This window comes from Brachybacterium tyrofermentans, assembly GCF_039526165.1.
Taxonomy (GTDB): Bacteria; Actinomycetota; Actinomycetes; order Actinomycetales; family Dermabacteraceae; genus Brachybacterium; species Brachybacterium tyrofermentans.
Window position 1 is genome coordinate 1 of the sequence record NZ_BAAAIR010000040.1, and the last position, 41,932, is coordinate 41,932.

The 41,932-nt window shown below is 69.9% G+C and carries 38 protein-coding genes and 2 tRNA genes; 32 read left to right on the forward strand and 8 right to left on the reverse strand.

The window, feature by feature from the left end:
• The first annotated feature begins 255 nt into the window (after positions 1-255).
• The 7 genes from ABD093_RS11070 (at position 256) to ABD093_RS11100 (ending at position 4,298) form a co-directional block, all read left to right on the forward strand.
• A complete protein-coding gene (locus ABD093_RS11070; protein ID WP_193118150.1) occupies positions 256-882 on the forward strand; it encodes a GNAT family N-acetyltransferase in 627 nt (208 codons plus the stop codon).
• Positions 883-918: 36 nt separating this feature from the next.
• On the forward strand, positions 919-1,800 hold the full coding sequence (locus ABD093_RS11075; protein WP_193118149.1) for a hypothetical protein: 882 nt from the start codon (positions 919-921) through the stop codon (positions 1,798-1,800).
• Positions 1,801-1,825: 25 nt separating this feature from the next.
• Entirely contained in the window at positions 1,826-1,996 is a 171-nt protein-coding gene (locus ABD093_RS11080; protein WP_226850515.1) for a hypothetical protein, read from the forward strand.
• A complete protein-coding gene (locus ABD093_RS11085; protein ID WP_319021614.1) occupies positions 1,986-2,432 on the forward strand; it encodes a D-arabinono-1,4-lactone oxidase in 447 nt (148 codons plus the stop codon). The genes ABD093_RS11080 and ABD093_RS11085 overlap by 11 nt, the downstream gene beginning before the upstream one ends.
• 80 nt (positions 2,433-2,512) lie before the next feature.
• Positions 2,513-3,406 carry an inositol monophosphatase family protein gene (locus ABD093_RS11090; protein ID WP_343924502.1) on the forward strand — a complete coding sequence of 298 codons (894 nt, stop codon included), beginning with the start codon at positions 2,513-2,515 and terminating at the stop codon, positions 3,404-3,406.
• A 76-nt stretch (positions 3,407-3,482) separates the two neighbouring features.
• Positions 3,483-3,555 (forward strand) — tRNA-Ala (locus tag ABD093_RS11095).
• A 206-nt stretch (positions 3,556-3,761) separates the two neighbouring features.
• Positions 3,762-4,298, forward strand: coding sequence for a GNAT family N-acetyltransferase (locus ABD093_RS11100; RefSeq protein WP_193118147.1), 537 nt, complete (start codon positions 3,762-3,764; stop codon positions 4,296-4,298).
• A 50-nt stretch (positions 4,299-4,348) separates the two neighbouring features.
• On the opposite strand, the gene ABD093_RS11105 is transcribed toward ABD093_RS11100, so the two are convergent.
• On the reverse strand, positions 4,349-4,687 hold the full coding sequence (locus tag ABD093_RS11105) for a hypothetical protein (protein WP_193118146.1): 339 nt from the start codon (positions 4,685-4,687) through the stop codon (positions 4,349-4,351).
• Positions 4,688-4,874: 187 nt separating this feature from the next.
• On the opposite strand from ABD093_RS11105, the gene ABD093_RS11110 reads away from it, so the two are divergent.
• From ABD093_RS11110 to ABD093_RS11125, 4 genes are all read left to right on the forward strand, one after another.
• Positions 4,875-5,612 (forward strand): alpha/beta fold hydrolase, encoded by a 738-nt coding sequence (locus tag ABD093_RS11110; RefSeq protein WP_343924504.1) that lies wholly within the window; start codon positions 4,875-4,877, stop codon positions 5,610-5,612.
• Positions 5,605-6,537: an alpha/beta fold hydrolase gene (locus ABD093_RS11115; RefSeq protein ID WP_343924506.1), complete on the forward strand. Its 933-nt coding sequence runs from the start codon at positions 5,605-5,607 to the stop codon at positions 6,535-6,537. Before ABD093_RS11110 ends, ABD093_RS11115 begins: the two co-directional genes overlap by 8 nt.
• 122 nt (positions 6,538-6,659) lie before the next feature.
• On the forward strand, positions 6,660-7,205 hold the full coding sequence (locus ABD093_RS11120) for a LysR substrate-binding domain-containing protein (protein ID WP_193118143.1): 546 nt from the start codon (positions 6,660-6,662) through the stop codon (positions 7,203-7,205).
• 108 nt (positions 7,206-7,313) lie between these two features.
• Complete coding sequence (locus ABD093_RS11125) at positions 7,314-7,796, forward strand: S-ribosylhomocysteine lyase (protein ID WP_193118142.1); 483 nt, start codon at positions 7,314-7,316, stop codon at positions 7,794-7,796.
• Here the strand turns inward: ABD093_RS11125 and malQ are convergent.
• Both malQ and ABD093_RS11135 read right to left on the reverse strand, forming a co-directional pair.
• Positions 7,783-9,906 (reverse strand): 4-alpha-glucanotransferase, encoded by a 2,124-nt coding sequence (gene malQ, locus ABD093_RS11130; RefSeq protein WP_343924508.1) that lies wholly within the window; start codon positions 9,904-9,906, stop codon positions 7,783-7,785. The two genes, ABD093_RS11125 and malQ, sit on opposite strands and share 14 nt — an antisense overlap.
• Before the next feature lie 81 nt (positions 9,907-9,987).
• Positions 9,988-11,589 carry a dolichyl-phosphate-mannose--protein mannosyltransferase gene (locus ABD093_RS11135; RefSeq protein WP_319021612.1) on the reverse strand — a complete coding sequence of 534 codons (1,602 nt, stop codon included), beginning with the start codon at positions 11,587-11,589 and terminating at the stop codon, positions 9,988-9,990.
• Between the two features lie 78 nt (positions 11,590-11,667).
• Here ABD093_RS11135 and rsmI point away from each other — a divergent pair, with 78 nt between their 5' ends.
• The gene (gene rsmI, locus ABD093_RS11140) at positions 11,668-12,510 is read left to right on the forward strand and encodes a 16S rRNA (cytidine(1402)-2'-O)-methyltransferase (protein ID WP_193118139.1); all 843 of its coding nucleotides are present in this window, start codon (positions 11,668-11,670) and stop codon (positions 12,508-12,510) included.
• Positions 12,511-12,715: 205 nt separating this feature from the next.
• Here the strand turns inward: rsmI and rpmF are convergent, their stop codons facing one another.
• Entirely contained in the window at positions 12,716-12,886 is a 171-nt protein-coding gene (gene rpmF, locus ABD093_RS11145; protein ID WP_193118138.1) for a 50S ribosomal protein L32, read from the reverse strand.
• Between the two features lie 305 nt (positions 12,887-13,191).
• Here rpmF and ABD093_RS11150 point away from each other — a divergent pair, with 305 nt between their 5' ends.
• The 4 genes from ABD093_RS11150 (at position 13,192) to ABD093_RS11165 (ending at position 18,700) form a co-directional block, all read left to right on the forward strand.
• Complete coding sequence (locus ABD093_RS11150; protein WP_193118137.1) at positions 13,192-14,250, forward strand: TatD family hydrolase; 1,059 nt, start codon at positions 13,192-13,194, stop codon at positions 14,248-14,250.
• On the forward strand, positions 14,247-15,269 hold the full coding sequence (gene rsmA, locus ABD093_RS11155; protein WP_193118136.1) for a 16S rRNA (adenine(1518)-N(6)/adenine(1519)-N(6))-dimethyltransferase RsmA: 1,023 nt from the start codon (positions 14,247-14,249) through the stop codon (positions 15,267-15,269). The genes ABD093_RS11150 and rsmA overlap by 4 nt, the downstream gene beginning before the upstream one ends.
• Positions 15,269-16,195, forward strand: coding sequence for a 4-(cytidine 5'-diphospho)-2-C-methyl-D-erythritol kinase (locus ABD093_RS11160; RefSeq protein ID WP_193118135.1), 927 nt, complete (start codon positions 15,269-15,271; stop codon positions 16,193-16,195). The genes rsmA and ABD093_RS11160 overlap by 1 nt, the downstream gene beginning before the upstream one ends.
• An 816-nt stretch (positions 16,196-17,011) precedes the next feature.
• On the forward strand, positions 17,012-18,700 hold the full coding sequence (locus tag ABD093_RS11165; RefSeq protein ID WP_343924513.1) for a DUF222 domain-containing protein: 1,689 nt from the start codon (positions 17,012-17,014) through the stop codon (positions 18,698-18,700).
• A gap of 25 nt (positions 18,701-18,725) precedes the next feature.
• Here ABD093_RS11165 and ABD093_RS11170 read toward each other — a convergent pair whose 3' ends face one another.
• The 3 genes from ABD093_RS11170 to ABD093_RS11180 all read right to left on the reverse strand — a co-directional run bounded on the left by ABD093_RS11170 (position 18,726) and on the right by ABD093_RS11180 (position 22,002).
• Positions 18,726-20,633, reverse strand: coding sequence for an ABC-F family ATP-binding cassette domain-containing protein (locus ABD093_RS11170; RefSeq protein WP_343924515.1), 1,908 nt, complete (start codon positions 20,631-20,633; stop codon positions 18,726-18,728).
• A 97-nt stretch (positions 20,634-20,730) separates the two neighbouring features.
• Entirely contained in the window at positions 20,731-21,267 is a 537-nt protein-coding gene (locus ABD093_RS11175) for a MarR family winged helix-turn-helix transcriptional regulator (protein WP_193118132.1), read from the reverse strand.
• 87 nt (positions 21,268-21,354) lie between these two features.
• A complete protein-coding gene (locus tag ABD093_RS11180) occupies positions 21,355-22,002 on the reverse strand; it encodes a TetR/AcrR family transcriptional regulator (RefSeq protein ID WP_193118131.1) in 648 nt (215 codons plus the stop codon).
• Positions 22,003-22,248: 246 nt separating this feature from the next.
• Here ABD093_RS11180 and ABD093_RS11185 point away from each other — a divergent pair.
• The 15 genes from ABD093_RS11185 (at position 22,249) to ABD093_RS11255 (ending at position 39,298) form a co-directional block, all read left to right on the forward strand.
• Positions 22,249-22,320, forward strand: a tRNA-Gln gene (locus tag ABD093_RS11185).
• Between the two features lie 62 nt (positions 22,321-22,382).
• Positions 22,383-23,882, forward strand: a complete 1,500-nt coding sequence (gene glmU, locus ABD093_RS11190; RefSeq protein ID WP_193118130.1) for a bifunctional UDP-N-acetylglucosamine diphosphorylase/glucosamine-1-phosphate N-acetyltransferase GlmU — start codon at positions 22,383-22,385, stop codon at positions 23,880-23,882.
• On the forward strand, positions 23,879-24,859 hold the full coding sequence (locus ABD093_RS11195; RefSeq protein WP_193118129.1) for a ribose-phosphate diphosphokinase: 981 nt from the start codon (positions 23,879-23,881) through the stop codon (positions 24,857-24,859). Before glmU ends, ABD093_RS11195 begins: the two co-directional genes overlap by 4 nt.
• Positions 24,860-25,119: 260 nt before the next feature.
• Positions 25,120-25,728 (forward strand): 50S ribosomal protein L25/general stress protein Ctc, encoded by a 609-nt coding sequence (locus ABD093_RS11200; RefSeq protein WP_343924518.1) that lies wholly within the window; start codon positions 25,120-25,122, stop codon positions 25,726-25,728.
• A 218-nt stretch (positions 25,729-25,946) separates the two neighbouring features.
• Complete coding sequence (gene pth, locus ABD093_RS11205; RefSeq protein WP_193118127.1) at positions 25,947-26,561, forward strand: aminoacyl-tRNA hydrolase; 615 nt, start codon at positions 25,947-25,949, stop codon at positions 26,559-26,561.
• Positions 26,558-30,163 carry a transcription-repair coupling factor gene (mfd, locus tag ABD093_RS11210; protein WP_343924520.1) on the forward strand — a complete coding sequence of 1,202 codons (3,606 nt, stop codon included), beginning with the start codon at positions 26,558-26,560 and terminating at the stop codon, positions 30,161-30,163. The genes pth and mfd overlap by 4 nt, the downstream gene beginning before the upstream one ends.
• A gap of 184 nt (positions 30,164-30,347) precedes the next feature.
• The gene (locus ABD093_RS11215; RefSeq protein WP_425546253.1) at positions 30,348-31,067 is read left to right on the forward strand and encodes a MazG nucleotide pyrophosphohydrolase domain-containing protein; all 720 of its coding nucleotides are present in this window, start codon (positions 30,348-30,350) and stop codon (positions 31,065-31,067) included.
• A gap of 66 nt (positions 31,068-31,133) precedes the next feature.
• Complete coding sequence (gene eno, locus ABD093_RS11220) at positions 31,134-32,426, forward strand: phosphopyruvate hydratase (protein ID WP_193118125.1); 1,293 nt, start codon at positions 31,134-31,136, stop codon at positions 32,424-32,426.
• Between the two features lie 244 nt (positions 32,427-32,670).
• Positions 32,671-33,141: an FtsB family cell division protein gene (locus ABD093_RS11225; protein ID WP_319021610.1), complete on the forward strand. Its 471-nt coding sequence runs from the start codon at positions 32,671-32,673 to the stop codon at positions 33,139-33,141.
• Positions 33,138-33,707, forward strand: a complete 570-nt coding sequence (locus ABD093_RS11230) for a DUF501 domain-containing protein (protein ID WP_193118123.1) — start codon at positions 33,138-33,140, stop codon at positions 33,705-33,707. The genes ABD093_RS11225 and ABD093_RS11230 overlap by 4 nt, the downstream gene beginning before the upstream one ends.
• Positions 33,704-34,657 (forward strand): Ppx/GppA phosphatase family protein, encoded by a 954-nt coding sequence (locus tag ABD093_RS11235; protein WP_193118122.1) that lies wholly within the window; start codon positions 33,704-33,706, stop codon positions 34,655-34,657. The genes ABD093_RS11230 and ABD093_RS11235 overlap by 4 nt, the downstream gene beginning before the upstream one ends.
• A gap of 108 nt (positions 34,658-34,765) precedes the next feature.
• Positions 34,766-36,139, forward strand: a complete 1,374-nt coding sequence (locus ABD093_RS11240; RefSeq protein WP_193118121.1) for an NAD(P)/FAD-dependent oxidoreductase — start codon at positions 34,766-34,768, stop codon at positions 36,137-36,139.
• 231 nt (positions 36,140-36,370) lie between these two features.
• A complete protein-coding gene (nagB, locus tag ABD093_RS11245) occupies positions 36,371-37,168 on the forward strand; it encodes a glucosamine-6-phosphate deaminase (protein WP_193118120.1) in 798 nt (265 codons plus the stop codon).
• Positions 37,169-37,220: 52 nt separating this feature from the next.
• On the forward strand, positions 37,221-38,732 hold the full coding sequence (locus ABD093_RS11250; protein WP_193118119.1) for an NCS2 family permease: 1,512 nt from the start codon (positions 37,221-37,223) through the stop codon (positions 38,730-38,732).
• Positions 38,729-39,298 (forward strand): MarR family winged helix-turn-helix transcriptional regulator, encoded by a 570-nt coding sequence (locus tag ABD093_RS11255; protein WP_319021609.1) that lies wholly within the window; start codon positions 38,729-38,731, stop codon positions 39,296-39,298. Before ABD093_RS11250 ends, ABD093_RS11255 begins: the two co-directional genes overlap by 4 nt.
• Before the next feature lie 228 nt (positions 39,299-39,526).
• Here the strand turns inward: ABD093_RS11255 and serC are convergent, their stop codons facing one another.
• Positions 39,527-40,684: a phosphoserine transaminase gene (gene serC / locus ABD093_RS11260; RefSeq protein ID WP_193118118.1), complete on the reverse strand. Its 1,158-nt coding sequence runs from the start codon at positions 40,682-40,684 to the stop codon at positions 39,527-39,529.
• A gap of 130 nt (positions 40,685-40,814) precedes the next feature.
• On the opposite strand from serC, the gene ABD093_RS11265 reads away from it, so the two are divergent.
• Positions 40,815-41,513 carry a demethylmenaquinone methyltransferase gene (locus ABD093_RS11265; RefSeq protein WP_193118117.1) on the forward strand — a complete coding sequence of 233 codons (699 nt, stop codon included), beginning with the start codon at positions 40,815-40,817 and terminating at the stop codon, positions 41,511-41,513.
• Positions 41,514-41,932: the final 419 nt, after the last annotated feature.

The window sequence follows — 41,932 nt, forward strand, 5'->3', positions numbered from 1 at the left end:
TATCCTGCTCACCAGCGCCGCGAGAACCGTAGCGTGAATACCCGCCACAGCAGGGTCATTCACCACGAACCGCGAAGAGCCCTTTATGTGGCCCTCAGCGAGCTGATTCCAGCAGCTTCGGAGTTCCGGCCGAGGCCATGGTGCCCGAGGTGCACGGCGATTCCTCCGAGGGGTGGACCCGCCTGCCCCGCCCGCGCCGGATCGGTCGCCTGGACCGTGCACGGGGAGGGGGCCGCTTCCGTCTACGATGACGCGATGGTTCACGTGTGGCCGCTGACACTGCGCGACGGGGAGCTCGCTCTGCGGCCCCTGCGACGCCGTGACCGCGCAGACTTCGAGCGGTTGCGTGAGCGAAACCGTGACTGGCTGCGCCCATGGGATGCCACAGACCCTGATCGCCCAGCCCGGCAGATACCCTTCGCCACGCTGCGACGTTGGAACGAGCAGCAGGCGCGCCTCGGGCTCTACCTTCCGCTGATGATCACCGTGCGGGGCCGGGTCGTCGGCCAGATCACGGCAGGACCCATCCAGTACGGAGCGCTGCGCAGCGCGGTGCTGGGCTACTGGATCGACCGGGATCAGGCGGGAGCGGGCCTCGTCCCGCGGTCGGTGGCCCTGGTGATCGATCATCTCTTCGCCGAGCTCGGCATCCACCGCATCGAGGTGACGGTGCGCCCGGAGAATGCCTCGAGCCTGCGGGTGGTCCAGAAGCTGCATCTGCGTCCCGAGGGGCTGAGACGTTCGGCGATCCATGTCGACGGAACGTGGAGAGATCATCTCGTGTTCGCGCTCACCGCCGAGGAGATCGCCACCGGACATGACGGGCGCGGAGTTCTCGCCAGACTTCATCGGGAGTTCCCTCCCGACACGCCCGCGGGGTGACCAGGGAAATCACATCGGTGTCATTACTGTAGAGATGTGGAGTCAATCAATCTCGGTGCCGTCCTGTTCGGCCTTCTGCTGCTGCTCTGGGTGGCGTATGCCCTGCCGCGCACTGCCAGTCGCCGCGAGGTGATGGGGCGCGCACGCGCCTCGGAGCTCTCCGAGATGAGCTCGGAGGCCCGGGACCTGTCCGCGGCCGTCCACTCCCGTCGCTCTTCCCACGAGGTGAATGCCGCCATGTCCCAGGACCGTCTCCTTCTGCGTCCCGCTGACCCCACCAGCCGACCACGCTTCGACGCGGTGCCCGGGGCCCGCATCGACCTCCTCGAGGAGCGGACCCGGTCGCGCCGACTGATGAAGGTACTCCTCGCCGGGATGAGCGCGCTCACCCTCGCGCTGATCGCCCTGGCCGTCGCCGGGATCGTCGCGTGGTGGGTGCCGGCGATCGCTGCGGTCGCCGTGATGACCTATCTCGTGGGCCTGCGTCGGGCCGAGCTGGATCGTCGGGCCCGTCTGACCCGGGCGGCGACCCTGAACCGTCAGGAGCGCGCCCAGCAGGAGACCGCTCGTCGCGCCGCGGCCGCCCCTGCGGTCGAGCCCGCGATCGCCCGCTCCACCCCCGAGAAGCGCGAGAAGCCTGTGCAGCGCGCACCGCTCGAGGCGACGGCCGAGCGCGCCGCCCATCAGGTCACGGCCGCCGGCGAGTGGACCCCGCGTCCGGTCCCGCGCCCCACCTACGCGCTGCGCGGCGAGGTCGATGACCTCGCCACCCGCCACGCCGCACATCGTCAGAGCATGCAGCCCGCTTCGGTGCCGCTCGAGAGCGGTTCCGTCGAGGAGCTCGAAGCGGTCGACGAGGCCTACGCCCCCGCCCAGAACCTGCACCTCGACGAGATCCTCGCCCGCCGTCGGGCCTGAGACTCCCGGACCCGAGGTCTGAGGCATGCCGATGGAGGCGAACCGGCCGACGCGGAGCACCCGCATCGCCCGGATCGACCGGGCGCTCACCCGTGAGGGCCGGTCAGAGCGGCCCGTCGCCGTCCTGGACCTCGACGCCTTCGACGCCAATCTCGAGGACCTCGCGCCTGTTCGCCGGCCCGCGCGTGGTGGATGATTCCGCCTCGGTGTTCACCGCGCCGCGCCGGGTGCGCTTCCAGGAGTCGGAATGGGCGATCCCCGCGCACCGCTTCGAAGAGGCCTTCGACGCGCTGAGCACCCGCTTCGAGGACGAACGCGTGCACGTCACCTTCCCGCTCGAGGTACGGCGGGCCGCGGCCGACGACGTCTGGCTCTCGACCGCGTACGGACGCGACACCGTCTACCTCGCCGCGCACCGCCATCACCGCGAGGAGGCCGGGCCCTATCTGCTCATGGTCCAGCGCATCCTCGCCCCGTTCGCCGCCCGCCCCCACTGGGGCAAGCAGCATTGGCTGGGCCGTCGCGAGCTGGCCGCTCTGCATCCCCGCTTCGAGGACTTCCGTGCAGCACGGGCGACTGCGGATCCCGACGGGGTGCTGCTGACGGGATATCTGCGCCACCTCCTGGGCTGATAGCCGGCGCATCCGCGCCGGGTCGTCCGCACGCTGTCGTGGCCCACGGACACAGCGTGGTTCGGACTAGGCTCGAGGTGATGAACACCTCGACTGCGCAGACGGCGCCCTCCTCCGTCCCGAGCCCCGACCATCTGCTGGACATCGCGACCACCGCGGCACGGGCAGCGGCCGACTACATCCGCTCCCTGGACCGCGAGCACCTGGCCCGCGAGTACAAGACCTCCAGTCATGACATCGTCACCGAGCACGACAGGGCCAGCGAGGACATCATCGTCGCCGAGCTGCGCCGGCTGCTCCCCACCTGCCGCATCGTCGGCGAGGAGGGCGGGGAGCGACCCGCCGAGGAGGGCGCGCTGAGCGCTGATCCCGCGGAGCCCGTCGTGACCTTCTACGTCGACCCCATCGACGGGACCAGCAACTTCGCTGCCGGTCTTCCCCTGTTCTGCGTCTCCATCGGGGTGGCGGTGGGCGACGAGCTGGTGGCCGGCGTCATCGATGTTCCGGTTCTCGGCCAGGTGTTCACCGCAGCGGACGGGCCGGCGACGCTCAACGGCCGCGAGATCACGCCGCGCTCGACGAACAAGCCCGCCGACGCCCTGGTGCTGTCCGGCTTCCCGGGCCAGCGTGGCTGGGCCGAGTTCCCTGAGCTCGCGGCGAGGGCGCAGCCCGAGCTGGAGAACGGCCTCTCGGCGATCCGGCACCTCGGCTCCGCCGCCATCGAGCTCGCCTATGTCTCCGCCGGGTGGGCCGATGCGACATTCCTGGCCTCCATCAACGCCTGGGACATCGCCGCCGGCTTCCACATCCTGCGCCGCGCCGGAGGCTCGGTGCGCACCTGGCCCGGCCACGGGGAGACGGGGCAGCCCGACTTCCTGAACCCTGCGTACGTGGCGTGCACCGGGCCTGAGCGCCTGGACCTGGTGGATCGCGTGTTCGAGGAGGTTCAGGCCCTGCGCGACGCGGATCTGTGATCCTCGTCAAGGCGATTCCGACGAGTTCTCCTCCGGGGCTTCCCGGTGGTAATCTGGCCGGGTCGCCGCGCGACATGGGGCTATGGCGCAGTTGGTAGCGCGTCTCGTTCGCAATGAGAAGGTCGGGGGTTCGAATCCCCCTAGCTCCACCGAAGAACCCCCTGGTCACGCAACTGACCAGGGGGTTCTCCTGTTCCACGGTGCTGACCACGCACTCAGCCCGGGGCCGTGGCCGCTCGTCCGTTCACCCCGTCGCCGGTTCGCCCTGTCGCCGGTTCGCCCGTTCGCCAGCCGGCCCGTTCGTCTGCTCTCCGGCTCGCCCGTCCCGGAGCGCCGACCTTTCTGAGGAGCTGTCATGGAGATCCGCGACGCGACCGCCGCGCACCTGGATGCCCTCACCGCGCTCTACAACGACGCGGTCGAGCACACCACGGCGATCTGGAACGACCACGCGGTGGATCGTGAGGACCGGGCGGTCTGGCTCGCTCAGCGGCGTCGGGACGGCTTCCCCGTGCTGGTCTGCCTCGGCGACGGCGACGGCGACGGTGAGGGGAGCGGAGCTGCCGGTGAGCTGCTCGGCTACGCGACCTACGGCATGTTCCGACCGCACGACGGATTCCGGGGCACCGTGGAGGACTCCGTCTACGTGCGCAGCGACCAGCAGGGCAGGGGCGTCGGCCGCGCGCTGCTGGAGGCCTTGGTCACCCGAGCCCGGGAACAGGGCGTCCAGGCCATGATCGCGGCGATCGAGGCAGGCAACATCGGCTCCGTGCGCCTGCACGAGAAGCTCGGGTTCGAGCATCGTGGCACCCTGCCCCAGGTCGGGACGAAATTCGGTCGACGCCTCGATCTGGCTCTTCTCCAGCTGATGGTCACGCCTGTCTCGAGCTGATGGTCACGCCCGTGTCCAGCTGATGGTGCGGGAACGGACGCCGGCAGCGGTCAGCCCAGCGGGATCGGCCGGAAGCGGCCCGCCGCGCCCCGCGTGAGCTGCAGCGCACTCTCTGGGGCGATCCGGCCCGCAGTCCCCTCGAGGTGGTCGATGACGACGGCGAGGGCGTGCCGCGCGGCGGCGTCCTCATCCCCGCGGGTGGTCGCCTCCACCGCGAACCGCAGGACGGCGCGTCCCACCCGTCGGTCGCCGATCAGCGGTGCTTCGACGTCCTGCTTCTCGACCACGTGGAGCGTGCCCAGCGCGAGGGCGGCCTGCTCCATCACGTCGTGCGGGGAACGTCCCGGGAGGAGTTCCCCGATGGGCAGGTGCATGCGGTAGCTCGGCATGCTGCTCAGGCTAGCGGTCGGCGCGGGGGCCGACGCTCGCCGTGGCGTCGTCGTCCACCCGCGGACGATCACCCGCGGACGATCACCCTCTGACTATGACCCTCTGCCTTTCACCCACGGACGATAGGGTCCAGACGGGGACGATGCGTCGCGCGATGCGACGGATGCCGCAGGGGAGGGGACCTCGATGACCAGCAGCATCGTGCTGATCCATGCTGTGCGCTCCTCGCGCACCATGTGGAAGGGGCAGACGCGCCGCCTGCGCGAGCACGGCTTCCAGGTGATCGCCCCGGACCTCCCCGGTCACGGTCGACGCCGCGGCGAAGAGTTCACGCTGCAGAGCGCACTGGCCACCATCGAGCAGGCCGTGAGCGACTGCGAGCAGCCACCGTTGCTGGTGGGGCTGTCGCTCGGCGGATACCTGACGCTGCACTGGGCGTCCCGGAACCCGGGCCGTCTGGAGGCGGTCCTCGCGGCGGATTGCACGATCGTCCCGGGACCGGCGATGGCGCGGCTCTACGGCCTGTGGATCACCATGAAGGACTGGCTGCCCGGCGACTCCGACACGCGAGTCGCGCGCGCCTTTGCGAAGCGGCACTCCCGCAAGGCCTCCCGTCGCTACTACGGGGGAGGACGCGCCCACGGCGTGGTGGGGACCGTGGTGCGGACGATCAGCTCCCTCGATCTGCTGGCCGACATCGCGATGATCGATGTCCCGCTGACCTTCCTCAACGGGGAGCACGACCCGTTCCGCCGCCACGAGGCACTCTTCCTGGAGGCCGCCCGGGACGGGGAGCTCGTGATCCTCGACGATGCCGGGCACATCGCGAACCTCTCCCGGCCCAAGCGCTTCACGAAGGTGCTGCGACGTGCCGCCGCAGGTGCAGAGATGGGGACCGGTGTTGAGGTGGGGAACGGTGACTGAGAGCATCGTGCTGGTCCACGGCACCCGCACCTCCTCCAGCCAGTGGGATCTCCAGCTCCCCGGCCTGCGCGAGGCGGGGTATCTCGTGAGCGCCCCGGACCTGCCCGGCCATGGGGTGCACCGCGGCGAGCCGTTCACCCTCACCGAGGCCACGGCCACGATCAGCCGGGCCGTCCTCACCGCGGCCGAGGCGACGGGCCCGGCCACCGTGCACCTGGTGGGATCCTCGCTGGGCGGGATGCTCGCGATCCACGCCGCCGCCGCGCTCTGCGCCGGCGGCCTCGACAGGGCCGACGAGGCGCGGTCCGCTGGAGCTGGAGCTGGAGCTGGAGCTGGAGCTGGAGCTGGAGCTGGAGCTGGAGCTGGAGCAGCAGCAAGGGCAGGGGCTGGAGCACAGGCAGGGTCGCTCGCGAGCCTCACCGTCTGCGGCTCCGCCGTGCAGCCGACCCCGACCACCGCGCGGCTGTACGGACTCGGGATCACCGCCATGAGCGGGCTCCCGACCCTGCCCGGACGACGCTCCCCATCGGGAGGGAGCCGCCTGCGGAGGGCACGGTCCGACCCGAATCCGGCGACCGGTGCCACCCTTCTGCATGCCCTGGCGCTCGGGAGGCGCGGGGTGGGCGCCTACACGCGCGGCGGCCTCTCCGGACCTGAGGCCGTGACCGCCGCGATGACAGCGGTCGGCACCCTCGATCTGCGCGAAGACCTGCGGCGCATCGACGTCCCCGTCACGATCCTCAGCCCACGCTTCGATCAGCTGCGGTGGGACGAGCGATCTTTCGCCAACGCAGCGCCCCGGGGTCGCGTCGTCGCCCTCGGCTATGGCAACCACCTGGTGAACCTGGTTCGTCCGGAACGCTTCACCCAGGACCTCCTGAGGATCCTCGCGGAGGCACGGCCCGCTCCCGGCCTGCCTGCCTGACCGCTGGAGGCACACGGGGCTGAGGCGCAGGGCAGAGGCACGGGGCCGAGGCCCCGGAGCTCCCCGTCCCGCGGAGGGCGTCTCGTGCACGGAGGGCAGCCCCCGCGCCGTAGTCTGGGCACATGGAGAATCGCACCCTGCGCGTCGGGTTCGTCCCCGGTGTCGAACCTGATCGTTTCCTGCGTCGCTGGAAGTCGGGTCGACGGGACGCCTGGCTCGAGCTGACCCCGATCCCGCTCTCGCAGCAGCACCTCGCCCTTCAGCGCGGGGACGTCGACATGTGCTTCGTGCGCCTGCCGATCCCCACCGACGACCTCCACGTGGTGGGTCTGTGGGAGGAGCGGGGGGCGATCGTGATGGGCACGGAGCACGTGCTGAGCCTGCTGGACGAGGTCTCCGAGGGCGATCTCGCCGAGGAGACGGAGATCCCGGCCGAGCATCTCGACGACGCCGCGGACCGCGTGGCCGTCGTCGCGGCCGGCGTGGGCTTCACCCGCATGCCGCTGTCGCTGGCCCGCCTCCACCACCGCAAGGACGCCGTGCATCGGCCGCAGGTGGACGCCGAGCCCACCCGCATCGCGCTGGCCTGGCCCCGTGCGGCCGACGACGAGGTGCGCCAGGAGTTCGTCGGCGTGGTCCGCGGCCGCACGTCCCGCTCCAGCCGCTGACGGACCGGTCCTCGCGACCGCGTTCTCATGACCCCGTTCTCATGACTTTGTTCCCGCGACCGGTGTCCACCACCCTGGGCTGAGGCCCCCACGACAGAGGAGTACCCCATGACCGAGCAGAACCGGCCTCCCCGCATGAACGTCGAGAGCTTCAACCTCGACCATCGCACCGTCGCCGCCCCGTACCTCCGGATCGCCGATCGCAAGGAGCTGCCCGGCGGTGACGTGCTCACGAAGTTCGACGTGCGCTTCACCCAGCCCAACGTCGCGCATCTGGAGTCCGAGACCGTCCACTCCCTCGAGCACATGATGGCCGAGCACATGCGCAACCACAGCGACGTCGTCCTGGACGTCTCGCCGATGGGCTGCCGCACCGGCTTCTACGTGCTGCTGATCGGCGATCACACCACCGAGAGCTTCGCCCCCACGCTGGAGGCCACGTTGCGCGATCTGGTCGCGGCCGACGAGGTCCCCGCCGCCAACGAGATCCAGTGCGGCTGGGGCGCCCACCACACGCTCGAGGGCGCCCAGGAGGCGGCACGGGTGTTCCTCGCCGAGCGCGGATCCTGGGAGCAGGTCAGCGCGGCCTGATGCCCTCGCGCACCGCGGCCAGCAGGCGCGCGGTGCGCTCATCGGTCGCGATGTCGTCGATCGAGACGGGGCGCAGCTCCGCATCGGCCAGCGGGATCCGCCAGTTCGGGTACTCCTCATCGGTGCCCGGCTGGTTCTGGATCCGACGCTCGCCCACGCAGTCCACGAGCGAGACGCCCAGCAGCATCGACGGGGTGCGCGCCAGATGCCGGTGCAGCGCGATCACCGTGTCCTCGAGGTCCGCACCGGGAGCCAGAAGGCCATCGCGGCGCAGCAGGTCGAGCACCTGCTCACGGCCCGCGGCGTCGGCCTCCTGCTCCTCCTCCAGAGGACGCTCGAGCAGTCCGAGCTCGTGGCGCAGCGCGACATGGTCCCCGGCGAGATAGCCGGCCGTCGGCGGCAGGTCATGGGTGTTCACCGAGGACATGCACAGCGTGCGATAGTCCGCGGCCGGGAGCGGCGCTCCCTCGGCGTCGTTCTCGAACCACAGGATCGACGTCCCCAGGATCCCGCGGTCCACCAGGTAGTCGCGGACCCACGGCTCGAACGTGCCGAGGTCCTCGCCGACCACGACCGTGCCGGAGCGCTCCGCCTCCAGGGCGAGGATGCCGATCATCGCCTCGTGGTCGTAGGAGACGTACGCCCCGTCGGAGGCTTCGTGGCCCTCGGGGATCCACCACAGGCGGAACAGGCCCAGCACGTGGTCGATCCGCAGGGCGCCCGCATGGCGCATGAGGGTGCGCAGCATGTCGCGCCACGGACGGTAGGAATCCTCCCGCAGCCGCTCGGGATGCCACGGGGGCTGGTGCCAGTTCTGGCCCTGCTGGTTGTACTGGTCGGCGGGTGCGCCGACGGTGGCGCCGCGGGCGAGGACCCCGCGCAGCCGCCAGGAGTCGGCGCCGATCTCTTCGACGCCGACGGCGAGGTCATGCATGATGCCGATGCGCATCCCGGCGTCCCGGGCGGCCGTCTGCGCGGCGCTGAGCTGCTCGTCGAGCAGCCACTGCGTCCACACATGGAAGTCGACCTTCTGCGCGAGCTCGGTACGTGCTCGCTCCACGGCGTCGTCGTCGAGCTCGGACAGCCCCTGCTCCTCGCCGGCGGCCCGCGCGGATTCCGCGATCGCGGACCACAGCGCGAAGTCCTCGAGGCCCTGCCCCTCACGGCGACGGTAGGCCGTGAGGAGGGCACGACGCCCTGCGGAGAGCGGCACGGCGAACAGCTCCTCGAGCGCCTCCAGCTTCGCCGCGAGCACGTCGTCACGCTCCAGGCGGTCCACCCGGGTGTTCCAGTCCTCGACCCCGCGCCGGGACAGCTCGACGCGCTGCCGGGCGTGCTCCGGCAGATCCCGCCATTCCGGGACGTCCTCGATCCGGAGGTACAGCGCGCTGGTGAAGCGCCGGGTCACCGGGAGATATGGGGACGGCTCGACCGGCGGCGTCGGATAGGAGGCGTGCAACGGGTTGACCAGGAGGAAGTCCGCGCCGTGGCAGGCACCGGAGATCGCGGCGAGATCGCGCATGTCGGCGAGGTCCCCGATGCCCCAGGATCGTGAGGAGCGCACCGAGTACAGCTGCGCCTGGATCCCGTAGGCCCGTCGGGCGGCGAAGCCCTCATGGAGTGTCAGCCGCGCCGGGGTGACGACGACGTCCGCCGTGTCCGTCCCCGAGGGCGTCTCGGCGACGAGCTGGTGCCAGCCCAGCGGGAGGCCCGAGGGGATCCGGAAACGGGCACGGCCGCGCAGGGTGCCGTCGATGTCGACGGGCGGGGTGAAGTCATCGACCTGCTCGAGATCACGGCGGCCGCCGTCCTCCAGGAGCAGATGGGTGGTGACCGGGCTGCCGTGGTCGACATGCACCGGCACCGTCGTCCCGTGGTCCGTGCGCAGCACCGTCACCGGGGGCAGGGTGCGGGCCCACGGGGCATGCTCGTGCTCGCGGCGGATGCGGTCGATGTCCTCCGGGGAGTCGGCCTGCGCGCCGAGCGCGGCGAGCACGGAGCGCAGGGTGTTCTCGGCGACATCCTTGAGCGTGCCGTCCCACCCCCAGTACTCGGTGCTGACACCGAGATCGCGGGCGAGATCACGCAGCGCTGTGGGTTCCGAAGGCATGGCGCAATCGTAGCGGCGATCACACCCTGGGAGCGGAGCGTCCGGCGCCTGCCGGGTCAGGTCCAGGAGGCGCCCGTCGGGTCAGGTCCAGGAGGGAAGCCACATCCGGTACCGCCACTGCTCGAGGTCGATGACCTCGCCGGTCCAGATCGGCCAGAAGAACGCGGAGACCAGCACGATGAGCACCAGCAGGGATCCGGCGAAGAGACCTCCGGCCAGACGTCTCTCCGAGTCCGCACGGGCAGGGCCGATGAGCAGCCCCAGCACGTAGGCGAGGCACAGGATCAGCCAGGGCTCGAACACGACCGCATAGAACGTGAAGATCGTGCGGTCCGTGTACAGCAGCCAGGGGAGGTAGCCGGCGGCGATGCCGGCCAGCGCCGCCCAGGCCCGTCCGTCGAAGCGCACGATCGCGATCACCAGGGTGATCAGCACGGCGAGCGTGCCCAGCCACCAGATGACCGGATTGCCGACGGAGAGGATGTGGGAGGCGCACTTCGCGACCTCGCAGCCGTGCTCCCCATATTCGTAGGAGCGGTAGTAGAAGTTCGTGGGCCGCAGCATGAGGGGCCAGCCCAGCGGGTTGGCCTGATACGGATGCTCGGTGTCCAGGCCGATATGGAACTCGTAGGCCTGGCGGTGGTAGAGCCAGAGGGACCGCAGTGAGTCCAGGATCCCGTTCCCGGTGGCTGTGCCCTCCTTCGCGGCGAGGTTCCGGTTGTACCCGACGGAGGAGGCGAACCAGCCCGCCCACGACGCGATGTACACGACCAGTGCGGTCCCGACGGTCGCGAAGAAGGCCGGGATGGCGTCCTTCACGAACCCTCCCAGCAGCCAGTTCTTCTGGGCGGCCGTGCGCCGTGCCCACCAGTCCCACAGCACGGTCATGATCCCGAAGACCGCCAGCGCATAGAGCCCGGACCACTTCACTGCGCAGGCCATGCCCAGCAGCGCGCCGGCGAGCAGACGCCACGGTCGCAGCCCGCCGGAGACGCCCAGGGCCGGAGGCAGCTCGGCATCGAGCTGGAGCTGCGCGGCCCGCACCGCCAGATGCTCGCGGAACCGGTCGCGATCGACGAGCAGGGCCCCGAACGCGGCGAGCACGAAGAACATCAGGAACGGGTCCAGCAGGCTCGTGCGCGAGTGCACGATGTGCAGACCGTCGATCGCCAGCAGCAGACCGGCGATGAGGCCGACGGTCGTGGAGCGGAACAGGCGCCTGCCGATGAGGGTGAGCATCAGGACGGCGACGGAGCCGAGCACGGCGGTCGAGAGGCGCCAGCCCCAGGGCGAGTCGGGGCCCAGAACCATCATCCCGGCACCGATCAACCACTTCCCGAGCGGGGGATGGACCACATAGGAGCCGGTGCTCTCGTAGGTGTTCACGTCCCCGGACTCGAAGACCGCGTCGTGGTCCTCGGGCCAGGACATCTCCACACCCTCCTGGGTGAGGGCGTAGCCGTCCTTGACGTAGTAGGTCTCGTCGAAGATCAGCTCATCGACTGTTCCCAGGCCCCACAGCCGCAGCACGAGCGCCAGTCCGAACAGGGCCATCGCCCCTGCCCAGGCGAGGCGGGAGACCGGGAGGTCGTAGGTCCTCAGACGGCGCCGCAAGGACGCGAGCACCGCGTCGGGCTCGTCCTCGGCGTCTGCGCGATGGGTCGCGACCTCCTCCGTGTGCACCCGCACATGCTAGGACATCACCTGCGGTGATCCTGGAGGGCTGTCCGCGTCGGCCGTGCGGCTCGCTAGCATGGCGGGATGCTCGAACCCGGAGTCCTCACCCTCGCCGCCACCCCGATCGGCAACCCGCTGGATGCCTCGGTGCGTCTGATGCGATCGCTCGAGCAGGCCGATCTCATCGCCGCCGAGGACACCCGACGCCTCGCGCGGCTCGTCGGGGCCCTCGAGGTGCAGACCACCGGGCGGATCCTCTCGTACCACGAGCACAACGAAGCAGAACGCACCGGGGTGCTGCTCGAGGCGCTCGCCGCGGGGGAGCGGGTCCTGATCGTCACCGACGCCGGCATGCCGGTCGTCTCGGATCCGGGCTTCCGGGCGGTGCGCGCTGCGAGCGAGGCAGGGTTCACGGTCACCGTGATCCCGGGACCGTCGGCCGTGCTCACAGCGCTCGCCGCTTCCGGGATCGCGCCGGACCGCTTCACCTTCGAGGGCTTCCCGCCGCGTCGGGAAGGCCGGCGGGCCGCGACCTTCGGTCCTCTCGTCGCCGAGCAGCGCACGATGGTGTTCTTCGAGTCCCCTCGCCGCACGGCGGCGACGCTCTCCTCGATGGCCGAGTCCTTCGGCGAGCAGCGGACCGCCGCCGTCGCGCGCGAACTGACCAAGACCTACGAGGAGATCGTGCGAGGGTCCCTCGGCGAGCTCGCGCAGTGGGCGGAGTCCACGGAGGTGCTGGGCGAGATCGTGATCGTCGTGGCGGGTGCGGAGCCGGTCGCCCTGAGTGCCGAGGACCTCGTCGAGGAGGTCCTCGCCCGGGCCGCCGCCGGGGAGCGGCTCAAGGACGCCGCGAAGGCGCTGGCGAAGGGACAGGACGGCGTCACCTCGAGCGAGCTCTACGATCTGGCGCTGAGCCGGAAGAGCTGAGCCGGAAGAGCTGAGCCGGACGGGCGGCGCTGCTCTCCGGCGACGTGGCGGATCTGCTGCGTATCCCTGCCGTGCCACGACACGGCGCCATGACACGACCCCACGACACGACGACATGACACGGCCCCACGACACGACGAAGCCCCCGGCACAGGGCCGGGGGCTTCGGTCGAAGATCAGCTGCGGGTCGCGGACCCGCGCGGGATCAGTCTTCGATCTGGAGCAGACCGCGCTGGTAGGCCTTGGCCAGACGACGCGGAACAGCTGCGGTACGGCCACGCACCGTCACCTGCACGAGGTCGGGGTTGTTGGCCTTCCACTGCGAACGACGCGAGTGCGTACGTGCGCGGGACATCTTAAACTTGGGCACTGCCATGAGGACGCTCCTTGGACGGTCCGGAGATGAACTAGCGTTGGCGTCCGTCCCGAGCAGCGACCCGAACCCGGTCCAGCTGAGTCGGGGCGCTCGGGTGCACGTTAGGACGCGCAACGACGACCCATCTTGTCACATCGGGCTCGGCTTCGCCTGCTCGGGGCTCGTGACGTATCCCACCGCACACCGTCCCGACGGTTCGGGAGCCGTGCGTCGACCCTGCGGGCTCCGAGGGCCGGACGTGACGTCGACGTCGCCGCGGTCACCCGATGGCGGGACCGGAGGGCTGACGCTCCTACCATGGTCGCATGCCGTCACCGTACGAGACAGATCCCGCGCAGGACGATCGGTCCCTCGCTGCCCGGTCCGACCCGTCCCCTGAGTCCACTGCGCCGGCCCGGCCCGAGCAGTCCTCCTCCTCATCGGCCGCGCCCTCACCGGTGCGCAGTCGCGAGGACATCGACCCCCGGGGCCGTTCTCGCGACCGTTCCTGGCCGCCGGTGCCGGACTCGCTGCCGTTCCCGGTGATCGACAACCATTGCCACCTGGACTTCGCCGACGGCGACAGGGAGCTCACCGTCACGGATCACGTGGCCCGGGCCGCCGAGGTGGGCGTCGACGCCCAGATCACGATCGGCTCCGACCTCGAGGCCGTGCGCTGGACCGCAGCGCTCCTCGCCTCCGAGGCGTGCCCTCCGTCCCTGCGGGGCGGTGTCGCGATCCATCCCAACGAAGCCGCGCTGCATGCCCGGGGGACCGATCATGACGGCGATCCGATCATCGGGCTCGACGAGGCGATCGGCGAGGTCTCCACCCTCCTGCGGGGCCCCGGCATGGTCGTGGTGGGCGAGACGGGTCTGGACTGGTTCCGCACCTCGAAGAAGGACGACGCCGCGCGAGCCGCGCAGATCGAGTCCTTCCGTGCCCACATCGCCCTGGCCAAGGAGCTCGACCTGCCGATGCAGATCCACGATCGCAACGCCCACCAGGACGTCCTCGAGGTGCTCGACAAGGATGGTGCCCCCGAGCGCACCGTCTTCCACTGCTTCTCCGGGGATGCGGAGTTCGCCCGCGCCTGCGCGGATCGCGGGTACTTCCTCTCCTTCGCCGGGAACGTGACCTTCAAGAATGCCGATGACCTCCGGGGTGCGCTGGCCGAGGTCGGGTTCGGGCAGGTGATGGTCGAGACCGATGCGCCGTTCCTGACCCCGGTCCCCTATCGCGGCCGGCCGAACTCCTCGTATCTGATCCCGCTGACGATGGCCACGATGGCGGAGGTCACCGGCACCGACCTCGAGCAGGCGTGCCGAGCAGTCCGCGCCACGACCGAGCAGGTCTACGGCTGGCCGGAAGCGGTGGCGGCATGAGCGCCGGCACGCCCCACTCCGCCGACGCCGCGCAGCCCGCCGATGCCGCGCAGCCCGCCGATGCCGCGCAGCCCGCCGACGCCGCGCAGTCCGCGGGCGCGACGCAGGAAGCCTCCGGTTCCTCGCCCGCCAACGGCTCGCAGGGCCCGTCGGCCCCTGGGCTCCTGCTGAGCGCTCGCGATATCCGCGAGCTCGCGGATGCGGCCGGGATCCGGCCCTCGAAGCAGCGCGGCCAGAATTTCGTCATGGACCCCAACACGGTCCGCACGATCGTCGGCCGAGCCGGCATCACGCCGGGCCAGGCCGTGCTCGAGGTGGGACCGGGTCTGGGCTCTTTGACCCTCGGTCTGCTCGAGGCCGGGGCGGATGTCGCCGCGATCGAGCTCGACCGTGGGCTTGCGGAGCTGCTGCCGTTGACCCTGCACGCCCGCGGGGTCGACGAGGAGCGGTACCGCCTGGTGCACGCCGACGCCCTGCAGGTCACCGAGCTCTCTGACCTGCCGCACGCCGGGCAGCCGACCGCACTGGTCGCGAACCTCCCGTACAACGTGGCCACTCCGATCTTGCTGACGATCCTCGAACGGTTCCCGGAGATCCGCACCGCGCTGGTGATGGTGCAGTCCGAGGTGGTCGACAGGTTGACGGCAGACCCGGGGAGTCGGACCTACGGCGGGCCGAGCGTGAAGGCCGCCTGGTACGGCCGCGCTGAGCAGGCCGGCCGCATCTCCCGCCAGATCTTCTGGCCCGTCCCCAACGTCGACTCCGCCCTCGTGGAGCTGACCCGGCACGACGAGCCCCTCGGGACCTCCGCGGAGCGTGCCGAGGTGTTCGCGGTCATCGACGCCGCCTTCGCCCAGCGGCGCAAGACGCTGCGCGCCGCGCTCGCGCCCTGGGCGGGCAGTCCGACGAGGTCCGAGGAGATCCTGCGGGCCGCGGGGATCGACCCCGGCGCTCGCGGCGAGACCCTGGAGATCGAGCAGTTCCGGTCGATCGCTCGGGCGAGCGGGGAGATCGCGTGATGGCGAACGCCCTGAACCGGGTGGTGGTGCGCGCCCCTGGCAAGATCAACCTGTCGCTCGCCGTCGGTGCCGTCGACGATCGTGGTTACCACAGCCTCGCGACGGTCTTCCAGGCCGTCGACGTCTACGAGACCGTCACCGCGACCCAGCAGGATGAGCTCACGCTCTCGGTCGATTCCGACGTCCCGGGAGAGGTCCCGCTGGACGGATCGAACCTTGCCCTGCGCGCTGCCGAGCTCCTGCGCTCGGAGCGCGGGGTCACAGCTGGTGCCGCCCTGCATGTCCACAAGCAGGTCCCGGTGGCCGGCGGTATGGGCGGGGGCTCGGCGGACGCCGCTGCCGTGCTCGTCGCCCTGGATCGGCTCTGGGGCCTGGAGCTCCCGGCCGAGGAGCTGCGGGAGCTCGGCTCCCGGCTCGGGGCGGACGTGCCCTTCGCGATGCTCGGCCACACCGCGCTGGGGCGGGGCACCGGCGCGGACCTGACCACGGCGCTCACCCATGGTGAATGGACCTGGCTGCTGGCGTTCCCGGGCGGGCACCTGTCCACCCCGGCCGTCTATCGACGCCACGATGAGATCGCCCGGTCGGTGGGACGGGTCCTGCCGGAGCACCCTGAGATCGAGGAGCTGCAGTTCCAGGCTCTCAGCTCCGGTGATGCGCCTCTGCTGGGGCGCACGCTCCATAACGACCTGCAATCGGCGGCCTTCGCCCTCCACGATGGGCTCGAGCCGGTCGTGGAGCATGCCCAACGGGCCGGCGCCTACGGAGCGATGGTCTCGGGCTCCGGGCCGACGGTCGCGGTCCTGGTCGAGGACAGGGAGCATGCGCAGGAGATCGGGGAGGAGCTGCGGGCGGCACGGCTCGTGGACTCCTATCTTGTGGCGCGGGGTTCTGCAGCTGGCGCGAGCGTGCTCGACGCCGGCTGACGAAGAGCGGCACGTCCTCCGAGCCGGCTGACGGTTGGCGGCACGTCCTCCGAGCCGGCTGACGGTTGGCGGCACGTCCTCGACGGCGTCCGACGATGTGGCGCCATCGCATGCTGTGGCGCCATCCCATGCTGTTGCGCCATTCCATGCTGTTGCTACATCCCATGCTGTGGCGATGTCCCGTGCTTCGGCGGCGGCCCATGGTGTGGCGGCATCCCCTGCTATGGCGACCCGCCCCATCTTGTGGCGGCATCCTTCGTTGTGGCGACCACCCATGTCGAGACGAGACGACCCATGTCGTGGCGGCATCCCCTGATGTGCGGTATTGACGCCACTATCTGTGGCGAATTCTTTCCTCCCGATCCACTGCTTGTCCACATTTGCGTAAAGCGCCTTGTGTTGCGAGGTGCAGTGCGCTATGGGGTTATCTGAATCGTCAGGACCCCACGCGGATCCGCGACAGTGGAAGGAGCCGCAGGCGAGGTGTGGAGCGTGTTCTGTGACGGCAGTGTGTGTGGGCATCGCGTGCGGCTGCCGCATGTGACCATTGCTTATGGCTGCTACGAGGGGGAGTGCCGGCGGCACCTGGTTGGCCGTCGACGGCGCTGTGGCGCACGAGAGCCGACGGGAGGCCCGGGTGGGTCGTTCCTCCACACAGATGGTTTATCCACATTTCTGGATTGGTATGTTATAACCCTTCGGTAAGTGGGGTGGATGTGTAATCATTGATGCATGAATAGGGGACTTGGGGACGCGGAGAGTGAGCGGGACGGGGTCGAAGACGACTCTGAGCACTCTGCCTCTGCCTCTGCCTCTGTGAATTCGACGCCCGCTCCCGCGAGCGTGCTCCGCCTCGGCGAAGTCGATCTGTCCTCTGTGCTGTCGGGGCTGGTGCATGCGGGAGGCGATGGATCGGGATCGATCGAGCGTCTCTCGACGCAGGCCACGCTCTCGCTCCTCGACGGACTGCGTGAAGTGTCCACCGCGATCGCCGCCGTGCAGGCGCGGGCACTCGTCCATCTCGAAAGCGCGGTCAAGGATGAGTGCCTGGCCAAGGAGATGGCGCCGCGCGTCGCGCTGAAGACTGCCCGGGCAGAAGCTGCTTTCGCCCTCCATGCCGCCCCCGCCGTGACAGGCCAGACCATGTCGAGCTCGCGTCGTCTGGTGCAGTCGATGCCGGGGATGCTCCGCGCCCTCGCGCACGGTCGGCTCTCGCCGGAGGCTGCCCATCGCGTCGGCCGCGTCGTCGGCCCAGCTGCTCCGGAGCTGCGCTCCCAGGTCGATCAGGTGCTCACGGAGCACCTCCCGTACCTCGAGGGGTGCGGCGTGCAGCAATGGGGCGATGAGGCGGAGAAGGTGATGCACGCGCTCGACCCTCAAGGCGCTGCAGCCCGCCATACACATGCCGTGCAGAGCCGCAACGTCTCCGTGCGTCGAGCGGAGAACGGGATGAGCGTGGTGACGGCGAGGCTCACGGCGCTCGACGGCGCCAGGATCCGCAAGAGCCTCGCCCTGGAGGCGGAGAGGGCTCGTGCCCACGGGGACCGTCGAGGCCATCAGCAGATCATGGCGGATATGTTCGCCGATACTCTCCTCAGCCGCGGCGAGGGCATGGACCCCGGCACCATGGAGATCGGCGTGATCATCACCGACCGGTCACTGCTCGTCCCGGAGCACGCAGACCCCGCCGTCATCGAAGGTCTGGGGACTGTCCCGTACGAGCATGTCCGCGACGAGATGCGCCGTGCCATGGCCTCAGCCGATGACGATCCGGAGCTGCGTCTCGCACTGCGCAACCTCTACACGGATCCGGAGGATGGTCAGCTCGTCGCCATCGAGTCCAGAGCTCGGGCTTTCCCTCCGGCGCTCGCACGATTCCTGAGCTGGAGCCACCTCACCTGCCGCGCACCCTACTGCGACGCCCCGATCCGCCAGAACGACCACATCACGCCGTATGCGGCGGGCGGGGCCACGTCCGTGGACAACGGCAACGGGCTGTGCGGCATCGACACCCAGAAGGAGGAGGCAGGGATGCGCGCGGCGGTGATCCACGACGACACCGGGCGCCGCCGCACCGTGGAGTGGACCACCCGGTACGGCCAGAAAGCACGACGCAGCGGCATCAACTTCGACCCTGTCGGAACAGCGCTGCGCCGACGGCATCGACGGCTGTCAGCGACAGAACAGACCACCCCAGAGCAGTCCACCTCGATGTCGCCGACGGCGAACCCGCCAGAACAGCAGACGGGCTGGGTCATGCACACCCTCGGTGAGCTGGAGCCGACTCGCGAAGGCGGGCCGACGCCACCCGACTCCCATGCAAGCTTGCATCGAGCGATCTGTCAGCTCGTCCCCGCGGGGATCCTGATCAGGAAACCACCGAGCCACCCGGGGCAGAGGCTGCTCTGCGCACACAGCGACTACGTCTTCGACGCAACGCGCATCACCTCGCGTCTCAAGGCCAAGGGCGAGGTCAGGGGAGAAGCCAGAGGAGAGGAGAAATGAGGTCATCTCCTCCCGGCTGGAGAGGTCAGTCGATCTGCTCCGACAGCTCCAGCCAACGCTCCTCCAGCCCCGTCACCTGAGACTCGATCGCGCGCAGCTCTTCGGTGATCGACTGCAGCCCCTGATAATCGGACTGGTCATGGGCGGCGAGCCTCTCGTGGAGCTTCTTGGTCTGACCCATCAGCTTCTCCATGCGGCGCTCGGTGGCACTCAGCTCCTTGCGAGCGGCATGCGCCTCCGCACCACCTGATCCGGTGGCAGCTCCCGTCGCGGAACGAGTGGAGCCACCGGTACCGGACCCGGACCCGGACCCGGAACCGGAACCGGAATCAGAACCGGCGCCGGCACCCTTGTCGGTTCCGCTCCCGGTACCGGGAGCGCTCGACGTGGCCCTGCGGCCCCCGGTCGTCTGCACAGTTCCCTTCGCGTCGGCTTCCGCACGCAGCTCGAGATACTGCTGGACGCCGCCGGGGACATGACGCACGGTCCCGTTCAGCACTGCGTACTGGGTGTCCGTGACGCGCTCGAGCAGATACCGGTCGTGGGACACGACGATCAGCGGGCCGGGCCACGTGTCGAGGAGATCTTCCATCGCCGCGAGCATGTCGGTGTCCATATCGTTGGTCGGCTCATCGAGGATCAGCACATTGGGCTCCTCCAGCAGCGTCAGCAGGAGGTCCAGGCGGCGCTGCTGGCCGCCGGAGAGCGCGCCGACCAGAACCTTCTGATGCGCGGTGGTGAACCCGAGACGCTCCAGGAGCTGCCCGGGCGAGACCTCGTCCTTCCCCGCCTTGAACGAGCTGCGATATCGCCCCACCACGTCGCTGACCCGCGACGTCAGATGGTCCTGCAACCCCTCGACCCGCTGCGTCACCTGGCGGACGGTGACCGTCTTGCCGCGCTTGACGCGACCCGCCTGCGGCTCGAGATCCCCGGTGATCAGGGCGAGGAGCGTGGACTTCCCGGCACCGTTGGGACCGAGAATCCCGATGCGGTCGGCCGCGCCGATATGCAGCGTGACGTCATGCAGCACGCGCACGTCGCCGTAGCCGGCATCCACATCGAGCACATCGAGCACATCGCGGCCCAGGCGCGAGGTGGCCAGCTGCGTGAGCTCCACGGCGTCGCGCACGGGCGGCTCGTCCGCGATGAGCTCCGTCGCGGCATCGATGCGGAACTTCGGCTTCGAGGTGCGTGCGGGCGCGCCGCGACGCAGCCAGGCGAGCTCCTTGCGCATGAGGTTCTGGCGCTTGTTCTCGATCGCTGCGGCCTGGCGATCGCGTTCGACACGCTGGAGGACATAGGCGGCGTACCCTCCCTCGAACGGATCGACCACCCCGTCGTGCACCTCCCACATCCGGGTGCAGACGGCGTCGAGGAACCACCGGTCGTGGGTGATGACCACGAGCCCGCCGTCCCTGCGGTTCCAGCGCCGGCGCAGATGGTCCGCGAGCCAGGAGATGCCCTCGACATCAAGATGGTTCGTGGGCTCGTCCAGCAGCAGCACATCCCAGTCGCCGACCAGCAGCTCGGCGAGGTGCACGCGGCGGAGCTGGCCACCGGAGAGATCCGCGAGCTCCGCCTCGAGGTCGATCTCGTCGAGCAGGCCGGCGAGAACGTCGCGGATCCGGGAGTCCGAGGCCCACTCGTACTCGGGGCGATCACCGACCACGCGCTGGCGCACCGTCGTGCTCGCGGTCGCCTCGTCCTGCTGGCTCAGCACGCCCACCCGGACGCCTCCGCGCACGGTCACCCGGCCGGAGTCCGGCTCCTGGAAGCGGGCGAGAAGGCGCAGGAGGGTGGATTTGCCATCGCCGTTGCGGCCCACCACGCCGATGCGGTCGCCCTCATCGATGCCGACGGTGATGTCGTCGAGCAGGACGCGGTCCGGCAGGGAGACATGGAGGGACTGGGTGCCGAGCATATGGGCCATACGGGTTCATCCTTCGAGAAGCTGGGTGCTGGGGGACGGACGAGTCACGCGCGTCGTCCAGGGCATCAGCGCGGCGCGCGGATGCCGGATCTGTGGATCATCGATCCAGCGGATCGTCCACCTCGAACGTGAGCAGGAGCGAGCGCAGCGCGTCGGCCAGGGCCGACCTGTCCTCAGAGGCCAAGGGATGCAGCAGCTCGCGCTCCGCGGCGAGCAGGCTCTCCATAGCGGCATCCACCCGGGACACCCCGTCGGGCTGCAGGCGCACCTCGACGGCGCGGCCATCGCGCGGACTCCGGCTCTTCGTGATCAGGCCCCGCGTGACGAGCTTGTCGATGCGGGTGGTCATGGTGCCGCTGGTGACGAGGGTCTGCCGCATGAGCGCGCCGGGGGAGAGGGCGTCGTCCCCGCTGCGCCGCAGGGCAGAGAGCATGTCGAACTCCCAGCCCTCGAGGCCCGCCGCGGTGAACGAGTCGCGCCGTGCGGTCTCGAGGTAGCGGGATAGGCGGGAGATGCGGGAGAAGACGGCGAGAGGCTCGATATCGAGGTCCTCGCGTGCACGCTCCCAGCCCTCGATGATCCGATCCACCTCGTCGAGGTGCGGCGCGGTGGCGTCATCAGCAGTCATGGGCATGCCCCGAGTCTAGGGCGGGGGACCGGCGACAGGCAGGCCCTGCCTGTTCCGGGTGGTGCGTTCCACGGTCCGCCTGTGCGTTCCGGGTCAGGCCTTGGAACCCTCGTGCAGCGTCGGCGACTTCTGCAGGTCCACCAGTCCGTACCAGGACAGGTTCACCATCCGGGAGGCGACGATCTCCTTGCTGGGGGTGCGGGTCTCCAGCCACCACTGACCCGTGTAGGCGACCATTCCCACCAGCATCTGGGCGTACATCGTGGCGTCCCGCTCGGGGTAGGAATGCAGTTTCAGCTGGGCGGCGAGGATCTCCTCGACCCGCTGGGCGACGTCGGTGAGCAGGGAGGAGAAGGTGCCGCCGGCCTGGCTCACGGGGGAGTCCCGGACCAGGATCCGGAACCCGTCCTCGTTCTCGTCGATGTAGGACAGGAACGCCAGCGCCGCCCGCTCCATGAGCAGACGGGGATGGAGCCGCTGCTCGCGCAGGGATCTCTCGAGGTCCGCCAGCAGAGTGCTGACCTCACGGTCCACGACCACCGCGTACAGGCCCTCTTTGCCCCCGAAATGCTCGTACACGATCGGCTTGGAGACGGAGGCGCGGGCCGCGATCTCCTCGACGCTCGACATGTCGAAGCCCTTCTCGGCGAAGACCGAACGGCCCACCGTCACGAGCTGCTCCCGCCGCTCTCGTCCCGTCATCCGGGTCGACCGACCGCGAGGGGCTCCGTTCTCCGCCATGGCGGAAGTCTCGCACAGGCTCTGATCCTGGTCGCGGTCCCGATCCCGGTCCCGCGCCGGATCTCGGTCCTGATCCGGCGCGAGCGTGCCCGCAGTCGTGGGCAGGAGCACTCCGGACCGCCGCCGATCGCGGCCCGGGACCCCTGGTCCGGACGATAGGATCGGTCCGCGCCCACGGGCCCTCCTTCGCGTCCGCGCGGCCCTCGACGGCCCGAACGGATCCCTCGGGGGCAGCCTCCGGCGTGCTCCGCCATGGTGTAATCGGCAACACCTCAGATTTTGGTTCTGAAGTTTCAGGTTCGAGTCCTGATGGCGGAACGCCCACTGCCTCCGCGGCGGTGCCGCTGCACATCACCCGTCGATTCCGAGGAGCTGCCGACGTGGAATCCCCTGCCCCCGCCGCTGTCATCGTCCTGGCCGCAGGTGCCGGGACGCGCATGAAGTCCCGTACACCGAAGGTCCTCCACGAGATCGGGGGTCGATCGCTTCTCGTGCATGCGGTCACCGCCGCGGAGGGCACCGGTCCCTCCGAGCTCGTCGTGGTCCTGCGCCACGAGCGCGATCGCGTTGCCGCGCATCTCGCCGAGCACGCCGCCGAGGTCACCGTCGCCGACCAGGACGACGTGCCGGGCACCGGCCGCGCCGTGCAGTGCGGCCTCGACCAGGTCTCCGCCTCCGAGGGCACCGTGCTGGTGACCTACGGCGACGTGCCCCTGCTGGAGCCGGCCACCCTGCGCGAGCTGGTCACCGCTCACGAGGGCGCCCGCGCCGCGGTCACCGTGCTCACCTCCCGGGTCCCCGACCCCACCGGGTACGGCCGCATCCTGCGCAGCGAGGACGGATCCGAGGTGCTGGGCATCGTCGAGCACAAGGACGCCACCGACGACCAGCTCGCGATCGACGAGATCAACTCGGGCATCTACGCCTTCGACCTCGCGGTGCTGCGCGATGCGCTCGGCCGCATCGGCACCGACAACGCGCAGGGCGAGATGTACCTCACCGACGTCCTCTCGATCGCCCGGGCCGACGGTCGCTCGGTGCGGGCGGTCGTCACCGCCGACGTGATGATGGTCGAGGGCGTCAACGACCGGGTCCAGCTGGCCCAGCTCGGCGCGGAGATGAACCGCCGCACCCTCGAGCGGCACATGCGCTCGGGCGTCACGATCGTGGACCCCTCCACGACGTGGATCGACTCCGACGTCTCGATCGCCCAGGACGCCGTGATCCTCCCCGGGGTGCAGCTCCACGGGGCCACCGACATCGGCACGGAGGCCACGATCGGCCCGGACAGCACGTTGCGCGACACCGAGGTCGGGGAGGGCGCCGAGGTGGTCCGTTCCCACGCCGTCCTCGCGGTGATCGGTGCGAACGCGACCGTCGGCCCGTTCTCCTACCTGCGGGCCGGGACGGACCTCGGGGAGAAGGGCAAGATCGGCGGGTTCGTCGAGACGAAGAACGCGAAGATCGGCCTCGGCGCGAAGGTGCCGCACCTCAGCTATGTCGGTGACGCGGAGATCGGCGAGGGCACCAACATCGGCGCCGCCACGATCTTCGCCAACTACGACGGGGTGGACAAGCACCGCACGACGGTCGGCAAGCATGTGCGGGTCGGCTCGGACAATGTTCTCGTGGCGCCCATCACCATCGGTGACGGGGCCGCCACCGGAGCCGGCACCACCGTGCGCAAGGACGTGCCCCCGGGGGCGCTGGCCGTGAACGCAGTCGCGCAGCGGAACATGGAAGGATGGACCCTGCGACGCCGTGCGGGGACCGCGGCCGAGGCGGCGGCACGAGCCGCCCTCGGAGCCGAGGACAGGTCCGCTGCGGATGCGCCTGCCACAGAAGTTGCCGATGAGCACAAGGAGCACGAGCAGCGATGAGCGGAATCGTCACCACGGGGGAGAAGCGACTGGTCCTCGCCTCCGGCAGGGCCCACCCGGTCCTCGCGCAGGAGGTCGCCGACGAGCTCGGCGTCGAGATCCTGCCGATGGACGCCTGGGACTTCGCCAACGGCGAGATCTATGTGCGCTACGGGGAATCGGTGCGCGGCACGGACGTCTTCGTCCTGCAGTCCCACCCTGCTCCCATCAACACGTGGGTGATGGAGCACCTGATCATGATCGACGCCCTCAAGCGGGCGTCGGCCAAGCGGATCACGGCGATCGCCCCGAGCTTCCCGTACGCCCGTCAGGACAAGAAGCACCGTGGTCGCGAGCCGATCTCGGCGCGTCTGATGGCGGATCTCTACGAGACCGCCGGGGTGGACCGCATGATCTCGGTGGACCTCCACGCACCGCAGGTCCAGGGCTACTTCAACCGTCCTCTGGACCACCTCATGGCGCTGCCGATCCTCGCGACGTACATCCAGGAGAAGTACGGCAACGAGGACATCGCCGTGGTCTCGCCCGACGCGGGCCGGATCCGCGTCGCGGAGCAGTGGGCCAAGAGGCTGGGCGGCGTGAACCTCGCGTTCGTGCACAAGTCGCGTGACATCAACCGGCCCAACCAGGCTGTGGCCAAGCGCGTGATCGGTGACGTCACCGGCAAGACCTGCGTCCTGGTCGACGACATGATCGACACGGCCGGCACCATCGTGCAGGCGTCCGACGCGCTCATCGCCAGCGGAGCGAAGTCCGTCGTCATCGCCACCACCCACGCGATCCTGTCCGACCCGGCCACCGAACGGCTGAAGAACAGCTCGGTGCGGGAGATCGTGTGCACCAACACGCTGCCCGTCCCGCCGGAGAAGCAGTTCGACCGGCTCACCCAGCTGTCGATCGCGCCGCTGCTGGCGCGCGCGATCCGTGCAGTGTTCGACGACGGCTCGGTCACCAGCCTGTTCGACGGCGAGGTCTGACTCGCTCGCACGCTGATCAGTGACGAAGGGTCCGCATCCTCTCGGATGCGGGCCCTTCGCCGTCCCGTCGGGCCCCACGGCGACGGCCGTCACGTCGGCGAGGGACTCCGGGGCCTCGCGTGCTAATCTCACCGGGTCACTTCGGCGAGGGAGCGGGCGCGAGCCCCTCCGTGATCGACGCGGTGCGGAGACCAGGAGATGCTCCTGTGCCCCGTGGCGTCGCTCATCGTCGAGCAACCGCATCCACGAGGAGCACCACCATGGCTGAGAACCTGAATGTCGAACTGCGCGAGGACTTCGGCAAGGGCGCTGCCCGCCGCCTGCGCGTCGACGGCCGCATCCCCGCCGTCCTGTACGGCCACGGCGAGGCGCCGCTGCACCTGTCCCTCCCGGGCCACGAGACCGCGCTGATCGCCCGTAACCCCAACGCCCTGCTCGAGCTGAAGCTCGCCGACGGCACCCAGCACCTCGCACTCATCAAGGAGATCCAGCGCCACCCGCTGAAGCGCTCCCTGAACCACCTCGACCTGATCACGGTCCGCAAGGGCGAGAAGGTCGAGGTCGAGATCCCCGTGATCCTCCACGGCGAGCCCGTCGCGCCGGCCGACGCCTTCGTCGACCTGCAGCACCTCACCCTCCTGGTCGACGCGCTGAACGTCCCCGAGCAGGTCGACGTCGACGTCGAGGGCTCCGAGGACGGCTTCCAGGTCTTCGCCGGCGACGTGACCCTGCCCCAGGGCACCGAGCTGGTCACCGACGCCGAGATCCTCGTCGCCAGCGTGGCGCTGCCCCGCGTGCAGGAGGAGCCCGAGGACGAGGAGTCCACCGAGGCCGCCGAGGCCGGGGAATGCTCCGCCGACGAGGAGTGACCCCTCCGAGCGGGCTCCAGGAAGCAGGGACGCACCCTGCACCCGGCCGGTCCGCTCGATTCCTCACACACATCGCCCCGGGGCGTCGCGCACTGCGCGGCGCCCCGGTACGGTGTTCGAGGCCATGAAGTGCGCGCGGTGGGTCGCGCCGGCCGACACCAGGCCGCCCCGGGCGCAGGTCCCGGGAACGGCGTCGACGCTGCAGCGAGGAGCAGTCCATGACCGTGAGCGAACGTCGACCCGGGCCGTACCTGGTCGTGGGTCTCGGCAACCCCGGCCCGAAGTACGCCGCCACCCGTCACAACATCGGGCACATGGTGCTCGACCACATCGCCGACGCCACCGGGGGCCGCTTCACCGCGGCCCGCCGCGCGCAGGCGGTCGTGCTCGAGGGCCGGCTCGGCATCCCCGGCTCCGATGAGCGCGTCATCCTCGCCAAGACCACCACCTACATGAACGTCTCCGGGGGACCGGTGAAGGCGCTGGCCTCCTACTACGACATCCCGCCGGAGCGGATCGTCGCGGTCCACGACGAGGTGGACATCCCCTTCGACACCGTCCGGCTCAAGCTCGGCGGCGGCGAGGGCGGCCACAACGGGCTGCGGGACATCACCAAGGCTCTGGGCACCAAGGACTACCTCCGCGTGCGAGCGGGCGTCGGTCGACCCTCTGGTGGCCGGGACACGGCCGATCACGTGCTCGCCCCCTTCACCTCCACGGAGCGCAAGGCCCTCGAGCTGCTGATCTCCGATGCCGCCGACGCCGTCGAGGCCGTGATCCTCGAGGGCCTCACCACCGCGCAGCAGCGCTTCCACTCCCGAGAGGCACGATGACCACGAACCGCCCCGCACTCCGCCCGACCCGCGCCCCGCTGCGGCCGCTGCTGGACCAGCTGGCCGGCGGGCAGGACCTCACGACGGTGCGCGCCGCCGTGCAGGAGGGCTCGGAGAGCGGCGAGGGTGGGAGCATCGTCGCCGCGACCGGGCTCTTCCCCTTCGTCGTCGCCGATCTCGCCCGTGAGGCGACCGTCGAGAGCCCTCTCGTCGTGGTCAACCCCACCACGCGTGCCCTCGAGGACGTGCGCTCCGCACTGTCCGCCCTGATCGGTACGGACCATGTCGCCGAGCTCCCCGCCTGGGAGACGCTCCCGCATGAGCGGCTGTCCCCGCGCGCCGACACCGTCGCGAAGCGGCTGGCGACGCTGCGGCGTCTCGCGCACCCCGAGTCCGAGGACCCGGTGCGGGTGCTCCTGATGCCCGTCCGTTCGCTGCTGCAGCCGATCGCGACGGGCCTCGGGGACCTCACCCCCGTGCGCGCCGCGGTCGGCGACACCTATCCGCTGGACGACCTCGTGCGCGACCTCGTCGACGCCGCCTATGCCCGCGTGGACATGGTCGAGAAGCGCGGCGACTTCGCCGTGCGCGGAGGCATCCTCGACGTCTTCCCGCCCACCGAGCCGCATCCGCTCCGGGTGGACCTGTTCGGCGACGAGATCGACGACGTGCGGTACTTCTCCGTCGCCGATCAGCGCTCGCTGGATCCGGCTCCGCGCGGGCTCGACGCCCCGCCCTGCCGGGAGATCCTCCTGACCCCGGAGGTGCGCGAGCGCGCCCGCACCCGGGCCGAGGAGCTTCCCGGCGTGCGGGATCTGCTGCTGCGGATCGCCGACGGCATCGCCGCGGACGGGATGGAGTCGCTCAGCCCGGTCCTCGTCGATGGGATGGAGCAGGTCGCCGACGTCCTCCCGAGCGGATCCCGCCTGCTGATCCTGGATCCCGAGCGGACCCGCGCCCGTGCGGAGGAGCTCGTCGCCACGACCGACGAGTTCCTGGCTGCGGCCTGGTCCAGCGCGGCCGCCGGAGGGGGCCTGCCCATCGACGTCGGGGCGGCGAGCTTCGTCCCGCTGGGAGAGGCCAAGGGACATGCCCGTGAGGGCGGGCGGCCCTGGTTCACCCTGGCGTCCTTCGGGCTGGACGCCGATGTCGACCTCACGCGCGGTGCGCACACCCACCCGGGCTACTCCGGGAAGCCGGGCGACGCGGCGAAGGACCTCGAGCGGCGCCGTCAAGACGGCTGGAGCGTCGTGGCGACGATGGTCGGCCCCGGCGGCGCCCGCCACGTCACCGAGAACCTTCGCGCAGAGGGCATGCCGGCGGTCTTCGCCCCGGACCTCGAGGGGCCCGTGGATCCCGGCCAGGCCGTGGTCACCGTCGGACCGTTCCCCGAGGGCCTCGTGGTCGAGGACCTCAAGCTGGTCCTCGCCTCGGAGCGCGATCTCACCGGGAAGTCCGGCGCACGGCGGGGCGAGGAGCGCAAGATGCCCTCGCGCCGACGCAACGTCGTCGACCCGCTGCAGCTGCGCCCCGGCGACCACGTCGTCCACGCCCACCACGGCGTGGGTCGCTTCATGGAGATGACCAGCCGCGCCGTCGGCGTCGGTGCCAAGCGCACCACCCGCGAGTATCTGGTCATCGAGTACGCGGCCTCCAAGAAGGGCCAGCCCGGCGACCGGCTGTACGTGCCCAGCGACCAGCTGGACCAGGTCACCAAGTACGTCGGCGGCGAGGATCCCAGCGTCAACCGCATGGGCGGCTCGGACTGGGCCAAGACGAAGTCCAAGGCGCGCAGGGCGATCCGCGAGATCGCCGACGAGCTGGTTCGGCTCTATTCAGCCCGCCAGTCCGCCCCCGGCCATGCGTTCGCCCAGGACACACCCTGGCAGCGTGAGCTCGAGGACGCCTTCGAGTTCGTGGAGACCCCGGACCAGCTCGTGACCATCGACGACGTGAAGTCCGACATGGAGAAGACCGTCCCGATGGACCGCCTGATCCTCGGCGACGTCGGCTACGGGAAGACGGAGATCGCGGTGCGCGCCGCGTTCAAGGCGGTCCAGGACGGCAAGCAGGTCGCCGTGCTCGCGCCGACGACCCTGCTCGCCCAGCAGCACCTGGACACCTTCACCGAGCGCTACACCGGCTTCCCGGTCACGGTGCGCGGGCTCTCCCGGTTCCAGAATCCCGCCGACTCCAAGGCCACCATCGAGGGCGTCGCCGACGGCAGCGTCGACATCGTCATCGGCACCCATCGCCTGCTCACCGGGCAGGTGCGGTTCAAGGACCTGGGACTGCTGATCGTCGATGAGGAGCAGCGCTTCGGCGTCGAGCACAAGGAGACGCTCAAAGCGCTGCGCACCGACGTGGACGTGCTGGCGATGTCCGCCACCCCCATCCCGCGCACCCTGGAGATGGCGGTGACGGGGATCCGCGAGATGTCGATCCTCGCGACCCCACCGGAGGAGCGCCACCCGGTGCTCACCTATGTCGGCGCCCAGGAGGACAAGCAGATCACGGCCGCCATCCGGCGCGAGCTGCTGCGTGAGGGGCAGGTGTTCTACATCCACAACCGGGTCGAGGACATCGACCGGGTCGCCGCGCACCTGCGCGAGCTCGTCCCCGACGCCCGGGTGCAGGTCGCGCACGGCAAGATGAACGAGGCCCAGCTCGAACGGGTCATCGTCGACTTCTGGGAGCGCGACTTCGACGTGCTGGTGTGCACCACCATCGTCGAGACCGGCCTGGACATCGCCAACGCGAACACCCTGATCGTGGAGAACGCCGACAAGTTCGGGCTCTCCCAGCTGCATCAGCTGCGCGGTCGCGTGGGCCGGTCGAGCGAGCGCGCCTATGCCTATTTCCTGTACAACGCGACCAAGCCGCTCACCGAGCTCGCGCACGACCGCCTCACGACGCTGGCCACGAACACCGATCTCGGCGCCGGCATGAAGGTGGCGATGAAGGATCTGGAGATCCGCGGTGCCGGCAACCTGCTGGGCGGCGAGCAGTCCGGCCATATCGCCGGGGTCGGCTTCGACCTCTATGTGCGCATGGTGGGGGAGGCGGTCTCGGCCTTCCGCGGGGAGTCCACGGCCCCCGAGAAGGAGATCCGCGTCGAGCTCCCGCTGGACGCCCATGTCCCGCACGACTACATCGGCTCCGAGCGTCTCCGCCTGGAGGCCTACTCGAAGCTGTCGGCCGTGCGCGAGGTCTCCGAGATCGACCAGATCCGCTCCGAGCTCACGGACCGCTACGGCGCGCCGCCGCAGCCGGTCGAGGTGCTGCTCGACGTGGCGCGGTTCCGGATCGACGCCCGTGCCGCCGGCATCGACGAGGTGCAGGCCCAGGGCAAGATGATCCGCTTCGCGCATCTCGAGGTGCCGGACTCCGCGGCGATGCGCATGAAGCGTCTCTACCCGGGCACGATGCTCAAGCCCACCACCCGCCAGGTGCTCGTTCCGCGACCGATGACCTCGCGCTTCGGGGGCACCGAGCTGCGCGATCACGAGCTGCTGGACTGGGCCCGCGAGGTGCTGCGCACCCTGGTCCCGGGGGCGGCGGAGTCCATGACCGCGCCCACGATCCAGGGCTCGGCGACGTAGCCTCGCAGCTGTGAACGCTTCGAAGCCGCCGGTCCCGTCCTCACAGCCATGCCAGTCCCCGCAACCGGCCCAGCCCCCGCAGCCGCCCGTCCAGCCCTCGCAGACGGGCCAGCCCTCGCAGGCCACCGAGCCGACTCCCGGTGAGGCGGCGCGCGGCAGCGCCCTGCTCCGGGCGGTCGAGGTGATGGAGGCGCTCCGGGCGGCGGACGGGGACGCCTGGTCCCATCAGCAGACCCACGCCTCGCTGGCCCGCTACCTCCTGGAGGAGACCTACGAGGTCCTCGAGGTGATCGACGATCCGCAGGCCCATGGACCCGGCGCGCTGCGCGACGAGCTCGGGGACCTCCTCTTCCAGATCCTGTTCCACGCCCGGGTCGGGCAGGAGGCGGAGCCGGCCTGGGACGTCGACGACGTGGCCAGGTCGTTCATCGCCAAGATGGAACGCCGGAATCCCCACATCTTCGGCGACCGCCGCGACGAGGCGCTCGAGGATCCGGAGGACATCGAGCAGATCATCGCCCAATGGCACGCCGTCAAAGCCGCCGAGCGGCAGGCGCGAGGGGCCGGCGACACGCCGTCGTCGGCGGTCTGGTTCGACGGCATCCCGGAGCGTCTTCCGGCGCTGCAGACCGCCGCGAAGGTCGTGCATCGCGCGCGCTCCGACGGTCGGCTCGAGGAGCTGCTCGCCGCCGCCGACGAGGCGGGCGCCGCGCCCCCCGCCCAGCNGGTGCGCGCCGAGTCCGAGGACATCGATCCCGAGTCCGCCCTGCGCGCCCTCCTGGCCCGGACGCGCTCGGCGGCCCTCGAGACAGACGGTTCCGCCCCGCGAGATGGAGCTCTACAGACCCCCGGCGACAGGCCATCAGACGGCACCATGGCGGGCCCGGACGGCCGGACGGCCTAGACTGGCCCGCGGACGGTCAGCGCCGACCGGCCGTGACCGCTCTTCTCCTGATGGAAGGAACAGCCCATGGCAGCTCTGATCGATGCCGTTCACGCCCGCGAGATCCTCGATTCCCGAGGCAACCCCACCGTCGAGGTGGAGATCCTCCTCGACGACGGGATCGTCGCCCGCGCCGCAGTCCCCTCCGGTGCCTCCACCGGCGCCTTCGAGGCCGTCGAGCGCCGCGATGGCGACAAGGCCCGTTACCTCGGAAAGGGTGTCGAGGAGGCCGTCTCCGCGGTCATCACCGACATCCAGCCCAAGATCCTGGGCATGGACGTCCAGGAGCAGCGTGCGATCGACCAGGTCATGCTCGATCTCGATGGCACCACCAACAAGGGCGCCCTCGGCGCGAACGCCATCCTCGGCGTCTCGCTGGCCGTGGCCCGCGCCGCCGCGGACTCCGCCGGTGTGCCGCTCTACCAGTACGTCGGTGGGCCCAACGCCCACATCCTGCCGGTCCCGATGATGAACATCCTCAACGGCGGATCCCACGCGGACTCCAACGTCGACATCCAGGAGTTCATGATCGCGCCGATCGGTGCGGAGACCTTCAGCGAGGCCATGCGCGTCGGCGCCGAGGTCTACCACGCCCTGAAGTCCGTGCTCAAGGAGCGCAGCCTGGCCACCGGTCTCGGTGACGAGGGCGGCTTCGCCCCGAACCTCGACTCCAACCGCGCTGCCCTCGACCTGATCGTCGAGGCGATCGGCAGGGCGGGCTTCGAAGCCGGCAAGGACGTGGCCCTGGCCCTGGATGTCGCCGCCTCCGAGTTCTTCGAGGACGGTTCGTACCTCTTCGAGGGCGAGAAGAAGACGTCCGCCCAGATGATCGACTACTACGCCGATCTCGTCGACTCCTACCCGCTGGTCTCCATCGAGGACCCGCTGGACGAGGACGACTGGGAGGGCTGGAAGGCCATGACCGAGCGTGTCGGCGCCAAGACCCAGCTCGTCGGCGACGACCTGTTCGTCACCAACCCCGAGCGCCTCGGCCGCGGGATCACCGAGGGCTCCGCGAACGCTCTGCTGGTGAAGGTGAACCAGATCGGCTCGCTGTCGGAGACCCTCGACGCCGTGGATCTCGCACACCGTGCGGGCTTCAAGGCCATGATGTCGCACCGTTCCGGTGAGACCGAGGACACCACGATCGCGGACCTCGCCGTGGCCACCAACTGCGGTCAGATCAAGTCGGGCGCTCCTGCCCGAGGCGAGCGCGTGGCGAAGTACAACCAGCTGCTGCGCATCGAGGAGGAGCTGGGGGATGCGGCACGTTACGCCGGAGCCTCAGCATTCCCTCGGTCCCCGCGTTTCTCTGCCTGAAGTCCTCAGCCGGAGGTTGTAACCTCTGGTCATGAGCAACAGACGACCGGGTGCCCCGCGATCAGCGAGGCGCCCGGTCGCTGCATCCGGGGGTCGTCGGCCCGGTGCGCGGCCGGCCGCGCGACCGACGTCGACCACCGGGCGGGGAACGGCCAAGAGCGCGTCCTCGCGCAGCCGCGGCCCGGCGGCGGCATCACGCCCCCGCAGCACCGCGTCGCGCGGTCCCCAGGAGGACGGCCCCGGCGTGACCATCACCCGCCGCACCCTGGCACTGGTCGCTCTCGTGGTGATCGCCCTGGCGGCCCTGGTGCCGACGGTCAACTCGTATGTCGCCCAGCGCCAGCAGCTCTCCGAGCTCCAGGCCCAGGTGAACACCCAGGAGTCCGACGTGGAGACGCTCCGCGAGCAGGTCGCCCGCTGGGAGGATCCCGCCTACGTCTCCGCTCGCGCCCGGGAGCGACTGCTCTTCGCGATGCCGGGGGAGACCCAGTACCGGCTCACCGACACCTCCGGCCAGGACGTCCCGCTCACCGAGGCGGAGCGCGCCGCAGAGCACGCGAAGGAGGGCGAGTGGTTCTCGACCCTCTGGAAGAGCGTGGAGGGCTCGAGCCGTCTGACCCCCGAGGACATCCCCGACGAGACCGGCTCCACCGACGAGGACGTCCCCGACCAAGCACCCGCCGACGACACCGACGATCAGGATCCCCCGCAGTGAGCGCACTTCCGCCCCTTCCCTTCGAGTCCCCGACGACACCCGACGATCTCGAGGTGATGCGGGAGCAGCTCGGTCGCGACATGCGCGGCGTGGTGTCGATCGCACGGCGCTGCGGCTGCGGCCGCCCGGCCGTGGTGCGCACCGCACCGAGGCTCGAGGATGGGACCCCGTTCCCCACCTCCCTCTATCTCACCCTCCCGTGGCTCACGCTGGACATCTCGCGCATCGAGGCGACCGGCACGATGGCCGATCTGACCCGGCGCCTGGAGACCGATGACGAGCTCGCGGGCGGCTATCGTCGCGCCCACGAGCGGTACCTCGCCCGTCGTGAGGAGCTCGGGGACGCCGCGGAGGTCCGTCATGTCAGCGCCGGCGGCATGCCCACGCGCGTGAAGTGCCTCCATGCGCTGGCCGGGCAGGCCCTCGCCGAGGGCGAGGGCATCAACCCCGTCGCCGACGAGGTCCTGGCGACCATCGACGGCGTGCTCCCCGAGCTCGTGTGCCGCTGCGAGAGCGTCGACGCGACACCCGACGCAGCATCGGACGCAACAGGGGAGGAGGCATGAGCGCCCCCGTCGCCGCGATCGACTGCGGCACCAACTCCATCCGTCTCCTCATCGCACGCCGGGACGCGGAGGGCGCCCGGCCCACGGACCTCGAGCGTCGGCTCGAGATGGTCCGTCTCGGGCTCGGCGTGGACCGCACGGGACGCTTCGACCCGGTCGCGATCGAGCGCACGCTGGAGGCGGCGCGCCAGTACCGCGAGCTCATCGAGACGCATGGCGTAGCGCCCGAGGCCGTACGGTTCGTCGCGACCTCGGCGACCCGGGACGCCGCGAACCGTGACGAGTTCATCGAGGGGATCCGCGAGATTCTCGGGGTCACCCCCGAGGTGATCAGCGGCGAGGAGGAGGCGGCGCTCTCCTTCCGGGGCGCGGTCAGCACCGTCGCCGGGCTGCCCGAGGGCCCCCGCCTCGTGGTGGACATCGGCGGGGGCTCCACCGAGCTCGTGCTCGGGACCACCACTCCGACGCACCGCATCAGCATGGACATGGGGTCGGTGCGGCTCACCGAGCGCCACCTGACCACGGATCCCCCCACTGCGGAGCAGATCGCCGCCGCGAGCGCGGACATCGACGCCCTGCTGGACGAGGCCGAGTCCGTCGTGCCGTTCGAACGAGCTCGATCCCTGGTCGGCGTCGCCGGCACAGTGACCACTGTCACAGCGGTCGCGCAGGGGCTCCAGGAGTACCTGCCCGATGTCACCCACGGGGCAACCCTGGCGGCGGATGACGTCCGGGCCCTCTGTCTCGAGCTCCTCATGCAGACCCGTCAGCAGCGGGCCACCCACCGGATCATCCATCCCGGGCGCATCGATGTGATCGGTGCAGGGGCTCTGATCTGGTCTCGGATCATCGAAAGGGTCTCCGCGGTCTCCGGGATCACCGAGACCAGGACCAGCGAGCACGACATCCTCGACGGTCTGGCCCTGGACCTGCTGGACCGCACGGACTGATCGACACGGACCGCGTGGTCCGGGGCCCGACGGCCCACGGGGCCCGTCAGGACGTCCACGACCTGAATCGTTTTGTGCGAAGTGCTCCGCGGTTCTAGGCTAGGGGTCATGAACACCACTTTCGGCGGCAAGCCCCATGTCCTGATCCTCGGCGGCGGTTCCGTCGGCCTGACCACTGCGAGCGATCTGCGCAAGACGCTCGGCACCGAGGTCGCGATCACGGTCGTGGACCCGCGCCCGTACATGACCTACGCGCCCTTCCTCCCCGAGGTCGGCGCCGGCAGCATCGATCCCCGCAACGTCCTCGCGCCCCTGCGCAAGATCCTCCCCGGGAGCAAGGTCGTCACCGGCTCCGTCACGCAGATCCGCAGCTCGGAGAACACCGTCGTGGTGAACACCGAGGAGGACGTGCAGCTCGAGATCTCCTACGACTACCTGGTCGTCGGCCTCGGCGCCGTTCCCCGCCTCCTGCCCATCCCGGGCCTCGCGGAGAACGCCATCGGCTTCAAGCAGGTCGAGGAGGCCGTGGCCGTGCGCGACCGCATCCTCGCCAACCTCGCCGAGGCGGCGTCCACCAAGGACCCGAAGATCCGCAAGCGTCTGCTCACCTTCACCTTCATCGGCGGCGGCTTCGCCGGCGGCGAAGCCGTCAGCGAGACCGAGGACATGGTCCGCGACGCCCTGCGCTACTACCCCGACCTGCACGCCTCGGACATCCGCTTCGTGCTCATCGACGCGGCCCCCTTCGTGTTCCCCGAGCTCACCGAGGACCAGCGCGCCTACGTGCTGAACCAGCTGCGCGAGCGCGGCGTCGAGGTCAAGCTCGAGACCTTCCTCAACTCGGCCGAGGACGGCCTGATCAAGACCAGCGACGGCGACGAGTTCGAGACCGGACTGCTGGTCTGGAACGCCGGCGTGAAGCCCAACCCGGTCCTGTCCGACGCGGACGTCTCCGACCTGCCGGTCATCACCGAGCGCGGCCCCATGATGGGCAAGCTCGAGGCACTGGCAGACCTCCGCGTCAACGGCGCCGAGGGCCCGCTGGACAACGTCTTCGCCGCCGGTGACTGCGCCGCGGTTCCCGACCTCGCCTCCGGCGAGGGCAAGTTCTGCCCGCCCAACGCCCAGCACGCCGTACGTCAGGGCAAGCGCGTGGCGGACAACATCGCGCGCTCCGTGCAGGGTCGCCCGATGGTGGACTACTACCACAAGAACCTCGGCGTCATGGCGACCCTGGGCATGTACAAGGGCGTCGGCCGCCTCAACGTGGCCGACAAGGAGCTCGACATCCGCGGCCTCCCCGCCTGGGCCATGGCCCGCGCCTACCACGTGTACGCCATGCCGACCCTGGGTCGTAAGGCAGCGGTCATCGCCGGTTGGGCGACCAACCTGATCTCCCGTCGCGACATCATCGGCATCCCGCAGTCCTCGACGCCGCGCGCGGCCTTCGAGTACGCCGCGAACTCCGGCAAGAAGAAGTGATCCGGCCGGGATCGGACGCCTGAGCGTCCGCATCCCGCGGCCCCGGAGTCACGGAGGCACCGTCACGTTATGCGTGACGGTGCCTCCGTGCATGCGGGGACTGCTCACATCGTCGGCGCGGGTCGTCCACCATGGCGATGCCCGAGTAAGCTCGTAACCGGTAATGAATGAGCACAAACGGTCAGCAGGGTGTCGGGGGTAGGGCACGCGCGGCCGGAAGGGAAGCACTCCATGGAGATCCATATCGTCACCGACGCCGCCGAGGGCGCACGCGTCGTCGCCGACGTCTTCGAGAAGACCCTGCGGGACGCCGGGGACACCGGCGCCGTTCTCGGTCTGGCCACGGGGTCCTCTCCCGTCCCGGCGTACACGGAGCTGATCCGGCGCCATCGAGAGGAAGGGCTCTCCTTCGCCACCGCGCAGGCATTTCTGCTCGACGAGTACGTGGGCCTTCCTGCCGGCCACGAGCAGAGCTACCACCACTTCATCCGCGACAACTTCACGGCGCATATCGACATCGACGATGCGGCCGTGGTCTCGCCCGCGGGCGACGCCGCTGATCCGGTCGCGGAGGCCGCCGCCTATGACGCCCGTATCGTCGCGGCCGGGGGAGTGGACCTGCAGATCCTCGGCATCGGATCCAACGGACACATCGCCTTCAACGAGCCGAGCAGCTCGCTGGGCTCGCGCACGCGCGTGGTCGGTCTGGCGCAGAGCACGATCGCCGACAACGCCCGCTACTTCGAGGAGGCGGCGGATGTCCCGGTCCGGGCGCTCAGCCAGGGGCTGGGAACCATCCGCGAGGCCCGCAGGATCGTGCTGACCGCTTCGGGCGAGCACAAGGCGGAAGCGGTCGCGCATCTCGTCGAGGGTGCGATCAGCGCGCGGTGGCCGGCATCCAGCCTGCAGCTGCACCCTGATGTCGTCGTCGTGGTCGACGAGTCGGCCGCCTCGCAGCTCGAGCTCGCCGACTACTACCGGTATTCACGCAGCCTCGAGGCGGAGAACCCGGTCTCACGTCACAGCTGAGGATCTGGATCAGGGGTGAATGCGTCGGCGGGGGCCGGATACGATCGCTCCCATGACGCAGGCCGACCCCTCCTCACCCCCTTCCTCCCCGCCGTCCTCGGGCGCTGTCGCAGCGCCTCGTAGCGGATTCGATAGGTTCTTCCACATCTCCGAGCGAGGGTCCACCCTCTCCCGTGAGCTCCGCGGAGGGCTCGTCACGTTCTTCTCGATGTGCTACATCGTGGTGCTGAACCCGCTGATCATCGGGACTGTCCCGGACTCGACCGGGCAGTTCCTCGGCGGCGGTGCGGAGCCCAACCTCCCAGCCGTGGCCGCCGGCACCGCGCTGATCGCCGGGCTCCTGAGCATCTTCATGGGAGCGTGGGCCAAGTTCCCGCTCGCCCTGGCGACCGGGCTCGGGCTCAATGCCTACATCGCCTATTCGGTGGTGCCGCTGCCGGGGATGACCTGGGCCGGGGCGATGGGCCTCGTGGTGCTCGAGGGCGTGGTGATCCTCGTCCTCGTCCTCACGGGCTTCCGCCGAGCGGTGTTCATGGCCGTTCCGCCCTTCCTCAAGACCGCCATCGGCGTGGGGATCGGCCTGTTCATCGCCTTCCTCGGCCTGTTCAACGCCAAGTTCGTGACCACGGCTGCCGGCACCCCGGTGCAGTTGGGCAACGATGGCTCGCTCACCGGTTGGCCCACCTTCGTGTTCGTCGCGGGCCTCCTGCTCATGTTCGTGCTGTGGGTGCGCAAGGTCCCCGGCGCGATCCTCATCGCGATCGTGAGCGCCACCGTCCTGTCGATCGTCCTCGAACGGTTCCTCCACCTCGGTGCCTTCACGGCGGCCGACGGCACGAACCCCGGCAATCCCGGTGGCTGGGCGATGAACGTCCCCGCCATCAGCGAGTTCCCGATCCAGGCCCCGGACTTCGCGACCCTGTTCACGGTCGACCCGATCGGTGGCATCACCGCCGCAGGCGGGATCGGCGCACTCGTCATCGTCTTCTCCCTGCTGCTGGCGGACTTCTTCGACACCATGGGGACCATGGTCGCGGTCGGCTCCGAGGCCGGGCTGGTCGATGACGAGGGCGATATGCCCCACTCCCAGCGCATCCTCGTCGTGGACTCCGTCGCCGCGATCGCCGGCGGCGTCGGCGGCGTCTCGTCGAACACGAGCTTCGTCGAATCCACGTCGGGAGTGGCCGAGGGCGCACGCACGGGAGTGGCCTCGATCGTCGTCGGCGTCGCCTTCCTGCTGACCACCTTCCTCGCGCCGCTGGTCGCCCTCGTGCCCTACGAGGCCGCGACCCCGGCACTGGTGATGGTCGGATTCCTGATGATGACCCAGGTGACGGACATCGACTTCAGCGACGTCGAGGTCGCGCTGCCCGCCTTCCTCACGATCATCCTCATGCCGTTCGCCTACTCGATCACCGTAGGCATGGGCGCCGGCTTCCTCATGTACGTGCTGATCCGACTCGTGCGCGGCAAGGCCCGCGAGGTGCACTGGCTCATGTACGTGATCGCCGCGCTCTTCGTGGTGTACTTCCTGCGCGGTGCGATCGAAGGCCTCCTGCTGTGACGACGGGGGAGTCGCAGGCAGGGGAGGAGGGCGCTGCCGCGTCCGGCCCCGGGAGCACGACCCGCCTCGGGCCGACGAGCGACCTCGCTCCCGGGGCACCGGACGAGCTCGCCGGGCACGACGAGGTCGCCGGACAGGCCGAGGTCGCCGAGCTGGCGGCAGAGCTCCGCCGCGTGCTGCTGGTCTCCTCCCGCATCCTGCGCTCCCGCACGGCGTCGGACGACGTCTCCGCCTCCCAGTTCTCCGTGCTCGCGTTCCTGGATCGATCCGGTGAGTCGACTCCGGGGGCGCTCGCGGAGTTCGAGCATGTGACTCCTCCGGTGATGACCCGGATCCTCGGGCGGCTCGAGGACGCCGGTCTCGTGGTGCGCTCGACGCACCCGGGTGATGGTCGCCAGGTGCTGGTGACGCTCACGGATCCTGGGGAGCAGGTGGTGCTCCATGGCCGGGCCGAGCGTGACAGCTGGCTCCGTGCCCGGATCGGGTCCGCAGACCTCGAGGAGCGGGAGACTCTCCGTGCCGCGACCGAGCTGCTGCGTCGCACCCTCATCGATCCACCCCGGTGACGGTGCAGGACTAGTGACCCTGCAGAACACGTGACCCTGCAGAACACGTGACCGTCCAGAACGAGTGACCCTGCGGAACGAGTGAGCTCGCAGAACGAGTGACCGCGCGGAACGGGCACCCACGCAGCATGGGCGACCGAGAAGCCCCGATGACAGAGCACGGGCCGTACCCCTCGAACGAGGAGTACGGCCCGTGCCGTGTCGTGCGGGTCCGCCCAGAAGGAGAGATCAGGCGCTGTGGTCGAGCACGTGGTCGAGCACAGCGAGCAGGGCCGACACGTCCGCCTCCTCCACCGCGGGGAAGGTCGCGATGCGGAGCTGGTTGCGTCCGAGCTTGCGGTAGGGCTCGATGTCGACGATCCCGTGGGCACGCAGCACAGAGGTCACGGCCGTGGCATCGATCGACTCGTCGATGTCCAGGGTGGTCACCACCTGCGAGCGAGCCGCGGCGTCGGTGACGAAGGGCGTGATCTCCCCACGCCCAGCGGCCCACGCCTGCACCATCCCGCTCGTGGTCCGAGTGCGGGCATCAGCCCAGGCGAGGCCGCCCTGGGCGAGCATCCACTCGATCTGCTCGGCCAGCAGCACCAAGGTCGCCACGGCAGGGGTGTTGAGCGTCTGATCCTTGCGGGAATTGTCGATGGCGCTGGTGAGGGAGAGGAACGACGGGATCCATCGGTCCGTGCCCGCGGCGAGTCGCTCTGCCCGCTCGATAGCGGCAGGGGAGAGGACGCTCAGCCACAGCCCGCCGTCCGAGGCGAAGGCCTTCTGCGGCGCGAAGTAGTACGCGTCGGTCTCGGTGATGTCGATCATCGCGCCACCGGCCGCGGAGGTAGCGTCGACGAGGACGAGCTGATCAGCGTGTGCCCCGTCCGGTCGTCGCACAGGGACCATCACCCCGGTGGAGGTCTCGTTGTGGGGCCAGGCGTAGGCGTCGACGTCCTCCCGGGCCGTCGGCACCGGGCAGGCGCCGGGATCGACCTGGATGATCTCGGGATCACCCAGATGTGGAGCCCCGGCGACCTCGCCGGCGAACTTCTGGGAGAACTCGCCGAGCACCAGGTGCTGGGAGCGCTTCTCGATCAGCCCGAAGGCGGCGACGTCCCAGAACGCCGTGGACCCCCCGTTGCCGAGCACGACCTCGTAGTCGTCGGGCAGGGAGAACAGCTCCCGCAGGCCGGCGCGGATCCGTGCGACGTACTGCTTCACCGGTGCCTGGCGATGGGAGGTGCCCATGACCGTGCGAGATACAGAGCTCAGCGTCTCCATCTGTGCGTCACGGATGCGGGAGGGGCCGGAACCGAAGCGACCATCCGCGGGAAGCAGACCCTGAGGGATCGACAGACCGCGGATCGTGTCGGCACGGATGGTACGGGCATCGGACATCGGCAAACTCCTCGTGATGCGGGGCGGTGCCGCCGGCGGGTCCGGCAGCACGCCCTCCTATCCTGCCAGGGGAGCGCGCCGTCCCTCGCAGCGGTCCGTGCCGAACGGCCCGGCGTGGCAAGATCAGGGCATGAGCCGTGCCGATCTCGAGAAGCAGCCGTATGACGTCGCAGGGATGTTCGACAGCATCGCCAAGCGCTATGACCTCACGAACGATGTCGCCGCCCTGGGCCAGGTCCGGATGTGGCGGGCGGAGATGGTCGAATCGCTCGACGTCGAAGCGGGCGACACCGTGCTCGACCTCGCTGCGGGCACCGGAACGTCCACCACGGCGATCGCGCGCACCGGAGCCCAGGTCGTCGCCGCGGACTTCTCGTTGGGGATGATGGCGGAGGGGCGGCGACGCGGGGCACCGGTCCCGTTCGTCGGCGCCGATGCCCAGCACCTCCCGTTCGGCGATGACTCCTTCGACGCCGCAGTCATCTCCTTCGGTCTGCGCAACGTCCATGAGCCCAAGCTCGCCCTCGCCGAGATGGCCAGAGTCGTGAAGCCGGGCGGCCGTGTCGTGGTGTGCGAGTTCTCGACGCCGAGCTCCCGCATCGTCCGCACGGTGTACGAGAAGTACCTGTTGCGCGCTGTGCCGGCGCTCGCGCGACGCGTCGCCACGAGCGCGGACGCGTACGACTACCTTGCCGAGTCCATCCTCGAGTGGCCGGACCAGGAGTCACTGCGCGCGTGGTTCATGGACGCAGGGCTGGGGAGAGCGCAGTTCCGGAATCTGACCGGGGGGATCGTGGCGCTGCACCGAGGGGTCGTGCCTCACATCTGAAGTTGCTCCGAGAGGGGCCGCGGAGTCCGTCGACGCCGCACGTAGGCACGATCTGGCCGGACTCCACCTCAGATCGGTACGGTGACCTGCACGTTTGCTCCATGACAGGCGAGTGTGGCGCAGGACACCGCTGAAAGGGTCGTTCTGGCTTGACGCTCCCCGGGGATCTGCGTAATGTTCTTCCTCGTGCCCAGCAGAACGGGAACGAGGAACGGCCGAGAGGTTGAACCGAGAAAACCGTACTGAGCAGGTATGCAGGTCCCTCCGAAGTTCAGTGAGGCGCGGATCACACCGCATCGAGTTGACACGGAGCGCCGCACCTCGTAAGTTATAGAGGTTGCCCCGGAGCGAAGAGCTTAACGGCTTGGAAGTCCGAGTGCGCGTGTTGTTTGATATCTCAATAGCGTGTTTATTTGTTG

Bases quoted from the DNA above. Each gene is read 5' to 3' on its own strand.
- ABD093_RS11070 (WP_193118150.1), top strand. From the start codon at position 256: ATGGTTCACGTGTGGCCGCTGACACTGCGCGACGGGGAGCTCGCTCTG.
- ABD093_RS11080 (WP_226850515.1), top strand. From the start codon at position 1,826: ATGCCGATGGAGGCGAACCGGCCGACGCGGAGCACCCGCATCGCCCGG.
- ABD093_RS11090 (WP_343924502.1), top strand. From the start codon at position 2,513: ATGAACACCTCGACTGCGCAGACGGCGCCCTCCTCCGTCCCGAGCCCC.
- ABD093_RS11100 (WP_193118147.1), top strand. From the start codon at position 3,762: ATGGAGATCCGCGACGCGACCGCCGCGCACCTGGATGCCCTCACCGCG.
- ABD093_RS11105 (WP_193118146.1), bottom strand. From the start codon at position 4,687: ATGCCGAGCTACCGCATGCACCTGCCCATCGGGGAACTCCTCCCGGGA.
- ABD093_RS11110 (WP_343924504.1), top strand. From the start codon at position 4,875: ATGACCAGCAGCATCGTGCTGATCCATGCTGTGCGCTCCTCGCGCACC.
- ABD093_RS11120 (WP_193118143.1), top strand. From the start codon at position 6,660: ATGGAGAATCGCACCCTGCGCGTCGGGTTCGTCCCCGGTGTCGAACCT.
- ABD093_RS11125 (WP_193118142.1), top strand. From the start codon at position 7,314: ATGACCGAGCAGAACCGGCCTCCCCGCATGAACGTCGAGAGCTTCAAC.
- malQ (WP_343924508.1), bottom strand. From the start codon at position 9,906: ATGCCTTCGGAACCCACAGCGCTGCGTGATCTCGCCCGCGATCTCGGT.
- rsmI (WP_193118139.1), top strand. From the start codon at position 11,668: ATGCTCGAACCCGGAGTCCTCACCCTCGCCGCCACCCCGATCGGCAAC.
- rpmF (WP_193118138.1), bottom strand. From the start codon at position 12,886: ATGGCAGTGCCCAAGTTTAAGATGTCCCGCGCACGTACGCACTCGCGT.
- ABD093_RS11150 (WP_193118137.1), top strand. From the start codon at position 13,192: ATGCCGTCACCGTACGAGACAGATCCCGCGCAGGACGATCGGTCCCTC.
- rsmA (WP_193118136.1), top strand. From the start codon at position 14,247: ATGAGCGCCGGCACGCCCCACTCCGCCGACGCCGCGCAGCCCGCCGAT.
- ABD093_RS11160 (WP_193118135.1), top strand. From the start codon at position 15,269: ATGGCGAACGCCCTGAACCGGGTGGTGGTGCGCGCCCCTGGCAAGATC.
- ABD093_RS11170 (WP_343924515.1), bottom strand. From the start codon at position 20,633: ATGGCCCATATGCTCGGCACCCAGTCCCTCCATGTCTCCCTGCCGGAC.
- ABD093_RS11175 (WP_193118132.1), bottom strand. From the start codon at position 21,267: ATGCCCATGACTGCTGATGACGCCACCGCGCCGCACCTCGACGAGGTG.
- ABD093_RS11180 (WP_193118131.1), bottom strand. From the start codon at position 22,002: ATGGCGGAGAACGGAGCCCCTCGCGGTCGGTCGACCCGGATGACGGGA.
- ABD093_RS11195 (WP_193118129.1), top strand. From the start codon at position 23,879: ATGAGCGGAATCGTCACCACGGGGGAGAAGCGACTGGTCCTCGCCTCC.
- ABD093_RS11200 (WP_343924518.1), top strand. From the start codon at position 25,120: ATGGCTGAGAACCTGAATGTCGAACTGCGCGAGGACTTCGGCAAGGGC.
- pth (WP_193118127.1), top strand. From the start codon at position 25,947: ATGACCGTGAGCGAACGTCGACCCGGGCCGTACCTGGTCGTGGGTCTC.
- mfd (WP_343924520.1), top strand. From the start codon at position 26,558: ATGACCACGAACCGCCCCGCACTCCGCCCGACCCGCGCCCCGCTGCGG.
- eno (WP_193118125.1), top strand. From the start codon at position 31,134: ATGGCAGCTCTGATCGATGCCGTTCACGCCCGCGAGATCCTCGATTCC.
- ABD093_RS11235 (WP_193118122.1), top strand. From the start codon at position 33,704: ATGAGCGCCCCCGTCGCCGCGATCGACTGCGGCACCAACTCCATCCGT.
- ABD093_RS11240 (WP_193118121.1), top strand. From the start codon at position 34,766: ATGAACACCACTTTCGGCGGCAAGCCCCATGTCCTGATCCTCGGCGGC.
- nagB (WP_193118120.1), top strand. From the start codon at position 36,371: ATGGAGATCCATATCGTCACCGACGCCGCCGAGGGCGCACGCGTCGTC.
- ABD093_RS11250 (WP_193118119.1), top strand. From the start codon at position 37,221: ATGACGCAGGCCGACCCCTCCTCACCCCCTTCCTCCCCGCCGTCCTCG.
- serC (WP_193118118.1), bottom strand. From the start codon at position 40,684: ATGTCCGATGCCCGTACCATCCGTGCCGACACGATCCGCGGTCTGTCG.
- ABD093_RS11265 (WP_193118117.1), top strand. From the start codon at position 40,815: ATGAGCCGTGCCGATCTCGAGAAGCAGCCGTATGACGTCGCAGGGATG.